33 protein-coding genes and 1 riboswitch are annotated in these 41,649 nt (G+C 64.4%); of the genes, 8 read left to right on the top strand and 25 right to left on the bottom strand.

What is annotated here, in order from left to right; genetic code table 11:
- The first annotated feature begins 389 nt into the window (after window positions 1-389).
- Window positions 390-2,099, top strand: a complete 1,710-nt coding sequence (locus tag HMPREF2559_RS08785; RefSeq protein WP_070540349.1) for an ABC transporter family substrate-binding protein — start codon at window positions 390-392, stop codon at window positions 2,097-2,099.
- Window positions 2,100-2,248: 149 nt separating this feature from the next.
- On the opposite strand, the gene tuf is transcribed toward HMPREF2559_RS08785, so the two are convergent.
- The 6 genes from tuf to HMPREF2559_RS08815 all read right to left on the bottom strand — a co-directional run bounded on the left by tuf (window position 2,249) and on the right by HMPREF2559_RS08815 (window position 9,059).
- Entirely contained in the window at window positions 2,249-3,439 is a 1,191-nt protein-coding gene (gene tuf, locus HMPREF2559_RS08790; protein WP_068801242.1) for an elongation factor Tu, read from the bottom strand.
- A 399-nt stretch (window positions 3,440-3,838) separates the two neighbouring features.
- Window positions 3,839-5,968 carry an elongation factor G gene (gene fusA, locus HMPREF2559_RS08795; RefSeq protein WP_070540352.1) on the bottom strand — a complete coding sequence of 710 codons (2,130 nt, stop codon included), beginning with the start codon at window positions 5,966-5,968 and terminating at the stop codon, window positions 3,839-3,841.
- Window positions 5,969-6,321: 353 nt separating this feature from the next.
- Window positions 6,322-6,789, bottom strand: coding sequence for a 30S ribosomal protein S7 (gene rpsG / locus HMPREF2559_RS08800; RefSeq protein WP_066492963.1), 468 nt, complete (start codon window positions 6,787-6,789; stop codon window positions 6,322-6,324).
- A 3-nt stretch (window positions 6,790-6,792) separates the two neighbouring features.
- Window positions 6,793-7,164: a 30S ribosomal protein S12 gene (gene rpsL, locus HMPREF2559_RS08805; protein WP_066492960.1), complete on the bottom strand. Its 372-nt coding sequence runs from the start codon at window positions 7,162-7,164 to the stop codon at window positions 6,793-6,795.
- A 256-nt stretch (window positions 7,165-7,420) separates the two neighbouring features.
- Window positions 7,421-8,287 carry a serine hydrolase gene (locus HMPREF2559_RS08810; protein WP_148138804.1) on the bottom strand — a complete coding sequence of 289 codons (867 nt, stop codon included), beginning with the start codon at window positions 8,285-8,287 and terminating at the stop codon, window positions 7,421-7,423.
- 13 nt (window positions 8,288-8,300) lie between these two features.
- Window positions 8,301-9,059 (bottom strand): hypothetical protein, encoded by a 759-nt coding sequence (locus HMPREF2559_RS08815; protein WP_070540358.1) that lies wholly within the window; start codon window positions 9,057-9,059, stop codon window positions 8,301-8,303.
- Window positions 9,060-9,528: 469 nt separating this feature from the next.
- On the opposite strand from HMPREF2559_RS08815, the gene HMPREF2559_RS12805 reads away from it, so the two are divergent.
- Window positions 9,529-9,720: a hypothetical protein gene (locus HMPREF2559_RS12805; RefSeq protein ID WP_066492955.1), complete on the top strand. Its 192-nt coding sequence runs from the start codon at window positions 9,529-9,531 to the stop codon at window positions 9,718-9,720.
- Here HMPREF2559_RS12805 and HMPREF2559_RS08825 read toward each other — a convergent pair.
- The 6 genes from HMPREF2559_RS08825 to HMPREF2559_RS08850 all read right to left on the bottom strand — a co-directional run bounded on the left by HMPREF2559_RS08825 (window position 9,703) and on the right by HMPREF2559_RS08850 (window position 21,975).
- Window positions 9,703-10,269 (bottom strand): nucleoside/nucleotide kinase family protein, encoded by a 567-nt coding sequence (locus HMPREF2559_RS08825; protein WP_371325681.1) that lies wholly within the window; start codon window positions 10,267-10,269, stop codon window positions 9,703-9,705. The genes HMPREF2559_RS12805 and HMPREF2559_RS08825 overlap by 18 nt on opposite strands.
- Before the next feature lie 169 nt (window positions 10,270-10,438).
- The gene (locus tag HMPREF2559_RS08830) at window positions 10,439-11,209 is read right to left on the bottom strand and encodes an energy-coupling factor transporter transmembrane component T family protein (RefSeq protein ID WP_066492953.1); all 771 of its coding nucleotides are present in this window, start codon (window positions 11,207-11,209) and stop codon (window positions 10,439-10,441) included.
- Window positions 11,202-12,596 (bottom strand): ABC transporter ATP-binding protein, encoded by a 1,395-nt coding sequence (locus tag HMPREF2559_RS08835; RefSeq protein ID WP_070540364.1) that lies wholly within the window; start codon window positions 12,594-12,596, stop codon window positions 11,202-11,204. Before HMPREF2559_RS08835 ends, HMPREF2559_RS08830 begins: the two co-directional genes overlap by 8 nt.
- 21 nt (window positions 12,597-12,617) lie before the next feature.
- Window positions 12,618-13,247, bottom strand: coding sequence for an ECF transporter S component (locus HMPREF2559_RS08840; protein WP_070540368.1), 630 nt, complete (start codon window positions 13,245-13,247; stop codon window positions 12,618-12,620).
- A riboswitch (TPP riboswitch) is annotated at window positions 13,237-13,382 on the bottom strand. Its footprint overlaps the gene before it by 11 nt.
- Before the next feature lie 924 nt (window positions 13,383-14,306).
- Window positions 14,307-18,299: a DNA-directed RNA polymerase subunit beta' gene (locus tag HMPREF2559_RS08845; protein WP_070540373.1), complete on the bottom strand. Its 3,993-nt coding sequence runs from the start codon at window positions 18,297-18,299 to the stop codon at window positions 14,307-14,309.
- Between the two features lie 178 nt (window positions 18,300-18,477).
- Complete coding sequence (locus HMPREF2559_RS08850) at window positions 18,478-21,975, bottom strand: DNA-directed RNA polymerase subunit beta (RefSeq protein ID WP_066492948.1); 3,498 nt, start codon at window positions 21,973-21,975, stop codon at window positions 18,478-18,480.
- Between the two features lie 418 nt (window positions 21,976-22,393).
- Here HMPREF2559_RS08850 and HMPREF2559_RS08855 point away from each other — a divergent pair, with 418 nt between their 5' ends.
- The gene (locus HMPREF2559_RS08855) at window positions 22,394-23,368 is read left to right on the top strand and encodes a cell envelope lipid trafficking protein PgfA (protein WP_070540376.1); all 975 of its coding nucleotides are present in this window, start codon (window positions 22,394-22,396) and stop codon (window positions 23,366-23,368) included.
- 76 nt (window positions 23,369-23,444) lie between these two features.
- Here HMPREF2559_RS08855 and HMPREF2559_RS08860 read toward each other — a convergent pair whose 3' ends face one another.
- From HMPREF2559_RS08860 to dacB, 12 genes are all read right to left on the bottom strand, one after another.
- Entirely contained in the window at window positions 23,445-24,302 is an 858-nt protein-coding gene (locus tag HMPREF2559_RS08860) for a pantoate--beta-alanine ligase (protein ID WP_070540379.1), read from the bottom strand.
- Complete coding sequence (locus tag HMPREF2559_RS08865) at window positions 24,299-24,967, bottom strand: 6PGD fold domain-containing protein (protein ID WP_083297816.1); 669 nt, start codon at window positions 24,965-24,967, stop codon at window positions 24,299-24,301. Before HMPREF2559_RS08865 ends, HMPREF2559_RS08860 begins: the two co-directional genes overlap by 4 nt.
- The gene (locus tag HMPREF2559_RS08870; RefSeq protein WP_070540382.1) at window positions 24,968-26,107 is read right to left on the bottom strand and encodes a DUF6779 domain-containing protein; all 1,140 of its coding nucleotides are present in this window, start codon (window positions 26,105-26,107) and stop codon (window positions 24,968-24,970) included.
- Window positions 26,108-26,382: 275 nt separating this feature from the next.
- Entirely contained in the window at window positions 26,383-26,853 is a 471-nt protein-coding gene (locus tag HMPREF2559_RS08875) for a DUF3180 domain-containing protein (RefSeq protein WP_066492934.1), read from the bottom strand.
- A complete protein-coding gene (gene folK, locus HMPREF2559_RS08880; protein WP_066512434.1) occupies window positions 26,854-27,339 on the bottom strand; it encodes a 2-amino-4-hydroxy-6-hydroxymethyldihydropteridine diphosphokinase in 486 nt (161 codons plus the stop codon).
- 3 nt (window positions 27,340-27,342) lie between these two features.
- Window positions 27,343-27,714, bottom strand: coding sequence for a dihydroneopterin aldolase (folB, locus tag HMPREF2559_RS08885; protein WP_066512430.1), 372 nt, complete (start codon window positions 27,712-27,714; stop codon window positions 27,343-27,345).
- Window positions 27,714-28,658: a dihydropteroate synthase gene (gene folP / locus HMPREF2559_RS08890; protein WP_066492926.1), complete on the bottom strand. Its 945-nt coding sequence runs from the start codon at window positions 28,656-28,658 to the stop codon at window positions 27,714-27,716. The genes folB and folP overlap by 1 nt, the downstream gene beginning before the upstream one ends.
- 93 nt (window positions 28,659-28,751) lie before the next feature.
- Window positions 28,752-29,414: a GTP cyclohydrolase I FolE gene (folE, locus tag HMPREF2559_RS08895; RefSeq protein WP_082723330.1), complete on the bottom strand. Its 663-nt coding sequence runs from the start codon at window positions 29,412-29,414 to the stop codon at window positions 28,752-28,754.
- On the bottom strand, window positions 29,407-31,863 hold the full coding sequence (gene ftsH, locus HMPREF2559_RS08900) for an ATP-dependent zinc metalloprotease FtsH (RefSeq protein WP_070540386.1): 2,457 nt from the start codon (window positions 31,861-31,863) through the stop codon (window positions 29,407-29,409). The genes folE and ftsH overlap by 8 nt, the downstream gene beginning before the upstream one ends.
- 12 nt (window positions 31,864-31,875) lie before the next feature.
- The gene (gene hpt, locus HMPREF2559_RS08905) at window positions 31,876-32,460 is read right to left on the bottom strand and encodes a hypoxanthine phosphoribosyltransferase (RefSeq protein WP_066492923.1); all 585 of its coding nucleotides are present in this window, start codon (window positions 32,458-32,460) and stop codon (window positions 31,876-31,878) included.
- A gap of 21 nt (window positions 32,461-32,481) precedes the next feature.
- A complete protein-coding gene (gene tilS / locus HMPREF2559_RS08910) occupies window positions 32,482-33,381 on the bottom strand; it encodes a tRNA lysidine(34) synthetase TilS (protein ID WP_070540390.1) in 900 nt (299 codons plus the stop codon).
- Window positions 33,381-34,667, bottom strand: coding sequence for a D-alanyl-D-alanine carboxypeptidase/D-alanyl-D-alanine endopeptidase (gene dacB / locus HMPREF2559_RS08915; protein ID WP_070540393.1), 1,287 nt, complete (start codon window positions 34,665-34,667; stop codon window positions 33,381-33,383). The genes tilS and dacB overlap by 1 nt, the downstream gene beginning before the upstream one ends.
- Window positions 34,668-34,733: 66 nt before the next feature.
- Between dacB and HMPREF2559_RS08920 the strand changes: the two genes are divergently transcribed.
- Window positions 34,734-35,207 carry an inorganic diphosphatase gene (locus HMPREF2559_RS08920; RefSeq protein WP_070540396.1) on the top strand — a complete coding sequence of 158 codons (474 nt, stop codon included), beginning with the start codon at window positions 34,734-34,736 and terminating at the stop codon, window positions 35,205-35,207.
- 43 nt (window positions 35,208-35,250) lie between these two features.
- On the opposite strand, the gene HMPREF2559_RS08925 is transcribed toward HMPREF2559_RS08920, so the two are convergent.
- The gene (locus HMPREF2559_RS08925; RefSeq protein WP_066512422.1) at window positions 35,251-35,871 is read right to left on the bottom strand and encodes an endonuclease domain-containing protein; all 621 of its coding nucleotides are present in this window, start codon (window positions 35,869-35,871) and stop codon (window positions 35,251-35,253) included.
- Window positions 35,872-36,046: 175 nt separating this feature from the next.
- Here HMPREF2559_RS08925 and HMPREF2559_RS13030 point away from each other — a divergent pair, with 175 nt between their 5' ends.
- The 4 genes from HMPREF2559_RS13030 (at window position 36,047) to HMPREF2559_RS08940 (ending at window position 41,470) form a co-directional block, all read left to right on the top strand.
- Window positions 36,047-36,268, top strand: coding sequence for a hypothetical protein (locus HMPREF2559_RS13030; protein WP_168162245.1), 222 nt, complete (start codon window positions 36,047-36,049; stop codon window positions 36,266-36,268).
- A 487-nt stretch (window positions 36,269-36,755) separates the two neighbouring features.
- A complete protein-coding gene (locus HMPREF2559_RS08930; RefSeq protein WP_066492914.1) occupies window positions 36,756-37,046 on the top strand; it encodes a rhodanese-like domain-containing protein in 291 nt (96 codons plus the stop codon).
- Between the two features lie 50 nt (window positions 37,047-37,096).
- Window positions 37,097-37,555, top strand: a complete 459-nt coding sequence (locus HMPREF2559_RS08935) for a MarR family winged helix-turn-helix transcriptional regulator (RefSeq protein WP_066512420.1) — start codon at window positions 37,097-37,099, stop codon at window positions 37,553-37,555.
- Entirely contained in the window at window positions 37,556-41,470 is a 3,915-nt protein-coding gene (locus tag HMPREF2559_RS08940; protein WP_083297818.1) for a Pls/PosA family non-ribosomal peptide synthetase, read from the top strand.
- Window positions 41,471-41,649: the final 179 nt, after the last annotated feature.

The raw sequence follows: 41,649 nt of genomic DNA on the forward strand, positions 1-41,649 counted from the left end.
TCGCACCGGCGGGCCACTATTGTGGCGCACCCCCACTTTTGGCGAGGCTTTTCGAAGTAACTCTGCTAGGGGAGATGAACAAAATTCTAGACCTTACAGCGCGCCGACCGTATGATTCTGTCACCCTATTTAAATAGGTTGCGCATGATTCCCTGAAACGCGCGTCGAATCCCACAGGAATCGCTATAGTTAACTCAACCACCACTATTGTGAGTCACATCTCGTCTAGAACTGTGTGGTCGTACAACTTCATACCTCATCTCACCATCTCTACGGCGGTCACGGAGGCGCTTACTCGGCACCCCTCACGACCGTCGATGCGCCCCAAGCACCTCTCCTCGTGACGAATCCTTGTGGGCGCACGCACCTCACAAGGAGTCTTGAACAACATGAAGAAGGTCCATCGTATCCGCCTCGCCGGCGTCGCATCCCTCACCACTCTCGCCCTCACGCTTGCCGCCTGCAGCAGCGGCCAGTCCGAGTCGGCAGAAGGACAGGATGGCGGTGAAGCTGTCGGCGGCCTCAACATTGAGGTCGATCCTGCGGGCGACTACAACCCGAAGGAACGCGACGAGCTCAAAGACGGCGGTGAGCTCACCCTACCCATCGGCGAGCTCACCGAGCAGATGAATGCGTTCCATGCCAACATGACAACCGATACGTCCACCATCTGGGGTTGGTACAACCCGCAGCTAGCCCTCTACGACGGCAAGGGCGAATACACCCCTAACCCGGACTACATTACGAATGCCAGCGCCGAGACCAAGGACGGAAAGACCGTCGTCACGTACGACATCGTGGACAAGGCCACCTTCAACGACGGCACGCCCATCGATTGGAAGGCGTTCGAAAACACGTGGAAAATGAACAACGGCGAGGATAAGGAGATCTCGCCGAACTCGACCGACGGCTACGAACTTATCGAATCCGTCGAGCGCGGCGACTCTGACAAGCAGGTCAAGGTCACCTTCCAAAATGCTTACCCTTGGTGGATGGGCCTGTTCAACCAGGTCCTGCACCCGAAGGTCAACACTGCACAGCTCTACAACGAGACCTACTTGAACGAACTCCACCCAGAGTACGGCGCCGGCCCGTTCAAGGTGGATTCCATCGACTTCAACGCGGGCAACGTCACGTTCGTGCCAAACGAGAAGTGGTGGGGCGACGCCCCCAAGCTTTCTAAGGTCACTTACCGTCAGCTCGAGTCACAGGCCACTATCAATGCGTTTAAGGCAGGCGAAATCGATGCCGCCGGTGTCGCATCGAAGAACAACCTGACCGTGGCCGCAGAGATGGGCGATGCCATCGACATCCGCGCATCCATGCGCATTGCCAACATCCTGTTTACGCTCAACTCGCAGGCGCCGCATCTCGGAGACATCAACGTCCGCCACGCCATCTTCAACGCGATTGACCGCTCCCAGCTCGCCGCCATCCGCTACAACGGCCTGGGCTACACCGAGGACCTACCGGGCTCGCTCACGCTGTACCCGACGCAGGACGGCTACAAGGACAACCTCTCCGAGGCCGTCACCTACGACCCCGAGTCCTCGAAGAAGCTGCTGGAAGAAGCAGGTTACGCGATGGGTGACGACGGCTACTACGCCAAGGACGGTGAGAAGCTCACTTTGCGTTACGTCCTTGTCGGAGACGACGAGGTCTCTAAGTCCACCGCCGCGGCGATCCAGAAGATGCTCAAGGACGTAGGTGTCGAGGTCACAGTGCAAGAGCGCCCGTCCTCTGACTTCTCTAAGATCGCCGAGGAACGTGACTTTGACATCTTCCTGTCCGGCATCGCCTCGTCCGACCCGTACGGCGTCGCGTACTTCGGCCAGACCTGGCTCTCCGACTCGGACCTCAACAAGTCCGGCACCGGCACCAAGGAACTGGACGAAGAGATCCGCGAGCTCCAGAAGATCGACAACGGCGACGATCAAATTGCTAAGGCCAATGAGCTCGAGGTCGAGGCGTTTAAGACCTACGGCCTCATGCCATGGGCCAATGGTCCTGCAATGACCGGCGTGAAGAAGGGACTCGCCAACTTCGGTCCCGCCGGCTTCGCCGTCATCCCGAAGGAAGACATCGGCTGGGAGAAGTAGACACTCCCCCACGCGTGCAGTAAGGCCCGCCAGCGATATGCTGGCGGGCCTCACTGCGCTTAAGGCGTCTGCTCAAATGCCAAATGCCGCCTCACCGTAGGGTGAGGCGGCATCGACAAGCTCTACGCAGCTGCGTTAGAAACTGGGGATTAGCCCAGGATCTTGGTAACGCGGCCAGCGCCGACGGTGCGGGAGCCCTCGCGGATAGCGAAGCGCAGGCCCTCGTCCATAGCGACCGGCTGGATCAGCTCAACGGAGATCTCAACGTTGTCGCCCGGCATAACCATCTCGGTGCCTTCCGGCAGCTTGATGACGCCGGTGACGTCGGTGGTGCGGAAGTAGAACTGCGGACGGTAGTTGTCCATGAACGGGGTGTGGCGGCCGCCCTCTTCCTTCTTCAGGACGTAGACGGAACCCTCGAACTTGGTGTGCGGGGTGTAAGCGCCCGGCTTGATAACGACCTGGCCGCGCTCGACCTCTTCGCGCTTGGTACCACGCAGAAGCAGACCACAGTTGTCGCCAGCCTCGGTGTAGTCCATCATCTTGCGGAACATCTCGATACCGGTAACGGTGGTGTTGATGGACTTCTCGGTGATACCGATGATCTCAACGTCCTCGTTAACGTTGAGGGAGCCACGCTCGACACGGCCGGTAACGACGGTGCCGCGGCCGGTAATGGTGAAGATGTCCTCGATCGGCATCAGGAACGGCTTATCCAGCTCGCGCTCCGGATCCGGGATGGAGTCATCGCAAGCCTGCATCAGGTCAACGACGGACTGAACCCACTTCTCGTCGCCCTCGAGAGCCTTGAGAGCGGAGATGTGAACGATCGGAGCTTCCTCGTCGTAGTCCTGCTCAGCGAGCAGCTCGCGGATTTCCATCTCGACGAGCTCGATGATTTCCTCATCGTCAACCATGTCGCACTTGTTCAGAGCAACGAGGATGTACGGAACGCCCACCTGGCGAGCGAGCAGCACGTGCTCACGGGTCTGCGGCATCGGGCCATCGGTTGCAGCAACAACCAGGATAGCGCCGTCCATCTGAGCAGCACCGGTAATCATGTTCTTGATGTAGTCGGCGTGGCCCGGGGCGTCAACGTGTGCGTAGTGACGCTTCGGGGTGGAGTACTCAACGTGGGAGATGTTGATGGTAATACCGCGCTCCTTCTCCTCCGGAGCCTTGTCGATCATGTCGAAGGCGAAAGCGGTGTTCTCCTCCGGGTACTGGTCAGCCAGAACCTTGGTGATCGCTGCGGTGGTGGTGGTCTTGCCGTGGTCGACGTGTCCGATGGTGCCGATGTTAACATGCGGCTTCGTACGCTCGAACTTCTCCTTTGCCACTGTATGTCCTCCTGGACTCTATGGCGGCTGCGAACTTCGCAGCCACGTGGTTTGTATTGCCATTGGCACTTCGTACTTCTCCGGGGAGAAGGCCGTAAGCGCAAATGACGCTTTCTTTACGTGCCAGTTACACGATCCTAGATTTATGCCGCAGTTTTTTCAAACTGCCAAAATAGGAGGTAACCCCGCGCATGTAATGCGGACGTTGACCCTCGACAAGAATCTTTTGCTGGATCCTGGGAGGGTAACGGCCGGCTCAACATACCGCCTGTGAGCAGGCAATATATTCAGCGAACCGCTACCCCACCAGTGGCCACCCCCTGGCGCACGGGCCCGAGTTCGACTGGCACGAATCCGGGCCGCAAGGGTGCGACCGGGGTTAGGTGGCGGGGTGCGCTCTTAGTTCTTGGCGCCGGTGCGCTCTTCGATGATGGCGGTTGCCACGGAGGACGGAACCTCAGCGTAGGAATCGAACACCATCGTGAAGTTTGCACGGCCGGCGGTCGACGAACGCAGGTCGCCGATGTAGCCGAACATCTCGGACAGCGGGACCTTGGCCTTGACGACCTTGGCGCCGGAACGGTCCTCCATACCGAAGACCTGACCACGACGGGAGCTGATGTCACCGTTGACGGTACCCATGTACTCCTCCGGGGTCACAACCTCGACAGCCATGAGCGGCTCGAGCAGGACCGGCTTTGCCTTGGCAACGGCCTCCTTGAGAACCTGGGAGCCGGCGATCTTGAACGCCATCTCCGAGGAGTCGACGTCGTGGTAAGCGCCGTCTTCCAGGGTGGCCTGGATGTTGACCAGCGGGAAGCCTGCGAGGTAGCCGTACTGCATAGCATCCTGGATACCAGCGTCGACGGACGGGATGTACTCCTTCGGAACGCGGCCACCGGTGACGGCGTTGACGAACTTGTAGGTTGCGGACTCGCCCTCTTCCAGGGTCTCCGGATCCGGATTGTACGGCTCGATGGAGACGATGACCTTTGCGAACTGACCGGAACCACCGGTCTGCTTCTTGTGGGTGAACTCGAGGGAGGTGACGGCCTTGCGGATGGTCTCGCGGTAAGCAACCTGCGGATTACCGATGTTGGCCTCGACCTTGAACTCGCGCTTCATGCGGTCAACGAGGACATCGAGGTGGAGCTCGCCCATGCCGCCGATGACAGTCTGGCCGGTTTCCTCGTCAAGCTCGACGGTGAAGGTCGGGTCCTCGGCGGCGAGCTTCTGAATAGCAATGCCGAGCTTCTCCTGGTCAGCCTTGGTCTTCGGCTCGATGGAGACCTTGATAACCGGGTCCGGGAAGGACATGGACTCGAGGATGATCGGGTTGTCCTTGTCGCACAGCGTGTCACCAGTGGTGGTCTCCTTGAGACCAATCATGGCGTAGATGTTGCCGGCGTCAGCCTGCTCGACCGGGTTCTCCTTGTTGGCGTGCATCTGGAACAGCTTGCCGATGCGCTCCTTCTTACCCTTGGTCGAGTTGAGCACCTCGGCGCCCGGCAGGATCTGGCCGGAGTAGACGCGGACGAAGTTGAGCTGGCCGTAGAACGGGTGAGCAGCAATCTTGAAGGACAGAGCCGAGAACGGATCGTGAACGTCCGGCTTACGGGTGATTTCCTTCTCCTCGTCGTTGACGTCATGGCCAACGATCTCGCCGATGTCGAGCGGGGTCGGGAGGTAGTCCACGACAGCGTCGAGCAGCGGCTGGACACCCTTGTTGCGGTACGCGGTACCACACAGAACCGGGTAGACCTCGGAGTTGACGGTCATCTTGCGGATGGCGCCCTTGATCTCCTCGAGGGTGAGCTCTTCGCCACCGAAGTACTTCTCCATGAGGGCCTCGTCGGACTCAGCAACGGTCTCGATGAGCTTCTCGCGGTACTCGGCTGCCTTGTCCTGCAGGTCGGCCGGGATCTCCTCGATAACCGGCTCAGCACCGGTCTCGACCTTGCCGCGCCAAGTGATGGCCTTCATCTCGAGCAGGTCAACGACGCCGTCAAAGTTGTCCTCAGCGCCGATCGGCAGCTGGAGAACGAGCGGCTTAGCGCCGAGGCGGTCGATGATGGTCTGAACGGTGAAGTAGAAGTCAGCGCCCAGCTTATCCATCTTGTTGACGAAGCAGATACGCGGAACGTCGTACTTTGCAGCCTGACGCCAGACCTGCTCAGACTGCGGCTCGACGCCTTCCTTGCCGTCAAAGACGGCGACAGCGCCATCGAGGACACGCAGGGAGCGCTCGACCTCGACGGTGAAGTCGACGTGACCCGGGGTGTCGATGATGTTGATCTGGTTGCCGTTCCAGAAACAGGTGACAGCAGCGGACGTAATGGTAATGCCGCGCTCCTTCTCCTGCTCCATCCAGTCAGTGGTGGAAGCACCATCGTGCGTCTCGCCAACCTTGCGGTTGATACCCGTGTAGAACAGGATGCGCTCGGTGGTGGTGGTCTTACCAGCATCGATGTGAGCCATGATGCCGATGTTGCGGACCTTGTGCAGGTCCTTAAGCACTTCTTGTGCCACGGTGTTACCCCAACTTCGTTAGTCGTGGACGCGCCCAGTCCGCCCGGCCCAGTGCCAAGGTTTCCAGCCACGTCGCTTAAGTGGATGTGTCTCGTTGTAAAATTTTGCCACTAAAGCGCCGTTTTAGCAGCCCGTAGACCGCTAAAAGTTTAGTAGCGCCGGTAAGCAGCCGCCCGTCAAACAGTGAGTGTGGGTGGCAAATCACAGCCACTCACCGAGAGTGAACCCACTGTTAGCACAATGGCCCGAGCAACGAACTCCAGTATAGGGACGCCTGCGGCATGCGATCGGCAAAGCCGACGCAGCACGGGCGAAATGTCGTTGCTCGGACCATAGGCATGGGTACCGCGAGATTACCAGCGGTAGTGGGCGAAGGCGCGGTTGGCCTCAGCCATCTTGTGGGTATCCTCGCGACGCTTCACGGAAGCGCCAAGGCCGTTGGAGGCATCCAGAATCTCGTTGGCGAGACGCTCGATCATCGTGTTCTCACGACGCTGGCGAGTGAAGGTGACGAGCCAACGCAGGGCCAGGGTGTTGGCGCGTGCCGGACGCACCTCAACCGGGACCTGGTAGGTGGCGCCACCGACGCGGCGGGAGCGAACCTCGAGGTCCGGGCGAATGTTGCCCAGGGCCTTCTCCAGGGTGCCGACCGGATCGGTGCCGGTCTTCTCGCGGCACGCCTCGAGAGCGCCGTAGACGATACGCTCGGCGGTGGACTTCTTGCCGTCCAGGAGGATCTTGTTGACGAGCATGGTGACCTGCTCGGAGTTGTACACCGGGTCCTTGACTACAGGACGCTTCGGAGCAGCATTCTTACGCATTGTTTACTGTCCCTTCTTGGCACCGTAACGGGAACGGGCCTGCTTGCGGTCCTTGACACCCTGGGTATCCAGAGCGCCGCGGATGATCTTGTAGCGGACACCCGGAAGGTCCTTCACACGGCCGCCACGCACGAGCACCATGGAGTGCTCCTGCAGGTTGTGGCCCTCGCCCGGGATGTAGGCCGAAACCTCGATGCCGGAGGAAAGGCGAACACGAGCGACCTTACGCAGTGCGGAGTTCGGCTTCTTCGGGGTGGTGGTGTAGACGCGGGTGCACACGCCGCGACGCTGCGGCGAGCCCTTCAGCGCAGCGGTAGCAACCTTCGTGCGCTTGTCATGGCGGCCCTTGCGGACCAGCTGCTGAATAGTTGGCATGTATCTAGTCTTTCTGTATGACTTATCGGCTTTCCTGACCAAACAAAACGCCTAAACATGCAAAAATGGGGGCTCTTTTCCGGGGCCCTGCCGCATGTCCAGGTCGTCCGTCAGCCGGAACCGGCCGAGGTATCGATCAGACTTTTCGCATCACGCAAGATGCGAAACCTCCCAACACTTTAACAGCCAGCGGCCCAACTACCAAAACCGTCGCAGGAGGGCTCCGTGCGACACGCCCCGCTTTCCGATGCCGCCCCTACCCCAGCGTCTCCTGCAGCTCCAGCGCCAGCTCTGTGAGCGCCGCTTGCCCCGACTCATAGGTGCCATCCGCCGGCACGACCGCAAGCGCCACACCGATCTCGCCCTGCGTGCCCGGCACGAGACCGAATTGGCGCACAAGGTAGCGCCCACTCTCGTCCGGGCCCCAGCCGCCCTTGAACCGCGTGCCTGAAATCTGCCCCAAGCCGTAATCCTGCCCCGCCACGATGGAGCCCATCGCGGCGAGTACTTGGTCCGCGCCCGTGATCGTGGGCAATTGCCGCGCAAAGGATGCCTGCGCGGCGGTATCCCACTGGGTTTGCCCAAAGGCGCTAAAGCCCGGGCGCGTGACCTCTGGATTGACAACCGTCGCCGTGTCTCCGGCCGTCGCAAGGATGGAGCCGACGGCGGTGGCGACGGCATCGGAAGCACCGAGCATGGCCCACAGGGCTTCGGCCGCTGCGTTGTCAGAAGCCGTGATGGCCTGTCGCATGGTGCCCGCAGCACTGGGGTCCGCGCGCAGGGCCGCGATGGCCAGAGGCACCTTGATGGTGGACCAAGCAGGCTGCACCCCGGCGAGGCTGCCCGCCTGCACTGCGGGCGCCCCATTTACTGGCGCCACGGCGAGCGAGACCTGCGCGCCCGTGCGCGCCTCGACGTCCGCGGCAAGCTGCGTGAGCGCCGCCGCACTATCCGGGGCTGGGATGGAAGCCATAGTGTCATTCGCTTGGGCCTGCGACGTGGGCTCCGAGCTCGGCGCCGCGGTGACGGTGGTCGTGCGAACCACGATAGCGCTCGTGGTCGGCCCGCCCGCGCCACCGGCGCTTCCCGCCAGCGCGCCCGCAGCGACGAGCAGGGCAGCCACGCCAGCGCGCGAATTAAGAGATGTAGACGTGCGCACTATTGCCGCCGGTGCAGTGCACGTAGGACCCGTTGTCATAGCAGCTCATCGTATAGGTGTACCCCGTCACCGGGCTATAGGTATTGACCACCGTCGTGCCGGAAGTCTTGCCACCCCGCGCCGCCACGAAGTCACGCGTGACAGCCAAGGCAAACGAATCCGAGGTCGGGCCCGCCGTGTACACGTTGGCGTAGCTGCCCGCCGGACTGTTATTGACCGCGCCGACGCTCACCGGGCTCAGCCCCGCCGGGAGCGAGGGATACGCGGGACGGCTCGGTGCCTGGGCCGGTTGTGCAGGCTGCGCGGCTAGCGCCGGCTGGGCCGCGTTCGCCTCGCCACCCGGCGCATCCGTGGCCGTCTCGGTGACGTAGACGACTTCATCGGCAGCCCGGCTGGCGTTATACGCGCGAACGCCAAAGAAGCCCACGATGCCAAGGATAAGCAAACCCAACAGCAGGCTCACGATGATGAGCGCAATCTTCGTGCCGTTGCCGCCCTGCTGCGGCGCGGGCGCGTACGTCGGCGCATAACCCTGCGGCCCATACCCCGACTGCGCGTAGCCCTGCTGGCCTACGTCCTGGGGTGCGTAGCCAGCACCATAGGCACCGCCAGCAGCGCCGGCAGCGGAAGCACCCGGCGCGGCGGCGTCGCCGGCACCAACCGGCGGGAACTGAGTGGTCTCGAAAGAGTCCGAATCATGCGAAGGGAACGAGGGAGATTGAGGAGAGGTAGTCACCCTCCTAGTTTATACCCCGCCCCCGATATGAACCGCCTTTATGTGCAGCGTAGGGCCGATAGACGGTGTTAGAGTAACCAACGCCACGGGAACCATCTCACCCACCCAAAAGCGGCCCCTACGGCCGAGATAGGCGCAAACGCAAAATGCGGCGGACCGCCCCACCCGCACTACTCACTGGGCGGCGTGATTGTGAACTCGACGGGCAAGCTCACCGCCAACTATTGGCTGGCCGAGGTCTCCTCTCCGGAGGCCGACCGCTCCCCCGTGAAGGCGATTTCCGCATCCATGATCTAGACATGCTCTCCGGCTACTGCACGACGAGGCCACGCGCCCGGACTGGGTGGGCTTCGACCCCAAGGCGCTGCCGGAGCCCTGCCGCAGTTCGCCGGCTGCACGCCGGCAACGGCTGCGCGCATGTGGAAATCGCTCGCGCTGCTCGACCACGCCGCGCGCCTACGGGACCCACGTGCAGCTGCGCACGACTCTATGGGCGAACTCCATCATTGAGCGCCGCCTGGAGCAGCTGCGCGAGCAGGTGCGGCTTGTCTTCGGTGCGCTGCCGGACGACAGCTACCCGGAGCTAATGGTCCAGCACACCCGCGACGTCGATGCCGCCGACTACTACAGGCCGGGGCGCGCCTCAGCGCTCGCGGGCTGAGGCGCGCTGTGCGGCCTCCCACGTGGCCGCGTCCCACACCCACGACAGATCCGCCGCGACAGTCTGGCGCGCAAAGTGTTCGCGCTCCTGGGTCTCCCAGGTCTCGAACCATTCCGCGTAGTCCGGATCGCGCTCGAGGGCGCGGGCGCGGCGAGCCTCGCGCGGGCCGTCGATAAAGAGCGTGACCACCCCGCCGCGCTCCCGGGCGGCGGCAACGGAATCCTCGGTGATGGCACCGACGCCCTCCACGATGAGGTCATCGCGTACGTCGAGTCCTGCCCATTCACCCGGCGCGCTCGCCTCCCAGTCCCAGCGCCAGTAGCCCGGAGTGTGTTCGCGCAGCACCTGCGAGGTCACCATCTCGGCTCCTGCAGCCAGCCCTCGCCAGCCGGGATAGAACTCATCGAGGTGCACGACCCTCCACCCCGTGCGCTCGGCCAGGGAGGCCGCGGCCCACGTTTTGCCGGCGCCCGAGGGGCCGTCGATGAGCACCGTCATGGGGCGCATCGGCCGCTTGCGCGAGGCCGCAAGGGTGAGGGTATCGGTCAAAAGTCGGTCAAGTTGACTGTCAAAGTCCATGTTGTCCGCGCGAAAGGTTTCGCGCTGTCCATCCTTTGCGTGTACGGCGCGCCACCGCAGGCATGCGGTGCCGCACCAGGGAAGTCGTACCTGCCAGTCTAAGGGACTTAAGTCCCCGCGCGCTGCGGCTTAACTATCGCTAGAGGCCAAAGAGACGCCACGTTCCGCAGGCCACCGCAATGATGACGGGCAATGCCGCCGCCCCCACGGCTGCGGCCATGACCCACCAATCGCGGGCACGCAGGTGCGAGGCCACCGCCCACGTTCGCACCCGGCCGCCCGGGGCTGGGCGCCCAAAGCCGCGGGCCTCCATCGCTGTGGCGAGCTTGCCGCCGCGGCGCAGTGCGAGGACGAGCAGGCTAAAACTCATGGTGGCTAGGTGCCGGATGCGCCCCACGTCCGCGATGCCGCGGGCACGCCGCGCGCGAGCGAGCGAGTCCCAATCATCCTTAAACAGGGTGAGCATGCGCACGCCGGCGACTGCGCCGATGACAAAGCGGGAGGGAAGGTGCCAGATTTGCGCGAGGCCGTCGCCCAGCTCCGTGGGGTCGATATCGCGGGCCAGCACAATCACCGGCAACGCGACAGCAAAGACACGCAGCATGATGGCTCCCGCCAGTCCCACGGAATTCTCACTGACGGTCACCAGCCAGAAGGAGAAGTAGACCTCACCGCCCTCCTTGCCGTAGAGCAGCATGGATATCCCAGATAGCGGCGCGATGATCCACAGCGGCAGCGCCGCGCGTACCAGCCGGGACCAGCTCATCCCGCACAGCGGAGCGAGAAGCACCGTCACCGCGACGGACACGGCGGCCGAGAGCCAGTCAATGGTCAGCAAGATCGGTGTGGTGACCAGGAACGTCGCCACCAGGCGCGTGAGCGGATTAACGCCGCGTACGAGGTTAGGCATGGGTACTGCCTCCCGCCTGGCCAGTGTGCGCGCTAACGGTCACGCGGTGGTCACCCAGCGCCGCCAAGAATAACGGGTCGTGGGTAATGGAGACCAGCGTCGTGCCCTCGTTCGCGAGCTCACGCAACATGCGCACGAGCTCTGCAAAAGTCGTGGGATCCTGGCCGAAGGTGGGCTCGTCAAGCAGCAGCACGGACGGCGCGGCGACGAGCGCCGTAGCCACCGAGAGCCGGCGCTTCTCTCCGCCGGACAGAGTAAAAGGGTTTGCGTCCACGAGGTGGGTAAGCCGCAGGCGCTCGAGGAGCTCGCCCACGCGCGATTGAGAGGCGGCATCGGAAGTACCCATCACGCCCGGACCGACACGCATCTCTTCGCCCACGGTGCGGGCGACGAACTGGTGCTCTGGATTTTGAAAGACGACGCCCAGGCGCTGAGCCAGGTCGCGCGAGCGCCACGTCGAAGGCTCGCCGCGCAGCCCGCGCCGCACGGACTCGGCCACGCCAATCTCCCCGCCGCAGCTGGGAAGCAGGCCCGCCATGGTCATCAACCACGTGGTTTTCCCAGAGCCGTTCGCACCCGTGATGACGGTGGAATACCCCTGCGGGACACGCACACTGCGGGGCGGGCCGAAACGCGTCACAAGGTTGTTCGACCACAGCGCGGCCTCGGCATCTGCCGGGGCGGGCACGGCGACGGGCAAGCCGGTGACGGCGCGCGCGGCCGTCACCGCTCCGTATGCGCCGTCTTCGACGATGCGCCCCCGGTCCAGGCGCACCGCGCGATCCAGCAGGCCGGACCACGCGGAATACTGGTGTTCCACCACGACCAACGTCGCTCCCGTGGCACGGACGATCCGCTCGACGGCCACGACCACGTCGCGCGCGCCCTGTGGATCGAGGTTGGCCGTCGGCTCGTCAAGCAAGATGAGCCCGGCGCCCATGGCAATGACTCCGGCGAGCGCCAGGCGCTGTTTCTGTCCACCGGACAGGCGTTGGGTGGGGTGGTCAAGCGGCACATCCAGGCCAACGAGGTCCAGGGCGTGTTCGACGCGCGGCCATATCTCCGCGCGCGGTAGGCCGAGATTCTCGCAGCCAAATGCCGCGTCGCGGCCCACAGTGGCCGCAATAACCTGCGATTCCGGATCCTGGAGAACGAGCCCGGCCGGGGTCTGCGGGTTCAGCGTGATGTGGCCTACTTGCTGCCCGTCCTCGTCGCCACCAAGAACGCCGGCGAGCGCAGCCAAGAGCGTGGATTTACCGGAACCGGAATCCCCGCACAACAAGACTCGCTCGCCTGGGGCGATGTCGAGGTCAATATCGTCCAATGCGGGGGTCGCGCGGCCCGCGTGGGTCCACCCGAAGCCGCGCAGGGTGATCTGAGTCGTCATAGACAAGCAAAAACTACGCGGCTACTTGGCGCGGGCTTCGCGGCCTACAGCAAAGCGGTCGAGAGCACCCGTGGCCGCCAGGGCACGCGTTAGCAGGTGGCCGACGACGCCGGCCAGGATAGCGCCCGAGATAATCAAGCAGACCAGGTAGATGATGAGGAACTCCGGTCCCTTAGCCAGGTTGCCGGAGGTAAACAACTCAAGGCACCACGCGCCAACACCGGCGAGTGCGCCGCCAAGCATGGCGATGCCCAGGCCGAATCTGCGGTATGCGAAAACGATGAGGACAAGCTCAATGCCGATGCCTTGGGCGAGGCCCGAGTAAATGGTGGACCAGCCCCATTGGCTGCCCATCACGGCAGAGACCGATGCCGCGAGCACCTCAACGTAGAGAGCCGCACCCGGCTTGCGGATGATGAGCGCGCCCAGCACGCCGCCAATCAACCAGATACCCGTGGCCAGGCCGCCTAGGCCCGGCGTGAGGGCATCCATGGCCATGTACCAGGCGTAGCCCACAGAGTTCCAGAAAACGAAGATGAGGCCGCAGGCCACCGCCAGCACGGTGGCGACAATGATGTCCACCACGCGCCAGCGCAGTGAGCGGCGCGGGGTCGAAGTAGTAGCGGTTGCGGGCGCAGATGTCGCGCTCATGATTCCTCCCTTATCGCCGGCATTATCCGGATCAGGTTCGACGGTTCGCCGATGCAGCACTGAGCGAGTCCATGTCACTCGCTAGCTGCTGCGGCATCTCAGCCCCGCCTACGCGGAGCACCCGTGTCACGTGTGAAATTTAAGTGGTGTTTGCCCCCATCACTTAGCCAAATCCGGCGATGGGGTGGAAAACATCTTTATCTTAACAGCCGCCACTCCCTCGAAAGCACGTGGATGGGGCAATAGCTGACAACAGTTTTTCTTCACGCGCTAGCAAGATTTTGTGCCCTTTGATAGGACACGCTGAGAATTTCGCCCATGTCGCGCACCATCATTCCAGACTTTCATCGCCACAGCATGCTTACGGGTGCTTTCTTTCGCCTCAGCCGTAAGCCGTGCGGCTTCTTCGCGCTGCTTGTCCGCGCGTGGATTTAGCTCAGCGCTATTGGAGGGGAAAATGACTTCAACCACGATGTTGAGTTCGTCTGGGCTTACTCCTGCCTAATAGGCCATGGTTTCCCGGATCTCGTCGGCGGCATGGGCTAGTCGCTTAGTCTGCGACACAGCTCCTAGCTCGGCGCATTCCAGCACCCACACGTCACTCGTGCCTCCTTCTGCGGTAACTGTGTACGTCTTGGCCATTATCTCCACCCACCCTTTCCTCGTTCCTGCGCACATTGACCGAAGACCTTTTTCGCTGTCACATCGTCGATCTCGCGGTATCTGCCGAGCGCTCGGGTGGTGTTGCCCTCCCGGTAGGCATCATGGCGAGTAAGGGCGATTTCCTCAAATTCAAGACTGCCTCGTTTGGCTTCATCCTTCAGCTTTTGATGGCAGCGGAGTGCTTCATGCCCATCAGTCGACTATCGATGTCTATTGCGAGTAGACATTCCCAAGGATGGTAATTCTGCCCTATTTCGGTCACAGCGCAGCACAAAGCCCCGGCTTTCCCTGCCACATGCGGTGGCGAAGGAAGCCGGGGCTTCGCGAAATTAAAGCAAACCAAGCTTGAAGTGCTGGCCCGCCTGGCAGTGGCGCCAGGCAGGGCTGGGGCGAGAACTAGAAGGTGAAGTCCTCGTCCAGCGGGACGGAGGCGCCGGTGAATTCACCGAACCCGTCGTCGCCGTAGATGGAATCACCGTACGTCGGGATGGAGTATGCCGCGTTGCGGGCAGCCTCCGTCGGCTTGACGGTGATGTTGCGGTAGCGCGAGATACCGGTACCGGCCGGGATGAGCTTACCGATGATGACGTTCTCCTTCAGGCCAATGAGCTGATCGGAGCGCTTGTTGATAGCGGCGTCGGTGAGGACGCGGGTCGTCTCCTGGAAGGAGGCGGCCGACAGCCAGGACTCGGTGGCCAGCGACGCCTTGGTGATACCCATGATCTCCGAACGGAGCTGGGCGGGCTCGCCGCCCTCGGCGACCTGCTTGGCGTTGACCTGCTTGGCCTCAGAGAGGTCAACCAGCGTGCCTGGCAGGAACTCCGTGGAGCCCGCGTCGATGACGGTACCGCGACGCAGCATCTGGCGGATGATGATCTCGATGTGCTTATCGTGGATGGCCACACCCTGCGTACGGTAGACGGCCTGAACCTCGTCGATGAGGTGCTTCTCAACACCACGGCGACCGAGGACCTCGAGGACGTCGTGCGGGTCAGCCGCACCGCGCATGAGGCGCTCGCCGGTGGTGACGTGGTCACCATCGCGCAGAGAGCGCTCAATCATGGCGTCCGGGTTGGACTCCATCGGGCGACGGACCTGAGCCAGGCCCTGGCGCTTCGACAGCTTCTCGTAGACCACATTGTCCGAACCGTCGTCCGGGGTGATGGTCAGCGTCCAGAAGTTGCCCTCATCAGAGAGGGAGATCGTGCCGTCGACCGAAGCGATCGGGGCGCGGTTCTTCGGGTTACGAGCCTCGAAGAGCTCCTGAACACGCGGCAGACCACCGGTAATGTCGCCACCGACACCACCCTGGTGGAACGTACGCATGGTGAGCTGGGTACCCGGCTCACCAATGGACTGGGCGGCGACGATGCCGACGGCCTCGCCGATGTCGACCAGCTGGCCAGAGGCCATGGATTTGCCGTAGCACTTCGCGCAGACACCGGCCGGGGTCTGGCAGGTAAGCACGGAGCGGACCTTGAGGTCGGTGATGCCAGCGTCGAGCAGCTTCTGGGTGAGCTCCTCGGTGAGGTCAGAACCGGCCTCGGCGATGACCTCGCCGGCCTCGTTCTTCACGTCAGAGGCAACGACGCGGCCAGACGCGGAGGTCTCCCACAGCTCGTGCATGACGACCTTGTCGCCGGAAACCTCGCCGATCGGGACGCGAACGCCCTGGCGGGTGCCACAGTCCTCTTCGCGGACGATGACGTCCTGCGCGACGTCGACCAGACGACGGGTGAGGTAGCCCGAGTCGGCGGTACGCAGTGCGGTATCGGCCAGGCCCTTACGGGAGCCGTGCGAGTTGTTGAAGTACTCGAGAACGGACAGGCCTTCGCGGAAGGAGGTCTTAATCGGACGGGTGATGTAGTCACCGTGCGAGTTCACGACCATGCCCTTCATACCGGCCAGGGTCCAGATCTGACGCATGTTACCGGCAGCACCGGACTTCACGATCATCGGAATCGGGTTGTCATCCGGGTAGAGGTTCTCGACCGCGTTACCGACCTCGTCCGTGGCGTTCTTCCACAGCTCGACAAGGCGGTCGTAGCGCTCGCGCTCGGTAAGCGCACCCTGCTCGTAGTACTTGCGCTCGATGCGCTGAGCTTCCTTCTCGTAAGACTCGAGGATCTCGTGCTTGTTCGGAAGGACCAGAACGTCGTCCATGGTGATGGTAACGCCGGAACGGGTGGCCCAGTAGAAGCCAGCGTCCTTCATCTTGTCCAGCACCTGAGCAACGGTGATCATCGGGTACTTGTTGGCGAGGTCGTTGACGACGTCACCGAGCAAGACCTTGTTATCGGAGCCGCCCTTACGGACCATGACGCCCTCGAGGTACGGGTAGTTCCACGGCAGCAGCTCGTTGAACATGATGCGACCGATGGTGGTGTCAGCCATCCAGGTGTCGCCCTTGTTCCAGCCGTCCGGGAACTGCTCAGCCTCGATGTCTGCCGGCGGACGCAAGTGCGAGATACGCACCTTGATCGGAGCCTGCAAGCCAACGACGCCGCGGTCGCGAGCCATGAGAGCCTCAGCGTAGGAGGAGAAAACACCGGTAGCCGGCTGATCGGTGGTAGCCGGCGTGTAACGACCCTCGCCGCCGATCTCGTCCGAGCCCTTGTCCATGGTGAGGTAGTACAGGCCGGTAACCATGTCCAGACGCGGCATTGCCAGCGGCTTACCGGACGCCGGGGACAGAATGTTGTTCGAAGCGAGCATGAGCACGCGAGCCTCAGCCTGAGCCTCGGCGGACAGCGGCAGGTGGACTGCCATCTGGTCGCCGTCGAAGTCAGCGTTGAAGGCCTCACAGGCCAGCGGGTGGAGCTGGATAGCCTTACCCTCGACGAGCTTCGGTTCGAAGGCCTGAATACCCAGGCGGTGCAGGGTCGGAGCGCGGTTGAGCATGACCGGGTGCTCGGAGATGGCCTCTTCGAGGACGTCCCACACCTCAGGGCGCTGGCGCTCGACCATGCGCTTGGCGGACTTGATGTTCTGCGCGTAATCGTTTTCCACCAGGCGCTTCATAACGAAAGGCTTGAAGAGCTCGAGAGCCATGAGCTTCGGCAGACCACACTCGTGCAGCTTGAGCTGCGGACCGACGATAATAACGGAACGACCGGAGTAGTCGACGCGCTTACCCAGCAGGTTCTGACGGAAACGACCCTGCTTACCCTTGAGCAGGTCGCTCAGGGACTTCAGCGGACGGGTACCGGGGCCCGTGACCGGGCGGCCGCGGCGGCCGTTGTCGAAGAGGGCGTCGACCGACTCCTGCAGCATGCGCTTCTCATTGTTCACGATGATCTCGGGAGCACCAAGATCAATCATGCGCTTGAGGCGGTTATTGCGGTTGATGACGCGACGGTAGAGGTCGTTCAAGTCGGAGGTCGCGAAGCGGCCACCGTCAAGCTGGACCATCGGGCGCAGCTCCGGCGGGATGACCGGGATAGCGTCGAGGACCATGCCGGCCGGATCGTTGCCGGAACGCAGGAACGCGGCGACAACCTTGAGGCGCTTCAAGGCGCGGACCTTCTTCTGGCCCTTGCCGTTGTTGATGATCTCGCGGAGGATCTCGGCCTCGGCCTCGAGGTCGAAGTTGCGGATGAGGGTCTGGATAGCCTCAGCACCCATGCCGCCGGTGAAGTAATCCTCGTAACGATCGATGAGTTCCTCATAGATCGTGTCGTCGATGATCATCTGCTTCGGGGCAAGCTTGATGAAGGTGTTCCAGATTTCGTCGAGACGTGCGACCTGGCGCTCGCCGTCCTCGCGGATGTGCTGCATGTCCTTGTCAGCAGCGTTCTGGACCTTGCGGCGGGCGTCGGCCTTGGCGCCAGCAGCCTCGAGCTCGGCGAGGTCCTCTTCGAGCTTCGCGGCGCGCTCTGCGATCTCAGAGTTGACGTCGTCCTCGATCTCCTTCTTCTCCAGGAGCATCTCGGCCTCGAGAGTGGACTGGTCGTTGTGACGAGCCTCCTCATCGACGGACGTGATGATGTTGGCAGCGAAGTAGATGATGCGCTCAAGATCTTTAGGCGCGATGTCGAGCAGGTAGCCCAGACGGGACGGAACGCCCTTGAAGTACCAGATGTGGGTCACCGGAGCGGCGAGCTCAATGTGGCCCATGCGCTCACGGCGCACCTTGGACTTGGTCACCTCAACGCCGCAGCGCTCGCAGATGATGCCCTTGAAACGGACGCGCTTGTACTTACCGCAGGCGCACTCCCAGTCGCGAGTCGGGCCGAAGATGCGCTCGCAGAAGAGGCCGTCCTTCTCCGGCTTGAGGGTGCGGTAGTTAATGGTTTCCGGCTTCTTCACCTCACCCTTGGACCAACGACGGATGTCGTCAGCAGTGGCGAGACCGATACGGAGCTCGTCGAAGAGATTTACGTCAAACACGTAATGTCTCCCTTTCATCCTCTAAATTTTCTGAGGAATTGATGGCTTAAAAGTTGTGTCTTTGTATCGCCCGGCCGGGCTTGTCCGATGGGTTCCTTTCCTTATGGAACCTTTCGCCTTACCGCGGTAGCGGGAAGGCGGCATCGGCAAGCTTAAGGCCAGACCAGAATGCGGTAACTTACGCGATGTTGTCGGCGTCGGAGCGCTCGTCGCGGGACAGGTTAATGCCCAGGGACGGCGAGTCCATGTCGTCATCATCAGATCCGGACAGTTCCATCGGCGTGCCGTCGGTGGAGAGGACCTCCACGTTGAGGCACAGCGACTGCAGCTCCTTGAGCAACACCTTGAAGGACTCCGGGATGCCCGGATCCGGGATGTTGTCGCCCTTGACGATGGCTTCGTAGACCTTGACACGGCCGACGACGTCATCCGACTTGATGGTGAGCAGCTCCTGCAGGGTGTAGGCAGCGCCGTAGGCCTGCATTGCCCACACCTCCATCTCGCCGAAGCGCTGGCCACCAAACTGAGCCTTACCACCCAGCGGCTGCTGAGTAATCATGGAGTACGGGCCGGTGGAACGAGCGTGAATCTTCTCGTCGACGAGGTGGTGCAGCTTGAGCATGTACATGTAGCCGACGGAAACCGGGTACTTGTACGGCTCGCCGGAGCGGCCGTCGAAGAGGCGGGCCTTGCCGTGCTCATCAACCATGACGTCGCCGTCACGGTTCGGCTTCGAGGAAGCCAGCAGGCGGGAGATCTCCTCGTTGGAGGCACCGTCGAAGACCGGGGTTGCGGTGAGCGACTCCGGCGGAACGTCGTAAAGCTCCTCCGGCAGCTTCTTCAGCAGGTCAGCGTTAGCCGGATCGTCGACGTCGACCTTCCAGCCAGCGTGTGCCAGCCAGCCGAGATGAACCTCGAGGACCTGGCCGATGTTCATACGACGCGGGACACCGTGGGTGTTGAGGATGATGTCGACCGGGGTGCCATCCTCCATGAACGGCATATCCTCCGGCGGCAGGATCTTGCCCACGACACCCTTGTTGCCGTGGCGGCCGGCGAGCTTATCGCCATCCTGGACCTTGCGCTTCTGAGCGACGTAGACGCGGATCATCTCGTTCACGCCCGGCGCCAGCTCATCGTCATCCTCGCGGGAGAAGCGAGCAACGCCGATGACCTTGCCTACCTCACCGTGCGGAACCTTCATGGAGGTGTCGCGGACCTCGCGAGCCTTCTCACCGAAGATGGCGCGCAGCAGGCGCTCTTCCGGCGTGAGCTCGGTCTCGCCCTTCGGGGTGACCTTACCGACCAGGATGTCGCCCGGGCGGACGTCCGCACCGATGCGAATGATGCCGCGGTCGTCGAGGTCGCGCAGGACGTCCTCGGAGACGTTCGGGATTTCACGGGTGATTTCCTCGGCACCGAGCTTGGTGTCGCGGGCATCGATCTCGTGCTCCTCGATGTGGATAGAGGTCAGGATGTCCTCTTCCACGACGCGCTGGTTGAGGATGATGGCGTCCTCGTAGTTGTGGCCTTCCCACGGCATGAACGCCACGAGAAGGTTGCGGCCCAGCGACATTTCGCCGTTGTGGGTACCCGGACCATCAGCCAGCACCTGGCCTGCCTCGACGCGGTCGCCGAGGGAGACGAGCGGGGTCTGGTTGTAGTTCGTGCCCTGGTTGGTGCGCTCGAACTTGCGCAGGACGTAGGTGTCACGCACACCCTCGTCATCCATGATGGTGATCATGTCTGCGGAGACGTTCTCGACCACGCCGGCCTTCGGGGTGATGATGACGTCACCCGCGTCGTAGGCCGCGCGCAGCTCCATGCCGGTACCGACGTACGCGGCCTCGGAGCGCAGCAGCGGCACAGCCTGACGCTGCATGTTCGCACCCATGAGGGCGCGGTTAGCGTCGTCGTGCTCGAGGAACGGAATCATGGCCGTTGCAACGGAGACCATCTGGCGCGGGGACACGTCCACGTAATCGACGCCGGAAGCGTCGGTCACTCCGATATCGCCGTCCTTGAGGCGGACCTCAATACGGGTTTCGGTGATCGTGCCGTCAGCGTCGTGCTCGACCTCGGCCTGCGCAATTGCGTAACGGTCCTCTTCATCAGCGGTGAGGTACTCGACTTGGCCGGTGATCTTGCCGTCAACGACCTTGTTGTACGGGGTCTCGATGAAGCCGAAGGCGTTGACGCGTGCGTACGACGCGAGCGAGCCGATGAGGCCAATGTTCGGACCCTCGGGAGTCTCGATCGGGCACATGCGGCCGTAGTGCGACGGGTGAACGTCGCGGACCTCAATGCCGGCGCGCTCACGCGACAGGCCGCCCGGGCCCAGTGCGGAGAGGCGACGCTTGTGCGTGAGACCAGACAGCGAGTTGTTGTGGTCCATGAACTGCGACAGCTGGGAGGTACCGAAGAACTCGCGGATAGCCGCGGAGACCGGACGGACGTTGATCAGCGAAGTAGGGGTGATGGACTCGGCATCCTGGGTGGTCATGCGCTCGCGCACGACGCGCTCCATACGGGACAGGCCCACGCGAACCTGGTTCTGGATGAGCTCGCCCACGGTGCGCAGACGACGGTTACCGAAGTGGTCGATGTCGTCCGTGTGGAGAGGGATCATCTCGCCGTTCGGCGCCTTCATCTCGCGCTCGCCCGCGTGCAGGCGCACGAGGTACTCGAGGGTGACAGCGATGTCTTCCTCGGTCAGGGTCATGAGACCGTCGTGGTCGCCGCCCAGGCCCAGCTTGCGGTTGACCTTGTAACGGCCGACCTTAGCGAGGTCATAACGCTTCGCACGGAAGAAGGAGTTCTCCAGCAGGGAGGTCGCAAGGTCGCGGGTGGGCTGCTCGCCCGGGCGCTGCTTGCGGTAGATCTCCAGCAGAGCCTCATCGGTGTTGGACACACCGTCGGACTCGAGGGTAGACATCATGAGCTCGGAGAAGCCGAAGCGCTCGCGGATCTGCTCTTCGGTCCACCCCAGGGCCTTGAGCAGCACCGTCACCGGCTGGCGACGCTTGCGGTCGATACGGACGCCGACGGTGTCGCGCTTGTCCACGTCGAACTCGAGCCATGCACCGCGGGACGGGATGACCTTGACGGCGTGGAGCGGACGCTCCGTGGACTTATCGATGGAGCGGTCGAAGTAGACGCCCGGGGAACGCACCAGCTGGGAGACGATGACACGCTCGGTGCCGTTGACGATGAAGGTGCCCTTCTCCGTCATCATCGGGAAATCGCCGATGAACACCGTCTGGGTCTTGATCTCCTGGGTGTCATTGTTGATGAACTCTGCCGTCACATAAAGCGGCGCAGAGTAGTTAATGTCCTTTTCCTTGCATTCGTCGACGGTGTATTTCACCGGCTCGAAACGCGGCTCAGACAGGGACAGCGACATATTGCCGGAGTAGTCCTGGATGGGCGAAAGCTCTTCCAGGATGTCTTCCAGGCCGCTGGTCACGCGGGCGTCGGCGCCGCGCTCCTCCTGCTGCTTGGCGCGCCACTCGGGCGTGCCAATGAGCCAGGCGTAGGAATCAATTTGTACGTCGAGGAGGCCCGGAAGCGAAATGGGTTCGCTGATTTTCGCGAACGAGTAACGCTTCGGGGCTCCGGGAATATTAGCCACTGACTTGGTCTGGCGCGAGACTGCCAAGATGGGTCCTTCCAGCACCTCACGCGGAACCGGGATTCAACCACTCCGTTGCTGTGATTGGCCCGAAACCGCTGGTAGATTTAGCAATTGGTCTGCTGTGGAATCACTGTAAGAAAAGAGCACAAAATCACCTTGTCAAATGGGTTTTTGTACAAGGTGTCAGCGCACATCTGAAAATGATTCCAGCGCAACGAACTAGCATAGTTGAATTTCCGCCTATTGTCCAGCCCCACACATGGGTGCGACAAGGCGGTACTGGACCGCGCGGGGCGGCCATCTCACTTCACGCACGGGGCGCAGACTCTCGTCGCGCCGTCTCATGCGGTGTGCACTTCGGAAATATACCACCGCCCCCTGGAACCGATCCAAGACACGCCGGTCAGGGCCCGCCGTGGCACTTTCAGCCGTGACCGCCCGGCCGCTAGGATGGAACACCATGTTGCCAACCTCCCGCGTCGCCTCCGCCCTCCTGCTCGGAGTAGGTGTCGCCGGCCTTTCCGCCGGTCTCGCCGCTCCGGCCTTCATCGAGGCCGAGCCCACTCTGCCGCTCGATCTGAAGCACACGACGTGGACAATGACGGACGAGAACGCCACCACGCGCCTCCTCCAGGACGGCCGCCAGCTCCAGGTACCCGTCACCGCGCAATGGCACGTCGCGCTCCAGGAGCCCGCGGATGACGAGCAGGTCACCCTCCGCGTCGGCTCGTCGTGGATGCGCTCGAGCCTGCAGGAGGAAAAGGACCGCCTCATCACCGCGCAGGTCTGGTCCTACCCCATCGATCGCCTCACTGGCGACGCGCTTGCCGATGCCGCCGTGTCCCACACCATGGCTACTCCCGTCAGCACCGTTCCGGTCACCGGCCTGTGGTGGAAGTTCCCCGCCGGCGCGGAGAAAACCTCCTACGACGTATTCGATGAGACGCTGCGCGACTCCGCCCCCGCCGTCTTCGAAGAAGAGATGGAGATGGATGGGCGCACCGTCTATCGCTACCACCAGGACATCGAGCCCACGAACGTGGCAAAGAAGTACAACACCTATCAGACCATGCTCTCCGGCGAGGACGGCACGGAGTACCTCTTCCACTCCGCCCAGCGTGACTTCTACGTAGACAAAGTCTCAGGCATGATCGTGGACCTCGACGTATCCATCAAGGACTTCTACGCCAAGGACGACGGCGTGGAGACCCAGAACGCACTCACGTTCAACTCCTCCATCTCCGAGGAAGACACCCAAGCGTTCCTCGAGCAGACCAAGAAGTTCCACCACACGAACCTCATCCACTGGATCCGCTGGGGCCTCCTCGGTGCCGGCGCGCTCATCACGCTCATCGCACTCCTGGGCATCTTCGGCGTCTTTGGCACGCGCTCGCCCAAGCAGCCAAAGCCTGCCGCAGCCCCCGCCGCCGAGTAGCGAGGAAACTCACGACAACGAAGCCGTCAGATCCGCGTGGATCTAACGGCTTCGTTGTTCTGAAATCCAGCTCTGGCTAGGCCTGGTCTTCTTCGGCGCGTGCGGCCTCGCGCTGCGCTTCCTGCTGCGCCTCGTATTCCTCGAGATTCCGGAAGCCGATGCCCAGCGGCAGGCCCACGTTGTCGATGAGCCGCACGCCGCCCACGGTCGCCGCGACAAGGAGGCGGGCGTCACCCTGTTCCGGCGCCGGTCCCAAGTCACGGCCGCGGACCTCGAGGTACTCGGGCTCCACCCCGGCCGCCCCGAGCACGGAGCGCGCCACGTCGAGGACAGCCTCCGCGCCGTGCTCCGCGGCATGGGCCCCAGCGGTGAGCGCCGCCGAGAGCGCCTCCGCCTGCTCGCGCGCGTCCTCGGCCACGCCCGCGTTGCGCAGGCTCATCGCCACCCCGTCCGGCATACGGACCGTAGGCACGCCCTGCAGGCGCACGCCCAGGTGCAGATCGCGGAGCGCCGCGTTGAGCGCGAGCAGCTCCTCGTAGTCTTTCTCCCCCGCCACGACGTCCGTCGCGCCCACGGCATTGATGAGTCGCAGCGCACGCGTGAGCGACGTCGCGAGTTCTGTCGTGTTTTCCAGGCCGTGATCGACGGGCAGGACAAGCGTGCACGGCGCGTCCGGGGCGTAGACCCACACGACGTCGACGCCTTCACGCGCGAGCAGCTCCTGGTCACCCTCTCCCAGCGTTTCCACCGCAACGATGACGATGCCGCCACGAATGGCCTTGGCCGCGCGGACGAGTGCCACGTGGCCTGCGTGAATGCCGGAACCTAGGGGGACAAGGACGATGGGCTTGCCCAACTTTTTATAGGCCCGCGCAACCAGCGCGACCCGAGACTCGTCGTCGAGGACCGTCGCCACGCCCAATTCGAAGCTCATCTGTTTTCCTCCTGTAGTGCCCACATCTCAATATCCTCGGCCTCTTCGACCTCGCCGAAGCGCCGCGCGACCTCCAAGTAGGAGCGCCGCAGACCCGGCTCGTGAATGTAGCGGTAGCCATCAATGACCTCCGCAGGGTCAATGTCCGCGCCCGGCTGAGTCTCCTCGTCCATGAGGAGCTCGACCTCCCGGCGCGCATCCGCGGTGAGCCGCGCGAGCATCTTCGCATACGCGACCCGGCTGGCCAACGTCGCACGCTCCGCATCGGTCTTCGCGATGGCGGTCGCGCCCATTTCTCCGAGCAGCAGCCCGGCGATGGTCTCCCCGAGCTCATCGAGCGTCGTCACGGCCCAGCGATTCACGCTCACGGGTGCGGCCGCCACGACCACGGCGCCGCGCGTCTCCAACGGGTCGAGGACCTGCACACCTGCGGCGAGCGCGGTGTGAATAACGATCTGCCCGTTCGCGATGTAGGTCTCCACGGCCTCGACAGCGCGCGGCAGCTGCGTCGCGTGGATAGCGAGGATGAGTGCCTCGACTTCCGCACAATCCGTGAGGGCGTCAATGCGCACGAGCGCGTGCCCAGCCGCAGCCAGCCCGGCCGCTAGCTCCTGGCCCGCCGCCGAGTCACCGAAGATCCCAATCCGCATGCGCGGTGCGGGCATCTACTTCCCCTTCTTCATCTGGGCCATGAGCTCCGCCACGGAGACCGCGCCCTCGCGGCCAGCGTCGCTGCGGCGACGGCCACGGCGTCCCGCAGCGGCCGCAGCGTCAGCCTTCTTCGCGTCCTGCGCTGAGTCCTGCGCTGAGTCCTGCCCGGCATCCTGTGCAGCGTCTGCGGCCTTGGCGTCCTGCGCCGTGGCCGGCTCCGTCTTCTTCGCCGCGGAATGCGCCGTGGTGGAGGCCTTCGGCGTCACGTTCGTGTCCACGCCGCCCTGGTCCCAGCGCACGGCCTGGAAGGAACCGGTGCTAAAGGTCGACTCGGGGCTGCGCTGCGTAGAGAACGTCGGCGCGTGCGGCGTCTGCTCAGAAACGAAGGACGCCGTGGACGCGGCCTGAGGCTTCGACGCAGTGTCCGCCTGAGGCGCGGATGCGGATGCAGATGAAGCAGCAGCAGTCTCCGGTGCCTCATGCGCACCGTGGCGACGGGTCGGAGTATCGGTGCCGGCGGCCTCGCGCTCGCGGATGAGCTCGGAGAGCGGGTTGTCGTGGCGCGAGCTGGCGCTGGGCTGGGTGCCGACGCGGCCCGCGATGGCATCGGCAGACGGCGCACCCGCGGAAGACTGGGTGAAGGCGACCTTGGGCTCCTCCGTCGCGCCGACCTTGTACTCAATCTCCGCAATGCGGCGGGCCTCGGCATAGAGGGCGGCCGGCTCGTAGGTGAAGTCGCGGCCGGAGAGCTCCTCAAGCTGCGTGCGGATCTGTTGCAGCTCGTGCTTGATATCGGCAAGCAGCTCCGAATCGCCAGGCGTGGTGCCCTCAAGCGCGGACTTCTCGGCGCGGAGCTTATCCAGCTCGGTAGTGTAGAGCTCCTCGCGCAGGACGAGCTCCTGCTCGCGTTGCGCGGCCTCGCGGCGGTAGCGGGTAACGAGGAAGAAGCCCAGCACGGCGGCCCACAACGCGGCGACGAGCGCGAGCTTCATCGCTGCGGCGGAACCCGAGATCAGCATCAAGATGGTCGCAACGACGGCAAGGACCACGAGCGCAATGAGCGCCCAGTGTACGCGGGTGGTCGCGGTTCCGGACTCGGGCGCGGACTGCGCGCCGTCTTTGTCCGGGAATTCCTGCTGCTGTGTGGAAGTCATGGTCACCAACCTACCGTGTGCGTCCTTCGTGCCCGCACGCCCCACCCGCATGGATGGCAGGGCCTACGCGCATGTCCTAAGCCTTAAACCCTACCGCGTTTCCTCCCCCACAGTGCCCTTGAGCCGGGCGTGCCCACACACGGGGATGCACCCCCATTCGCGGACGCTTCGTGGTCGTGCGTCTCACCGACGCAGGTTCCAGGCACACAACGCGGTCCAGCACAAGGCCGTCGAGGTCCTCACCCGCACCGAGCGTGACGTCCTGCGCTAGGTGTCTACGCCGCCGCCCCATCCGCGGGCGGCGGTACCTCGCAGTAGCGTTCGAGGACAACGCCAGCCACCGCCATGGCAGCGCCGCCCAGCAGGCTGGCGAGAACACCGGGGACGTCCTCGGCCGCAGCCACAAGCTCGTGGGCATGCGGAATGACGTACACGGCCACGCCCGCATACGCCGCGCCCACGATGGCGCCGGTCCACGCGGACGCCTTGCCCAGCAGCATGAAGTTGGTAATCGTCATGGGGTTGAGCTGCGAGGTATCCAGCCCAATGCCGTGCGTATCGTCCTTCTTTGCTTCGCGCACGCGCCACGCCAGCACCGCGCACACAATGGCCATGAGCCACAGCGTGATGGAGACGGTGAGCGGGATGGTTCCCATGTAGCCGTAGAGCCGCGGGATAACGATGGCGACGGCGGCCGCCACAAACACGGCGGTGCCAATAAGCGCAGGCAAAGACGTACGTTGCATCTAGAGCTCCTCGATGGGCCCCAAGGGACGAATGGCAGCGACCTCTTCTGGGTCAAGATCCGCGATAAGCGTGTCTAGCGGGGTGCCCGCCAGCGTCGCATCAGGATCCGCCGCCAGCCACGGCACGAGCACGAAGGCGCGCTCGCGGGCATACGGGTGCGGAACCACAAGGCGCGGGTCCGTCGACGTAAACGACGAGATGTCCACGATGTCCACGTCCAGCGTGCGCGGACCCCACTTCTGGATGCGCTTGCGCTCCGCCGCCGCCTCGAGGCGCTGGCCACGACGCAGCAGACCGAGCGGCGTTTCTTCAACCTCGACGATGAGCACGGCATTCAAGAACTCGTCTTGGTTCTCCACGCCCCACGGCGGGGTGGCATAGACCGGCGAGGCCGCCACAATCTGGCCGGCGAACTCGTCAAAGACGCTGCGCAGCAGCGCCACGCGATCGTCCATGTTGGACCCGATAGACAGGACTGCGCGCATGCTTTACTTCCCCTTTCGGGAACGGCGCGCCACGACCGCGACATCGCCAAACGTGCGCGGGATGGGCGCCTTGGGTTTATGAATGGTGACCTCTACAGCATAAAGCTCTTCAAAGCGTCGCATGGCGGCATTGGCCACGTCCGTGGCGACCGTCTCGATGAGGTCCCGCGCAGGTCCCTCCACGACCTCCGCCGCGACCTCTGCGAGCTCCGCGTAATTGATGGTCTTTGTGAGGTCATCGTCCGCCGCCGCCTCCGCAAAGTTGAGCCAGCACGTGATATCCACGATAAACGGCTGCCCCGTGCGCTTCTCCTCGTCAAAGACACCGTGGTAGCCGAAGCACTCCAGGCCGGTGAGTTCAATACGGTCTGCCATTATTTCGCCTTTCCTAGCGCCGTCGTTGCTACTGTCCCGTGGTCCGCACCGTTCGCATAGCTTCCCGATGCCCCCTCTCCTCCCGCGTAGTCCTTCCCCCGCGCCCAGGCTGCCGCCACATCCACGGCATCGCGCGAGGCACCCACCTCGTGGACGCGCACGCCCCACGCGCCGAGGTGCGCCGAAATCGCCGTCACCGCCGCCGTCGCCGGGTCTGCAAGCAGCGGATTGGACTCCGCGCCGCGGTCCGCACGCACGGCGGCGAGGAAGCGCTTGCGCGAGGCTCCCACGAGCAACGGGAACGGTCCGTCCAGGAATTCCGGCAGCGCGTGGAGCAGCGCCCAGTTATCCTGTGGGCTCTTCGCAAACCCCAAACCCGGGTCGAGCACAATCGCGTCCTCGCGCACGCCCGCCTTTACCGCGGCCGCGACGAGTTCGTCGAAGACCTGGTGCACATCGCGCACGACATCCCCGCCGTGGTTCGCGGTGCCCGCCGCGGAGCCAAACTTCTCAGTCCGCCAGTGCATGAGGCACACCGTCCGGCCCGCATCCGCCATCGCGGCGAACATCTCCGGATCCGCGAGGCCGCCCGAGACGTCGTTGACCATATCCACGCCCGCTGCAGCCGCCGCGGCCGCCGTCGCCGCACGCATGGTGTCCACAGACGTGCGAATACCCTCCGCATGCAGGGCCTCGATCACCGGCACGACGCGCTCGATCTCGTCGCGCTCCTCCACGCGCACCGCGCCCGGACGCGTGGACTCACCGCCCACGTCGATCATGTCCGCGCCCGCCGCGACGAGCTCGCGCGCGTGCGCAATCGCCGTCTCGTGGTTTAACCATCGCCCGCCATCGGAGAACGAGTCCTCCGTGACGTTGACGATTCCCATGACCAACGTCCTCCCCGGGACACTCACATCACTCACGCGGGCTGCCGGCTGCATGTTCTTCCTTTCGTTCAAAGCTGTCAAAGCATTCACGTCGCACTGCATGTACTTAAAAAGCGGCCACACGCTCACGCGTCCGGCCGCCTGGGATTAACTGCGGATAAGGCTCATCACTTCCGCGCGCGAGGCGGCGTTCTTCTTAAAGCCGCCGCGCACCGCCGAGGTCGTCGTGGTCGAGCCCGGCTTACGGATGCCGCGCGCCGCCATGCACAAGTGCTCGCACTCGATGACCACGATGGCCGACTGCGCGCCGAGCTTGTCCATGAGCGCGTTCGCAATCTGGCTCGTGAGCCTCTCCTGCACCTGCGGGCGCTTAGCGTACATATCCGCCAAACGCGCCAGCTTCGACAGGCCGGTCACGTGGCCGTCCTTGCCCGGGATGTACCCGATGTGCGCCTTGCCGTAGAACGGCAGCAAGTGATGCTCGCACGTCGAATAAATCGGGATATCACGCACGAGCACGAGCTCCTGGTGGCCCTCCGCGAACGTCTTCGCCAGCACCGCCGTCGGGTCCTCATGCAGGCCCGCGAACGTCTCGCGGTACGCCCGCGCCACTCGCGCCGGCGTTTCCTGCAGACCCTCGCGGTCCGGGTCTTCGCCCACCGCAATGAGCAGCTCACGCACCGCGGCCTCCGCGCGCTCCTGGTCGAACGCACGCACCGCCGGGATGTCCGGGGTCGCGCCGCCCTCCGCTGCGTCGGTCAGGGCCTCGGTCAGGGCGTCGCTCCCAGCGGTAGCCTCCGGATTAGTCATTCTTCTCTCCCTTGCTGTCCGCGGAGCCATCGGCGTATGGATTCTTCGGCGCGTCCTGGCTGCCCCACGGGCGTGCCCAGTCGCGCGGAAGCTCCTTGGTCTCTTCCGGCTGCGCGTCCTCAGCGCTCGGCTTGTGGTGGCGACCCCGCGGCGCGGCGTCGCGCACGACCGGAATCTCCGTCGTCTTATCGGTGCTCGGGCTCGGCTTCACCGGCTCCGAAGGCTCAACAACCTCCGGCTCGGAGGCAACCGTGGACGGCTCCGAAGCGGAAGCCTCGGGCGCGGGAGCCTCCGGTGCCGGCGCGGCGGGGGCATCGGCAAGCTCGGTCGGCTCTTGGGTGGACTCGGGCTCGGTGCCCTCGGTGTAATCGTCGACGATATCGCCGGCGTCGCGGCCGAAGTTAAAGCCGTATTCCTCGTCGTCGCCGACGGCCAGAACCTTGCCGGCCAGGCGGCGCTCGCGTGCGGCGCGAGTGGCGTCGAGCAGGGTGCGGCGCTTGGGCAGCACCTCGCCGCGCTCTTCGGCAAGCTCGACCGGAGTCTTAATGGGCTCGCGGCCAGCCTGCTGCGGGAAGCGCTCGTCTTCGCCCTCGAAGACGTCGAAGGACTCGCGCGGCACGATGCCGTCGAAGACGCCCTCGAGGTCCGGGCGGCGCAGCGTCTCCTTTTCGAGGAGCAGCTCCACCAGCTTATCCAGGTAATCGCGGTGCTCCGCAAGGATGGCGTAGGCCTGTTCGTGTGCACGGTCGAGCAGGTAGTGCATCTGCTCGTCGATGCGCTTGGCGACGTCGTCCGAGTACTCGATGGAGCCGCCGGCCCCACCGTAGGCAAACGGGTCTCCCTGTTCCTGACCGTACTTCACGGTGCCAAGCTCCGGGCTAAAGCCGTACTCGGTGAGCATGGCACGCGCGATCTTCGTGGCGTTCTCGATATCCGAGGACGCACCCGTGGTAGGCGCGCCGAAGACGAGCTCCTCCGCGGCGCGGCCGCCCAGGGCGAAGACGAGGCGCGCGAAGAGTTCGTCGCGCGTGTACATGCCCTTGTCGTCTTCCTGGGACGTCATGGCGTGGCCGCCGGTGCGACCGCGCGCGAGGATGGTCACCTTATACACGCGCTCGATGTCTTTCATCGCCCACGCGGCGAGCGTGTGGCCGCCCTCGTGGTACGCGGTGACCTTCTTCTCGTGCTCGGAGATGATCTTGGACTGGCGGCGCGGGCCGCCCACCACGCGGTCCGTGGCCTCTTCCAACGCGTCCGCCGTAATGACATTTCCGCCGATGCGCGCCGTGAGCAGCGCCGCCTCGTTGAGGACGTTCGCCAGGTCCGCGCCGGACATACCGGCGGTACGCTTGGCCAGCTGCTTGACGTCGACATCTTTCGCCAAAGGTTTACCTTTGGCGTGGACCTCGAGAATCTTCTCGCGGCCGGCAAGATCCGGGTTGGTCACCGGGATCTGGCGGTCGAAGCGGCCCGGGCGCAGCAGCGCCTGGTCGAGGACGTCCGGGCGGTTGGTCGCCGCGATGAGGATGACGCCTTCGCGGTCGCCGAAGCCGTCCATCTCCACGAGGAGCTGGTTCAAAGTCTGCTCGCGCTCATCGTGGCCGCCGCCGGTACTAGCGCCACCGCGGGAACGACCCACGGCGTCGATCTCGTCAATGAAGACGATGCACGGCGACTGCGCCTTGGCCTGCTTGAACAGGTCGCGCACGCGGGAGGCACCGACACCGACGAACATCTCCACGAAGTCAGAGCCCGAGATGGAGAAGAACGGCACGCCCGCCTCGCCTGCGACGGCGCGCGCGAGCAGTGTCTTACCGGTGCCCGGAGGGCCGTAGAGCAGGACGCCGCGCGGAATCTTCGCGCCGAGCGCGTGGTAGCGTTCCGGGTCCTCGAGGAAGTCCTTGATCTCCATGAGCTCTTCCACGGCCTCGTCCGCACCGGCCACGTCCTCAAACGTGTTGGTGGGCATGTCCTTGGTGAGCTCCTTGGCCTTGGAGCCGCCAATGCCGAACAGGCCACCGGCGCCGCCCTGCATGCGCGACATAAAGAAGAAGAGCAGACCGAAGACGATGAGCATGGGCAGGATGAAAGAAATCATCGAGCCGATGAAGGACTCCTGCGTCACCTTCGTCTGGTACTTCTCCGCGCCGGAATCCTTCACGGCGTTGAAGACCTGCTCGGTGGCGCGGGCCGGGTACTTGGCGATGACCTCTTCGACGCCGTCGCGCTCCTCGACCGTGACGGGTTCGCGCAGCTTGAGACGAACCTGCTGCTCGCGGTCATCTATCTGGGCTTCCGCGACATTCTTGTCCTGCAATTGGGTCAACGCCACGGAGGTGTCGACCTGCATGTAGGAACGCGAGTCATTAGTAAAGAACGTAAACGCGTACAGCGCGATGAGCACGAGGCCCGCGATCGCGCCGTAGCGGACGATGCTGGAATTTTTCATTAAGAAGAGAGTCTAGTCCGAATATACTTCCGGCTTCAGCGTGCCCACGAACGGCAGGTCGCGGTAGTGCTCCGCGTAGTCGAGGCCGTAGCCCACGACAAACTCGTTGGGGATGTCGAAGCCGACGTCAAACATGTCAATCTCCACCTTGACAACCTCTGGCTTGCGCAGCAGCGTCACCACGTCAAGGTTGCGCGGGCGGCGGCCCTGCAGGTTGCGGATGAGCCAGCTGAGCGTGAGACCAGAGTCGATGATGTCCTCGACGATGAGGACGTCCTTACCCTGAATATCGCGGTCGAGGTCTTTCAAGATACGCACGACGCCCGAGCTCGACGTCGCGTTGCCGTAGGAGGACACCGCCATGAATTCCTGCTGGGACGGAATGCTGAGCGCACGCGCGAAGTCGGAGAGGAAGAACACCGCACCCTTGAGCACGCACACGAGGATGAGGTCTTCCTCGTTATCCGCGTACTTCGCGGAGACCTTGTCCGCCATCTCCTGCACGCGGGCTTTGATGGTCGCTTCGTCGAGAAGGACGGCTTCGAGGTCGTCGCCGTACGGGTTAGCCGGGACCCGAAAGTCCTTGGTGTCATGCATGAGGGGCTGGCTCCTTGGTTTTTACAGCTGATGCAATAGTGCCAGTTTGCCACCAACGCGCCTGACTTCCAACCTTGCGCCCACCGCAATGCCACCCTGGCCATGCCAATCCGTACACAGCTTTCCGATGCCCTCAATCCCCCACCCCGTCACCGGCGCCCCCGACGCCTGGAGCCAGGCGGCAATCGCGCGGCGGCGGCGCGCCGCAGGCAGGGCTGCGAGCTCGGCGCAATCATCGGTCGGCGCCGTATCTAACGCCACGTCGTCGTCCACCGTCTGCGCGGCCGCGCGCGCCAACGGGGCGACGGCGTCGCCGCCCACGATGTCGCCGAGCAACGGCAGGACTTCGCGGCGAATACGCACCCGCCGGAAGTCCGCGCGCTCGTTGTGCGGGTCGCGCCACGGCTCGACGCCAAGTTCTCTGCATGCGCCCTCCGTGTCAGCCCGGCGCGCCTCGAGCAGCGGGCGCAGCACCACACAGCCTTCGATCTCGGCGCGCGGCGCCATCCCGCCAGTCTGCCCCCGCAGGGCGGTGAGCAGCAGGGTCTCGGCCTGGTCCTCGGCGGTATGCGCGACGCAGACCGGCACGCCCTCGGCCGCGAGCGCTCGGTACCGCGCGACCCGCGCCTCCGCCTCGCCGCGCCCGGCGTCGACGGCGACGACCTTCGCGGCGAGTCCCCACGCGCGTGCCTGGCGCGCCGCCTCCTCCGAGACCGCGCGCGAGCCCTCCTGCAGCTGATGGTCGACGCACACGGCAACGATCTCGCCCCGCTTTTCCGCGGCGAGTGCCGCCGCCAACGCCAGCGAATCCGGCCCGCCCGACAGTCCCACGGAAAGCCGCGGATGCTCACGCGCGACGGACCGCACGGCCGCGCGCAGCCGCGCGAAATGCGGCGACTTCCGCGGCCAGAACGGATCCACTAGAACTCCCGCAAAGCCGAAGCCAGCTCATCCTGTGCCGCGCGCGCGGCCAGGATGTCGCCGTCGTTGACGAGGAACGCAAACGCAAAGACATGGCCCGACTGCCCCGGCACGATGCCCGTCAGCGCCGAGGTCCCCGTGAGCGTGCCCGTCTTCGCGCGCACGTAGCCGCGTCCCGCGAGATCCGTATACCGCGTGTACAGCGTGCCGTCGCCGCCGGCCACCGGCAGATAGCCAAGCAGCGGGCGCAGCGCGTCCTCCGTCGCCGCCTGGTTCATGATTCCCGCGAGCACGTCCGCCGGGATGCGGTTCACCTCGCTCAAGCCCGAGTTGTCCGCGATAAAGACCTGCGAGGTATCGACGCCGTGCTCGCCGAGCACCTCGAGCGTCGCCTCCGCAGCGCCCGCAAACGATGCCTCCTTGCCGCGCGCGACGGCGAGTTCGCGGCCGATAGCCTCGGCCATGACGTTATCCGAGTCCTTCCCGGCCTCCTCGGCGCGCACGGACAGCGGCTCGGACTCGATGGTCGCGACGGGTGTGGCGGCATCGGGAGCCTCGCTCATGCCCACCGTCGTCACGCCCAGGCGCTTGGCCAGCAGGTTCGCCACGTCGAGCGCCGGAGTGTGGCTGCGCGGCACGTCGCCCGTCGCCGCGCCCAGGCGTCCGCCGAAAACCATGGCCGGCTGCATCGGCGCGACGAAGCCGCCATCGACATTCTCCGGATCCCACCCCTTCGCCTGATCGTCGCCGGCCCACGCGCGTGTGTCGATGAACACCCCGCTCACCTCGGGCATGGCTTCCTTGATCTGCGCGGCCGCGGCGTCGAGTTGCGCGAGCGTGAGCCACACGTCGCCCGCGGCCTTGATGATGACCGCGTTATTGTCTCCGCGCACGATCTCCGTCGTAATCCGGTCATCCTCGCCCAGCTCCCACGTCGCCGCCGCGAGCGTGAGCACCTTCGTGCTCGACGCCGGAAGCAGCGCCTTAGCCCCGTCCTGGTCCCACACGACCTCCCCCGTCGCTGTGTCGATGACCTGGCCGCCGAAGTTACCCAAAGCCTCGTTATCGCGCGCAAGCTCGGTGAGGCGGCCTGCGACGTCGCCCAAAGGGGCATCGGCAGGCTGGGCGGGCTGGAGCGGATTCGCCGGCGCCGGCGCCTCAAAGGCCTGGCCGTGATCCAGGTCCCCGTAGGTGCGCTGGACCGCCACACCGGTCGCCGCCGTCGCCGCCACGGCCACAGCCACGACGCCGGCTGCGGACCACCACCACACACGCTTTGTACTCATTGCCTTAACCCTAGCGGGTATGATGTGAGCAGCAAACGCTAACCACTACTGACATGGAGGACAACCGTGAACGTTGAAGTCACCGTCGAGATCCCTAAGGGCTCCCGTAACAAGTACGAGGTCGACCACGAGACCGGCAAGGTTTACCTCGACCGCTACCTGTTTACCCCGATGGCCTACCCGGCTGACTACGGCTTCATCGACCAGACCCTCGGCGAAGACGGCGACCCGCTCGACGCCCTCGTCATCCTCCCGGAGCCGGTGTTCCCGGGCGTTATCGTAGAGGCTCGCATCCTCGGCGTATTCAAGATGACGGACGAGGCTGGCGGCGACGACAAGCTCCTCTGCGTCATCGACGACCCGCGCTGGAAGCGCTACCAGGACATCAACGATGTTGAGCAGTCCATCAAGGACGAGATCGAGCACTTCTTCGTCCACTACAAGGACCTGGAGCCCAACAAGGAAGTCACCGGCTCCGGCTGGGGCGACAAGGCCGAGGCTGAGAAGATCCTGCAGGAAGCTATCGAGCGCCACAAGTAAATCTTCGCTCTTACCCCGCTCCTTGGAGCGGGGTTTTCGCGTTTTAGTAGTCGCGGATCGGCCCGTCGAAGCCTCGAAATACGACGTGCCACGCGCTCGCGAGCTTATGCGCCCACGCGTTCCAATTCGGTGTGCGAGCCGTGGAGACCTGCTCCACAATCTCGTCGAGGTGGTGCGCGACGCAGCTGCCTGTATACCGCAGCGTCGTCCAGCCGCGCAGGACCGCGTCATTATTCTTCCAGTGGTCACGCACCACGGCTTGGCGGTCTTTGTGGAAGTCGAAGCCGTTGATCTCGATGGCGATCTTTTCCTTGGGCAGCACGAGGTCCCAGAAGTACGGGCCAATCTGGACGTTGCTCTCCACCTCGAGCCCACGCGCTTTAAGGGCGTGCGCCACCGTGATTTCCGCGCCGGAGTCCGTAAACAACGCGGCCGTTTTAAGGAACACGCGGCACTTCTTGGGCAGCGTGCCCACGTAGCTCAGGTGCCGCTCGAGCCGGTCCCGCCCGGTGCGGCCTGCGTACACCTTCTCCAGCAGCGCGTGTGCTTCCGGCTTCTCCATGACGCGCGTGGCGAGCACCGGCGTATGGACTCTGTGGCCAAGGAAATCGTGTGCGTTGAGGACCGTCGTGCGGTGGGCGACATAGTAGTCCGACTTTGCCATCAACCGTGGTGTTGCTACATCGAGCGGAAACGTAAGCGGTTGTTGCGCATAAATCTGCGCAGCGGTTCGGCCTGTGAAAACCGCCGTCGGATATTTCTCGGCAATGGCCTGGGCGACTATAGCTGGAGTGAGTTCGTTGTCGACGTAAAATCCTTTAGCAATACGGTGGCGTTGCATGTATTCCTCCCCCGAGATTTTTCAGTTGCCACTGCACAATAACTGGATTCCGACGGCCTCGCAGTGCAAGTCTTCCAGTTCGTTGCGAAAATTCATTCTAAATGGCAAGGAAGTTTCTGATTTTCGCAAGGAACCAGGACGTTTGTGTGAGTTCCTTGCGAAAATCCTTTTGCCACAAGAATTTTGGGTGGTGTTTTCGCAAGGAACGGCCCGCGACTAAAGGGAGCCCACCCACTCAATGGAATTGGAGTCGCCATCGTATGGCCTTGGCCCCAGACGGTCTCGAACTCGACGTTGCGGTCCATCATGCCAAGGGCGAGTGCCAGGTTCATCTCGGTCGTCGCCGCGGTGTCGCCTTGTTTGATACCGGTGTGGATACGCCAGTTGGGTGCTGCCTCGGAGGAGTCGTAGCTAGAGGACGTGGGGGCTGTCTGGGAAGCGAGCCCGGCGTGCTCCCCGGGATGATGACCTTGTAAGACCAATCCGGGGCGCCATCCTTCCACGCGGCGGCGAGAACGTAGATGCCGAGCGTCTCGATGTCCGCTGCCTGCGGCGAAGAACAGTAGTAGACGTCGTTGTTGTCGTCGCGCTGGCAAGGCCGGTCACGGGCAAAAGGAACGGCGGTACATAATTTTTTGCTTAAGCCCGATCGGACACTACCCGCAAGTCTGAACCGAGCATTCACAGGAAAAGGTAGGCTGGCTCGCATGAAAGAAGTAGAACCGAAGGACGTGCCGCAAGGCGCGCAGCTTATCGATGTCCGCGAAAACGACGAGTGGAACCAGGTCCATGCCGCGGGTGCCACCCACATTCCAATGGGCGAGGTGCCGCAGCGCTACGCAGAGATCGATCCAGACAAGGACATCTACGTCATTTGCGCGGCAGGCGGCCGCTCGGCGCAGGTGGCGGAGTACCTCGAGCAGGCGCTCGGCTGGGACGCAATCAACGTCGCAGGCGGCACGAATGCTTGGGTTAGCCAGGGTCTGCCTACGGAGTAGCGCCGCCGAATAATTGGCTTCAACCCATCATTTGGGCTTAGTATGGTGGTATGTCTTCCACGAAAACCCACCCGATTCCTACCGCTCTGCTGGAGTCCCCGTCGTTTCAGCTCGAGCGCCTTCGCCGCCGCGTCCGCGATATGGTCGAGGCTCAGCTGAATTCGCAGGAGACGACTCTGCGCGAATTTTGGGTACTCACGTGCCTCGTCGAGGAGTCCGCGGCGAGCCAGTCTCACCTGTCTGACACGCTGGCTATCGACGCCTCGGACATGGTGCGCCTCATCGACGCCCTCGAGCAACGTGGCTGGGCCAAGCGCGAGCGCGACCCCCGCGATCGCCGCCGCCAAATCGTCGCCTCCACGAAGAAGGGCACGAAGGCCCACGGCCAGCTCGCAGAGCTCGTCACGGCTGCCGAGGACGAGGCGCTCGACGCCTCCACAAATAAGCAGCTCAAGCACCTGCGCAAGCTCGCGACCTCCATCATCTCGGCGGGGGAGGACGATTCCTAAATGGAGCCGCGCCACGCGTTGCCCGAAGATCCCCGTGATGAGCACCAGCCCGGAGCGGGGATTATTCATGTGCCCGAGTCCTATCTCCTGCGCGAGGAGGCCGCCCCGCCCCGCACGCTCGTCGACATCGTCCGCACCACGGCTGGGCTCTACCCCGACGCCGCAGCCATTGATGACGGCGAGGTCCTCACCTACGCCGAATTGCTTGCCGATGCCACCGCCTGGGCCGCCGAACTTTCGGCCCAGGGGATTGGGCGCGGCCATCGCATCGGCGTGCGCATGACCTCGGGTAAGAAGGAACTCTACCTCGCGATTTTGGCGACGCTCTTCGCGGGCGCCGCCTACGTGCCTGTCGACGCAGACGATCCGGACGAGCGCGCCGAGATGGTCTTCGGCGAGGCCGCCATTGACGGCATCTTCACCGACGAGGGCTTCCGTCGTTTAACTCCGGACGCGCACGCGGCCGGCGAGCCGCGCCCTGAGGATGACGCGTGGATCATCTTCACCTCGGGCTCGACGGGCAAGCCGAAGGGCGTGGCTGTGAGCCACCGCTCCGCCGCCGCGTTCGTGGACGCTGAGGCTTCGATTTTTCTAGCGGACCACCCTGGTGGTCCCCTAGGACCAGATGACCGCGTGCTTGCGGGCCTGTCCGTCGCCTTCGACGCGAGCTGTGAGGAAATGTGGCTCGCATGGGGCCACGGCGGCTGCCTTGTCCCGGCGCCACGCTCGCTCGTGCGCTCCGGCATGGATCTCGGCCCCTGGCTCATCCGCCGCGACATCACGGTGGTCTCCACCGTCCCGACCCTCGCGGGTCTGTGGCCCGCAGAGGCCCTCGACCACGTGCGCCTGCTCATCGTCGGCGGCGAAGCCTGTTCGCAAGAGCTCGTCGACCGCCTGGCGACCGAGGACCGCGAGATGTGGAATACCTACGGCCCCACGGAGGCCACCGTCGTGTCCTCGGCGGCGAGGCTCCTGCCTGGCCAGCCAGTGGGCATCGGGAAGCCTTTGCGCGGCTGGGACCTGGCGGTCGTGGATACCGAGGGGTTTCCCGTACAGATGGGCCAGGTGGGCGAGCTCGTCATCGCCGGCGTGGGTCTTGCGCGCTACCTCGACCCGGTCAAGGACGCCGAAAAGTACGCGCCGCTCGAGTCCATGGCGTGGGAGCGCGCATACCGCTCGGGCGACCACGTGCGCCTCGAAGAGGACGGCTTGTACTTCGTGGGTCGCGTCGACGACCAGGTGAAGATCGGCGGCCGCCGCATCGAGCTCGGCGAGGTCGAGGCCAACGTCGCGGCCCTGCCGAATGTCTACAACTCGGCCGTCGCGGTGCAGTCCACGGCTGGCGGCGAGAAGGTCCTCGTGGGCTATGTCTCGCTCGATGACCCGGACGCCGGCTTCGATGAGAACGCTGCGCGCGAGCGCCTCGCCGAGTCCATGCCCGCCGCCCTCGTCCCGCGCCTGTGCGTCATGGACGAGCTGCCCGTGCGCACCTCCGGCAAGGTCGACAAAAAGGCGCTGCCGTGGCCGCTACCTGGCGTGGGCGTCGAGGCCGTGGGCCTCACCGACACCGAGGCGTGGCTCGCGCAGCTCTTCGTCGAGGTCCTCGGCGTTTCCGTCGAAGACGCGAACGCGGACTTCTTCACGCTGGGCGGCACGTCGCTCGCCGCGGCCACCCTCGTGGGCCGCATTCGCGACCGCTACCCCACCACGTCCGTGCGTGACCTCTACGATCACCCGCGTCTGGGCGCGCTCGCCGAGCTTATCGATGCCGCCTCTCCGTCCGCCTCGTCCGTGACGCGCCAGCGTCACGTCGCGCGGGTGAGGTGGACCACGCGCCTCATTCAGTTCCTGGTGCAGATTCCCGTCATGACGCTCGCCGCGAGCTCGTGGCTCGCGTGGCTGCTGCTCGGTTCGAATCTGGCGGTCCTCGCCGGCATCGAGTGGGCCGTATGGTCGCCGTGGTGGCTCGTCATCGCCTTGGTGCTGGTCTTCGCCACACCGCTCGGGCGCATTCCGCTGGGCGGCTTCGGCGCGCGACTCATCACGAGCGGCATTCAGCCTGGCGAGTACCCGCGCGGCGGCTCGGTGCACCTACGCATCTGGGCGGCGGAACGCTGGGCCGACGCGTCCGGTTCGCGGTCCATCGCGGGTGCGACGTGGGTCAATAACTACGCGCGCACCCTCGGCGTGAAGATCGGCCACGGCGTCGATCTCCACTCGCTGCCGCCGGTCACGGGCCTGCTTACCATCGGCGCGCACGCGTCCATCGAGCCGGAGGTCGATCTCTCCGGCTACTGGCTCGACGGCGACATTTTGCGCGTGGGTGCCATCGAGGTAGGCAAGAACGCCCGCGTCGGCGCGCGCTCCACGCTGCTGCCTGGCACGCGCGTCGGCAACGATGCCCACATCGAGGCCGGATCCACCGTGACGGGCGCGAAGAAGGTCAAGTCTGGCCAACGCTGGTCCGGTTCGCCCGCGGCAAAGGTAGGCCGCTCCAAGCACCGCTTCCCTGATGAGCACCCGCGCCGCCGCAGCCACTGGGTCGCCATCTATGGCGTCACCTCGTTCCTGCTCGCGCTGCAGCCGCTCATGGCGCTTGCCGTGGGTGCCGCCGCGACCGTGGCGCTCATCCAGCTCACCGGCGGCAACCCCTACGTGGGCGGACTGCTCTTCGCACCCGTCGGCGCCCTGGCCGCCTTCGCGTTCTTCATGGCACAAACGTGGCTGGGCGTGCGCTTCCTGCAGCTGGGACTCAAGCCCGGCGTGGCGCCGGTGCGCTCGGCGGCTGGCTGGCGCGCCTGGGGCATCGAAAGGCTCATGGATGAAGCCCGCACGACGCTCTTCCCGCTCTACGCCTCCCAGCTCACGCCGGGCTGGCTGCGCTCGCTCGGCGCACGCATTGGCCGCGACGCTGAAATTTCCACCGCCGTCATGATTCCGAAGCTCACCGAGGTCAAGGACGGCGCGTTCCTCGCGGATGACACGCTCGTGGGCGGTTACGAGCTCGGCGGCGGCTGGCTGCTCACCGGCGAGACTAAGGTGGGCAAGCGCTCGTTTGTGGGCAACTCCGGCATCACGGGCCCCGGCCGCAAGCTGGGCAAGAATTCGCTCGTGGCCGTACTCTCTTCGACGCCGAAGAAGTCCAAAGCCGGTTCCAACTGGTGGGGCTCCCCGCCGGAGCGCATGCGCCGCGTCGAGGCGCACGTCGACGGCGGCGAGGCCCTCACCTATAGCCCGGGCCTGGGCGTCAAGATCGCGCGCGGCGCGGTAGAAACCCTCCGTCTCCTCGCGCCGATGACCTCCGCGATGCTGCTCGCCGCAGTCCTCGGCGGCCTCCTGTGGCTGCTCGACGCCTATGGCCTGGCGGTTGCGTGGCTCGTCTCTGGCCTGCTGCTCATGGCCGCCGGCGCGGTGGGCGTGGCCATCACCGTGGCCGTGAAGTGGATCTGCGTCGGCCGCCACGTGCCGGGCGACCACCCACTGTGGTCCTCGTTCGTGTGGCTCAACGAGCTCCAGGACGCCTTCGTCGAATCCGTCGCCGCCCCCTGGTTCTTCCAGCACGCGGGCGGCACGGGCTCGATGAATATGGCGCTGCGCGCACTCGGCGTGCGCATCGGCCGCGGCGCATGGATCGAGTCCTACTGGTTCCCGGAGACCGACCTCATCACGGTGGGCGACGGCGCCTCCGTGGGCCCCGGAACGGTGGTTCAAACCCATCTCTTCCAGGACCGCGTCATGAGCCTCGACACCGTCACCCTCGGCGCCGGTGCGACGCTCGCGGCGCACTCGGTGGCGCTGCCGGCGGCATCGGTAGGCCGTAGCGCGACGGTGGGTCCCGGCTCGCTTGTCATGCGCGGCGACCGCGTCCCTGCGGGCACCGTGTGGCAGGGCAATCCCATCGAACCGTGGGAGTAATACCTTTGTGACCTTCGCCACCTAACGGTACGATTTCTTCCAAAATCGTACCGTTATTTTTATCAAGGCAGGTCTCTATGCTCCCCCTCACCGGCATCACCGTCGTCCACCTCGGCGGGATTGGCCCCGGCCCGTTTGCCGCAATGATGGCTCTTCCGGTTTTAGAGTGCATTGATTAG

The organism is Corynebacterium sp. HMSC072G08 (genome assembly GCF_001809185.1).
Lineage (GTDB): Bacteria > Actinomycetota > Actinomycetes > Mycobacteriales > Mycobacteriaceae > Corynebacterium > Corynebacterium phoceense.

Coding starts and splice junctions, on each gene's coding strand:
- HMPREF2559_RS08785 (WP_070540349.1), top strand. CDS start 390: ATGAAGAAGGTCCATCGTATCCGCCTCGCCGGCGTCGCATCCCTCACC.
- rpsG (WP_066492963.1), bottom strand. CDS start 6,789: ATGCGTAAGAATGCTGCTCCGAAGCGTCCTGTAGTCAAGGACCCGGTG.
- rpsL (WP_066492960.1), bottom strand. CDS start 7,164: ATGCCAACTATTCAGCAGCTGGTCCGCAAGGGCCGCCATGACAAGCGC.
- HMPREF2559_RS08830 (WP_066492953.1), bottom strand. CDS start 11,209: ATGCCTAACCTCGTACGCGGCGTTAATCCGCTCACGCGCCTGGTGGCG.
- HMPREF2559_RS08835 (WP_070540364.1), bottom strand. CDS start 12,596: ATGACGACTCAGATCACCCTGCGCGGCTTCGGGTGGACCCACGCGGGC.
- HMPREF2559_RS08840 (WP_070540368.1), bottom strand. CDS start 13,247: ATGAGCGCGACATCTGCGCCCGCAACCGCTACTACTTCGACCCCGCGC.
- HMPREF2559_RS08855 (WP_070540376.1), top strand. CDS start 22,394: ATGTTGCCAACCTCCCGCGTCGCCTCCGCCCTCCTGCTCGGAGTAGGT.
- HMPREF2559_RS08860 (WP_070540379.1), bottom strand. CDS start 24,302: ATGAGCTTCGAATTGGGCGTGGCGACGGTCCTCGACGACGAGTCTCGG.
- HMPREF2559_RS08865 (WP_083297816.1), bottom strand. CDS start 24,967: ATGCCCGCACCGCGCATGCGGATTGGGATCTTCGGTGACTCGGCGGCG.
- HMPREF2559_RS08870 (WP_070540382.1), bottom strand. CDS start 26,107: ATGACTTCCACACAGCAGCAGGAATTCCCGGACAAAGACGGCGCGCAG.
- HMPREF2559_RS08875 (WP_066492934.1), bottom strand. CDS start 26,853: ATGCAACGTACGTCTTTGCCTGCGCTTATTGGCACCGCCGTGTTTGTG.
- folK (WP_066512434.1), bottom strand. CDS start 27,339: ATGCGCGCAGTCCTGTCTATCGGGTCCAACATGGACGATCGCGTGGCG.
- folB (WP_066512430.1), bottom strand. CDS start 27,714: ATGGCAGACCGTATTGAACTCACCGGCCTGGAGTGCTTCGGCTACCAC.
- folP (WP_066492926.1), bottom strand. CDS start 28,658: ATGCAGCCGGCAGCCCGCGTGAGTGATGTGAGTGTCCCGGGGAGGACG.
- folE (WP_082723330.1), bottom strand. CDS start 29,414: ATGACTAATCCGGAGGCTACCGCTGGGAGCGACGCCCTGACCGAGGCC.
- ftsH (WP_070540386.1), bottom strand. CDS start 31,863: ATGAAAAATTCCAGCATCGTCCGCTACGGCGCGATCGCGGGCCTCGTG.
- hpt (WP_066492923.1), bottom strand. CDS start 32,460: ATGCATGACACCAAGGACTTTCGGGTCCCGGCTAACCCGTACGGCGAC.
- dacB (WP_070540393.1), bottom strand. CDS start 34,667: ATGAGTACAAAGCGTGTGTGGTGGTGGTCCGCAGCCGGCGTCGTGGCT.
- HMPREF2559_RS08925 (WP_066512422.1), bottom strand. CDS start 35,871: ATGGCAAAGTCGGACTACTATGTCGCCCACCGCACGACGGTCCTCAAC.
- HMPREF2559_RS13030 (WP_168162245.1), top strand. CDS start 36,047: ATGTATTCCTCCCCCGAGATTTTTCAGTTGCCACTGCACAATAACTGG.
- HMPREF2559_RS08930 (WP_066492914.1), top strand. CDS start 36,756: ATGAAAGAAGTAGAACCGAAGGACGTGCCGCAAGGCGCGCAGCTTATC.
- HMPREF2559_RS08935 (WP_066512420.1), top strand. CDS start 37,097: ATGTCTTCCACGAAAACCCACCCGATTCCTACCGCTCTGCTGGAGTCC.
- HMPREF2559_RS08940 (WP_083297818.1), top strand. CDS start 37,556: ATGGAGCCGCGCCACGCGTTGCCCGAAGATCCCCGTGATGAGCACCAG.